At 42.0% G+C, this 49,653-nt stretch carries 59 protein-coding genes and 4 pseudogenes; 39 read left to right on the top strand and 24 right to left on the bottom strand.

Going from position 1 to position 49,653, the window contains the following annotated elements; all coding sequences use genetic code 11:
- Positions 1 to 412: 412 nt before the first annotated feature.
- Complete coding sequence (locus tag LDL57_RS17480; protein ID WP_225507991.1) at positions 413 to 685, bottom strand: HU family DNA-binding protein; 273 nt, start codon at positions 683 to 685, stop codon at positions 413 to 415.
- 702 nt (positions 686 to 1,387) lie between these two features.
- On the opposite strand from LDL57_RS17480, the gene LDL57_RS17475 reads away from it, so the two are divergent.
- From LDL57_RS17475 to LDL57_RS17455, 5 genes are all read left to right on the top strand, one after another.
- On the top strand, positions 1,388 to 2,320 hold the full coding sequence (locus tag LDL57_RS17475; protein WP_225507989.1) for a replication initiator protein A: 933 nt from the start codon (positions 1,388 to 1,390) through the stop codon (positions 2,318 to 2,320).
- A 249-nt stretch (positions 2,321 to 2,569) separates the two neighbouring features.
- A complete protein-coding gene (locus LDL57_RS17470) occupies positions 2,570 to 3,199 on the top strand; it encodes a nucleotide-binding protein (protein ID WP_225507988.1) in 630 nt (209 codons plus the stop codon).
- Positions 3,196 to 3,468 (top strand): hypothetical protein, encoded by a 273-nt coding sequence (locus tag LDL57_RS17465; protein ID WP_225507986.1) that lies wholly within the window; start codon positions 3,196 to 3,198, stop codon positions 3,466 to 3,468. Before LDL57_RS17470 ends, LDL57_RS17465 begins: the two co-directional genes overlap by 4 nt.
- Positions 3,469 to 3,761: 293 nt before the next feature.
- Positions 3,762 to 4,481 (top strand): VUT family protein, encoded by a 720-nt coding sequence (locus LDL57_RS17460; RefSeq protein ID WP_225507984.1) that lies wholly within the window; start codon positions 3,762 to 3,764, stop codon positions 4,479 to 4,481.
- Positions 4,459 to 5,187, top strand: coding sequence for a metallophosphoesterase (locus LDL57_RS17455; RefSeq protein ID WP_225507982.1), 729 nt, complete (start codon positions 4,459 to 4,461; stop codon positions 5,185 to 5,187). The genes LDL57_RS17460 and LDL57_RS17455 overlap by 23 nt, the downstream gene beginning before the upstream one ends.
- Here the strand turns inward: LDL57_RS17455 and LDL57_RS17450 are convergent.
- On the bottom strand, positions 5,164 to 5,487 hold the full coding sequence (locus LDL57_RS17450) for a hypothetical protein (protein WP_225507980.1): 324 nt from the start codon (positions 5,485 to 5,487) through the stop codon (positions 5,164 to 5,166). The genes LDL57_RS17455 and LDL57_RS17450 overlap by 24 nt on opposite strands.
- 106 nt (positions 5,488 to 5,593) lie before the next feature.
- Here LDL57_RS17450 and LDL57_RS17445 point away from each other — a divergent pair, with 106 nt between their 5' ends.
- Together LDL57_RS17445 and LDL57_RS17440 are read left to right on the top strand one after the other, a co-directional pair.
- On the top strand, positions 5,594 to 6,133 hold the full coding sequence (locus LDL57_RS17445; RefSeq protein ID WP_225507978.1) for an ATP-binding protein: 540 nt from the start codon (positions 5,594 to 5,596) through the stop codon (positions 6,131 to 6,133).
- 16 nt (positions 6,134 to 6,149) lie between these two features.
- On the top strand, positions 6,150 to 6,371 hold the full coding sequence (locus LDL57_RS17440; RefSeq protein WP_225507976.1) for a hypothetical protein: 222 nt from the start codon (positions 6,150 to 6,152) through the stop codon (positions 6,369 to 6,371).
- Here LDL57_RS17440 and LDL57_RS17435 read toward each other — a convergent pair.
- Both LDL57_RS17435 and LDL57_RS17430 read right to left on the bottom strand, forming a co-directional pair.
- On the bottom strand, positions 6,355 to 6,561 hold the full coding sequence (locus tag LDL57_RS17435) for a YdiH family protein (protein ID WP_225507974.1): 207 nt from the start codon (positions 6,559 to 6,561) through the stop codon (positions 6,355 to 6,357). The two genes, LDL57_RS17440 and LDL57_RS17435, sit on opposite strands and share 17 nt — an antisense overlap.
- 178 nt (positions 6,562 to 6,739) lie before the next feature.
- Positions 6,740 to 7,964, bottom strand: a pseudogene (locus tag LDL57_RS17430) (RNA-guided endonuclease InsQ/TnpB family protein).
- Between the two features lie 58 nt (positions 7,965 to 8,022).
- Here LDL57_RS17430 and tnpA (LDL57_RS17425) point away from each other — a divergent pair.
- The 4 genes from tnpA (LDL57_RS17425) to LDL57_RS17410 all read left to right on the top strand — a co-directional run bounded on the left by tnpA (LDL57_RS17425) (position 8,023) and on the right by LDL57_RS17410 (position 10,770).
- Positions 8,023 to 8,427, top strand: a complete 405-nt coding sequence (gene tnpA / locus LDL57_RS17425) for an IS200/IS605 family transposase (protein WP_225505529.1) — start codon at positions 8,023 to 8,025, stop codon at positions 8,425 to 8,427.
- 106 nt (positions 8,428 to 8,533) lie between these two features.
- A complete protein-coding gene (locus LDL57_RS17420; RefSeq protein WP_225507973.1) occupies positions 8,534 to 8,833 on the top strand; it encodes a hypothetical protein in 300 nt (99 codons plus the stop codon).
- Positions 8,811 to 10,037: a PBSX family phage terminase large subunit gene (locus LDL57_RS17415; RefSeq protein ID WP_180560435.1), complete on the top strand. Its 1,227-nt coding sequence runs from the start codon at positions 8,811 to 8,813 to the stop codon at positions 10,035 to 10,037. Before LDL57_RS17420 ends, LDL57_RS17415 begins: the two co-directional genes overlap by 23 nt.
- A 127-nt stretch (positions 10,038 to 10,164) precedes the next feature.
- Positions 10,165 to 10,770, top strand: coding sequence for a recombinase family protein (locus LDL57_RS17410; protein WP_180560436.1), 606 nt, complete (start codon positions 10,165 to 10,167; stop codon positions 10,768 to 10,770).
- 145 nt (positions 10,771 to 10,915) lie between these two features.
- On the opposite strand, the gene LDL57_RS17405 is transcribed toward LDL57_RS17410, so the two are convergent.
- Positions 10,916 to 11,197: a type II toxin-antitoxin system YafQ family toxin gene (locus tag LDL57_RS17405; protein WP_225507972.1), complete on the bottom strand. Its 282-nt coding sequence runs from the start codon at positions 11,195 to 11,197 to the stop codon at positions 10,916 to 10,918.
- Positions 11,184 to 11,450: a type II toxin-antitoxin system RelB/DinJ family antitoxin gene (locus tag LDL57_RS17400; RefSeq protein WP_225507971.1), complete on the bottom strand. Its 267-nt coding sequence runs from the start codon at positions 11,448 to 11,450 to the stop codon at positions 11,184 to 11,186. The genes LDL57_RS17405 and LDL57_RS17400 overlap by 14 nt, the downstream gene beginning before the upstream one ends.
- 103 nt (positions 11,451 to 11,553) lie before the next feature.
- Here LDL57_RS17400 and LDL57_RS17395 point away from each other — a divergent pair, with 103 nt between their 5' ends.
- The 5 genes from LDL57_RS17395 to LDL57_RS17375 are packed head-to-tail and all read left to right on the top strand — an operon-like array spanning position 11,554 to position 16,396.
- Positions 11,554 to 12,936, top strand: coding sequence for an anti-CBASS protein Acb1 family protein (locus LDL57_RS17395; protein ID WP_225507970.1), 1,383 nt, complete (start codon positions 11,554 to 11,556; stop codon positions 12,934 to 12,936).
- Positions 12,893 to 13,771 carry a phage head morphogenesis protein gene (locus LDL57_RS17390; RefSeq protein WP_225507969.1) on the top strand — a complete coding sequence of 293 codons (879 nt, stop codon included), beginning with the start codon at positions 12,893 to 12,895 and terminating at the stop codon, positions 13,769 to 13,771. Before LDL57_RS17395 ends, LDL57_RS17390 begins: the two co-directional genes overlap by 44 nt.
- Entirely contained in the window at positions 13,758 to 14,945 is a 1,188-nt protein-coding gene (locus LDL57_RS17385) for a DUF2213 domain-containing protein (protein ID WP_225507968.1), read from the top strand. The genes LDL57_RS17390 and LDL57_RS17385 overlap by 14 nt, the downstream gene beginning before the upstream one ends.
- Positions 14,945 to 15,424 carry a structural cement protein Gp24 gene (locus LDL57_RS17380; RefSeq protein WP_225507967.1) on the top strand — a complete coding sequence of 160 codons (480 nt, stop codon included), beginning with the start codon at positions 14,945 to 14,947 and terminating at the stop codon, positions 15,422 to 15,424. Before LDL57_RS17385 ends, LDL57_RS17380 begins: the two co-directional genes overlap by 1 nt.
- Positions 15,425 to 15,427: 3 nt before the next feature.
- The gene (locus LDL57_RS17375; RefSeq protein ID WP_225507966.1) at positions 15,428 to 16,396 is read left to right on the top strand and encodes a major capsid family protein; all 969 of its coding nucleotides are present in this window, start codon (positions 15,428 to 15,430) and stop codon (positions 16,394 to 16,396) included.
- Between the two features lie 137 nt (positions 16,397 to 16,533).
- Here LDL57_RS17375 and tnpA (LDL57_RS17370) read toward each other — a convergent pair.
- From tnpA (LDL57_RS17370) to LDL57_RS17335, 9 genes and pseudogenes are all read right to left on the bottom strand, one after another.
- Positions 16,534 to 16,893 (bottom strand): annotated as a pseudogene (tnpA, locus tag LDL57_RS17370) (IS200/IS605 family transposase); the annotation flags it as partial.
- 38 nt (positions 16,894 to 16,931) lie between these two features.
- A pseudogene (locus LDL57_RS17365) lies at positions 16,932 to 19,909 on the bottom strand (Tn3 family transposase).
- 56 nt (positions 19,910 to 19,965) lie between these two features.
- Positions 19,966 to 20,589 (bottom strand): recombinase family protein, encoded by a 624-nt coding sequence (locus tag LDL57_RS17360; protein WP_006663401.1) that lies wholly within the window; start codon positions 20,587 to 20,589, stop codon positions 19,966 to 19,968.
- Between the two features lie 215 nt (positions 20,590 to 20,804).
- The gene (locus tag LDL57_RS17355) at positions 20,805 to 22,541 is read right to left on the bottom strand and encodes a phage tail tape measure protein (protein ID WP_225507962.1); all 1,737 of its coding nucleotides are present in this window, start codon (positions 22,539 to 22,541) and stop codon (positions 20,805 to 20,807) included.
- A gap of 3 nt (positions 22,542 to 22,544) precedes the next feature.
- Positions 22,545 to 22,667 (bottom strand): hypothetical protein, encoded by a 123-nt coding sequence (locus LDL57_RS17910; RefSeq protein WP_255498970.1) that lies wholly within the window; start codon positions 22,665 to 22,667, stop codon positions 22,545 to 22,547.
- Positions 22,668 to 22,774: 107 nt separating this feature from the next.
- Entirely contained in the window at positions 22,775 to 23,140 is a 366-nt protein-coding gene (locus LDL57_RS17350) for a hypothetical protein (protein ID WP_225507960.1), read from the bottom strand.
- Positions 23,141 to 23,152: 12 nt separating this feature from the next.
- Entirely contained in the window at positions 23,153 to 23,584 is a 432-nt protein-coding gene (locus tag LDL57_RS17345; RefSeq protein ID WP_180558445.1) for a hypothetical protein, read from the bottom strand.
- A 9-nt stretch (positions 23,585 to 23,593) separates the two neighbouring features.
- On the bottom strand, positions 23,594 to 25,123 hold the full coding sequence (locus LDL57_RS17340; RefSeq protein WP_225508026.1) for a DUF3383 family protein: 1,530 nt from the start codon (positions 25,121 to 25,123) through the stop codon (positions 23,594 to 23,596).
- A complete protein-coding gene (locus LDL57_RS17335) occupies positions 25,113 to 25,652 on the bottom strand; it encodes a phage neck terminator protein (RefSeq protein WP_180558443.1) in 540 nt (179 codons plus the stop codon). The genes LDL57_RS17340 and LDL57_RS17335 overlap by 11 nt, the downstream gene beginning before the upstream one ends.
- A gap of 73 nt (positions 25,653 to 25,725) precedes the next feature.
- On the opposite strand from LDL57_RS17335, the gene LDL57_RS17330 reads away from it, so the two are divergent.
- The gene (locus LDL57_RS17330) at positions 25,726 to 25,908 is read left to right on the top strand and encodes a hypothetical protein (RefSeq protein WP_135678451.1); all 183 of its coding nucleotides are present in this window, start codon (positions 25,726 to 25,728) and stop codon (positions 25,906 to 25,908) included.
- Between the two features lie 28 nt (positions 25,909 to 25,936).
- A complete protein-coding gene (locus LDL57_RS17325; protein ID WP_135678450.1) occupies positions 25,937 to 26,212 on the top strand; it encodes an XRE family transcriptional regulator in 276 nt (91 codons plus the stop codon).
- On the opposite strand, the gene LDL57_RS17320 is transcribed toward LDL57_RS17325, so the two are convergent.
- The 3 genes and pseudogenes from LDL57_RS17320 to LDL57_RS17310 all read right to left on the bottom strand — a co-directional run bounded on the left by LDL57_RS17320 (position 26,166) and on the right by LDL57_RS17310 (position 28,080).
- A complete protein-coding gene (locus LDL57_RS17320) occupies positions 26,166 to 26,549 on the bottom strand; it encodes a hypothetical protein (RefSeq protein ID WP_225508024.1) in 384 nt (127 codons plus the stop codon). The genes LDL57_RS17325 and LDL57_RS17320 overlap by 47 nt on opposite strands.
- Complete coding sequence (locus tag LDL57_RS17315) at positions 26,546 to 26,821, bottom strand: phage virion morphogenesis protein (protein WP_225508022.1); 276 nt, start codon at positions 26,819 to 26,821, stop codon at positions 26,546 to 26,548. Before LDL57_RS17315 ends, LDL57_RS17320 begins: the two co-directional genes overlap by 4 nt.
- Before the next feature lie 34 nt (positions 26,822 to 26,855).
- Positions 26,856 to 28,080: pseudogene (locus LDL57_RS17310) on the bottom strand (RNA-guided endonuclease InsQ/TnpB family protein).
- A 58-nt stretch (positions 28,081 to 28,138) separates the two neighbouring features.
- On the opposite strand from LDL57_RS17310, the gene tnpA (LDL57_RS17305) reads away from it, so the two are divergent.
- The 11 genes from tnpA (LDL57_RS17305) to LDL57_RS17255 all read left to right on the top strand — a co-directional run bounded on the left by tnpA (LDL57_RS17305) (position 28,139) and on the right by LDL57_RS17255 (position 36,723).
- Positions 28,139 to 28,543 carry an IS200/IS605 family transposase gene (tnpA, locus tag LDL57_RS17305; protein WP_225505529.1) on the top strand — a complete coding sequence of 135 codons (405 nt, stop codon included), beginning with the start codon at positions 28,139 to 28,141 and terminating at the stop codon, positions 28,541 to 28,543.
- Positions 28,544 to 28,730: 187 nt separating this feature from the next.
- A complete protein-coding gene (locus LDL57_RS17300; protein WP_225507731.1) occupies positions 28,731 to 29,309 on the top strand; it encodes a type 4 pilus major pilin in 579 nt (192 codons plus the stop codon).
- A 94-nt stretch (positions 29,310 to 29,403) separates the two neighbouring features.
- Positions 29,404 to 29,841 (top strand): lytic transglycosylase domain-containing protein, encoded by a 438-nt coding sequence (locus tag LDL57_RS17295; RefSeq protein ID WP_225507748.1) that lies wholly within the window; start codon positions 29,404 to 29,406, stop codon positions 29,839 to 29,841.
- A gap of 268 nt (positions 29,842 to 30,109) precedes the next feature.
- Positions 30,110 to 30,772: a prepilin peptidase gene (locus LDL57_RS17290; RefSeq protein ID WP_225508020.1), complete on the top strand. Its 663-nt coding sequence runs from the start codon at positions 30,110 to 30,112 to the stop codon at positions 30,770 to 30,772.
- A 57-nt stretch (positions 30,773 to 30,829) separates the two neighbouring features.
- Positions 30,830 to 31,063 (top strand): hypothetical protein, encoded by a 234-nt coding sequence (locus tag LDL57_RS17285; RefSeq protein WP_225508019.1) that lies wholly within the window; start codon positions 30,830 to 30,832, stop codon positions 31,061 to 31,063.
- Positions 31,064 to 31,304: 241 nt separating this feature from the next.
- A complete protein-coding gene (locus LDL57_RS17280) occupies positions 31,305 to 33,491 on the top strand; it encodes a pyocin-S2/colicin E7-DNase domain-containing protein (RefSeq protein ID WP_225508017.1) in 2,187 nt (728 codons plus the stop codon).
- A gap of 2 nt (positions 33,492 to 33,493) precedes the next feature.
- Positions 33,494 to 33,742, top strand: a complete 249-nt coding sequence (locus tag LDL57_RS17275) for a bacteriocin immunity protein (RefSeq protein WP_225508014.1) — start codon at positions 33,494 to 33,496, stop codon at positions 33,740 to 33,742.
- Between the two features lie 179 nt (positions 33,743 to 33,921).
- On the top strand, positions 33,922 to 35,778 hold the full coding sequence (locus LDL57_RS17270) for a colicin E3/pyocin S6 family cytotoxin (RefSeq protein ID WP_225508013.1): 1,857 nt from the start codon (positions 33,922 to 33,924) through the stop codon (positions 35,776 to 35,778).
- A 9-nt stretch (positions 35,779 to 35,787) separates the two neighbouring features.
- Positions 35,788 to 36,063, top strand: coding sequence for a colicin E3-like toxin immunity protein (locus tag LDL57_RS17265; protein WP_225508011.1), 276 nt, complete (start codon positions 35,788 to 35,790; stop codon positions 36,061 to 36,063).
- Between the two features lie 115 nt (positions 36,064 to 36,178).
- Entirely contained in the window at positions 36,179 to 36,361 is a 183-nt protein-coding gene (locus LDL57_RS17260) for a hypothetical protein (RefSeq protein ID WP_225507716.1), read from the top strand.
- Positions 36,362 to 36,489: 128 nt separating this feature from the next.
- The gene (locus LDL57_RS17255) at positions 36,490 to 36,723 is read left to right on the top strand and encodes a hypothetical protein (protein WP_225507714.1); all 234 of its coding nucleotides are present in this window, start codon (positions 36,490 to 36,492) and stop codon (positions 36,721 to 36,723) included.
- Between the two features lie 208 nt (positions 36,724 to 36,931).
- Here the strand turns inward: LDL57_RS17255 and LDL57_RS17905 are convergent, their stop codons facing one another.
- From LDL57_RS17905 to LDL57_RS17245, 3 genes are read right to left on the bottom strand one after another with little or no spacing between them, the layout of a single operon-like run.
- Positions 36,932 to 37,060: a hypothetical protein gene (locus tag LDL57_RS17905; RefSeq protein WP_255653938.1), complete on the bottom strand. Its 129-nt coding sequence runs from the start codon at positions 37,058 to 37,060 to the stop codon at positions 36,932 to 36,934.
- A gap of 21 nt (positions 37,061 to 37,081) precedes the next feature.
- Positions 37,082 to 37,513 carry a type II toxin-antitoxin system VapC family toxin gene (locus LDL57_RS17250; protein ID WP_225508009.1) on the bottom strand — a complete coding sequence of 144 codons (432 nt, stop codon included), beginning with the start codon at positions 37,511 to 37,513 and terminating at the stop codon, positions 37,082 to 37,084.
- On the bottom strand, positions 37,513 to 37,770 hold the full coding sequence (locus LDL57_RS17245) for a type II toxin-antitoxin system Phd/YefM family antitoxin (RefSeq protein WP_225508007.1): 258 nt from the start codon (positions 37,768 to 37,770) through the stop codon (positions 37,513 to 37,515). Before LDL57_RS17245 ends, LDL57_RS17250 begins: the two co-directional genes overlap by 1 nt.
- Positions 37,771 to 38,103: 333 nt before the next feature.
- Here LDL57_RS17245 and pilV point away from each other — a divergent pair, with 333 nt between their 5' ends.
- Positions 38,104 to 39,363 (top strand): shufflon system plasmid conjugative transfer pilus tip adhesin PilV, encoded by a 1,260-nt coding sequence (gene pilV / locus LDL57_RS17240; RefSeq protein WP_225507933.1) that lies wholly within the window; start codon positions 38,104 to 38,106, stop codon positions 39,361 to 39,363.
- A 6-nt stretch (positions 39,364 to 39,369) separates the two neighbouring features.
- Here the strand turns inward: pilV and LDL57_RS17235 are convergent, their stop codons facing one another.
- Entirely contained in the window at positions 39,370 to 39,897 is a 528-nt protein-coding gene (locus tag LDL57_RS17235; RefSeq protein WP_180559725.1) for a lipocalin family protein, read from the bottom strand.
- A gap of 77 nt (positions 39,898 to 39,974) precedes the next feature.
- Between LDL57_RS17235 and LDL57_RS17230 the strand changes: the two genes are divergently transcribed.
- The 9 genes from LDL57_RS17230 (at position 39,975) to LDL57_RS17190 (ending at position 47,987) form a co-directional block, all read left to right on the top strand.
- A complete protein-coding gene (locus tag LDL57_RS17230) occupies positions 39,975 to 40,286 on the top strand; it encodes a TrbM/KikA/MpfK family conjugal transfer protein (protein ID WP_180559739.1) in 312 nt (103 codons plus the stop codon).
- Between the two features lie 3 nt (positions 40,287 to 40,289).
- Positions 40,290 to 40,649, top strand: a complete 360-nt coding sequence (locus LDL57_RS17225) for a hypothetical protein (protein WP_180559738.1) — start codon at positions 40,290 to 40,292, stop codon at positions 40,647 to 40,649.
- Between the two features lie 20 nt (positions 40,650 to 40,669).
- Entirely contained in the window at positions 40,670 to 41,236 is a 567-nt protein-coding gene (locus LDL57_RS17220) for a DUF6012 family protein (protein WP_225508005.1), read from the top strand.
- Between the two features lie 120 nt (positions 41,237 to 41,356).
- Positions 41,357 to 41,599 (top strand): hypothetical protein, encoded by a 243-nt coding sequence (locus tag LDL57_RS17215; RefSeq protein WP_180559735.1) that lies wholly within the window; start codon positions 41,357 to 41,359, stop codon positions 41,597 to 41,599.
- An 11-nt stretch (positions 41,600 to 41,610) separates the two neighbouring features.
- Positions 41,611 to 43,692, top strand: coding sequence for a type IA DNA topoisomerase (locus tag LDL57_RS17210; RefSeq protein ID WP_375141972.1), 2,082 nt, complete (start codon positions 41,611 to 41,613; stop codon positions 43,690 to 43,692).
- A 166-nt stretch (positions 43,693 to 43,858) separates the two neighbouring features.
- Complete coding sequence (locus LDL57_RS17205) at positions 43,859 to 44,236, top strand: DUF4354 family protein (RefSeq protein ID WP_225508003.1); 378 nt, start codon at positions 43,859 to 43,861, stop codon at positions 44,234 to 44,236.
- Between the two features lie 782 nt (positions 44,237 to 45,018).
- The gene (locus LDL57_RS17200) at positions 45,019 to 46,746 is read left to right on the top strand and encodes a type IV secretory system conjugative DNA transfer family protein (RefSeq protein ID WP_225508001.1); all 1,728 of its coding nucleotides are present in this window, start codon (positions 45,019 to 45,021) and stop codon (positions 46,744 to 46,746) included.
- 10 nt (positions 46,747 to 46,756) lie between these two features.
- A complete protein-coding gene (gene mobC, locus LDL57_RS17195; protein WP_225507999.1) occupies positions 46,757 to 47,512 on the top strand; it encodes a MobC family replication-relaxation protein in 756 nt (251 codons plus the stop codon).
- Positions 47,505 to 47,987 carry a thermonuclease family protein gene (locus LDL57_RS17190; RefSeq protein ID WP_225507997.1) on the top strand — a complete coding sequence of 161 codons (483 nt, stop codon included), beginning with the start codon at positions 47,505 to 47,507 and terminating at the stop codon, positions 47,985 to 47,987. Before mobC ends, LDL57_RS17190 begins: the two co-directional genes overlap by 8 nt.
- Here LDL57_RS17190 and LDL57_RS17185 read toward each other — a convergent pair.
- Together LDL57_RS17185 and LDL57_RS17180 are read right to left on the bottom strand one after the other, a co-directional pair.
- On the bottom strand, positions 47,984 to 48,544 hold the full coding sequence (locus tag LDL57_RS17185; protein WP_225507995.1) for a ProQ/FINO family protein: 561 nt from the start codon (positions 48,542 to 48,544) through the stop codon (positions 47,984 to 47,986). The two genes, LDL57_RS17190 and LDL57_RS17185, sit on opposite strands and share 4 nt — an antisense overlap.
- Position 48,545: 1 nt before the next feature.
- Positions 48,546 to 49,487: an Rpn family recombination-promoting nuclease/putative transposase gene (locus LDL57_RS17180; protein ID WP_225507993.1), complete on the bottom strand. Its 942-nt coding sequence runs from the start codon at positions 49,485 to 49,487 to the stop codon at positions 48,546 to 48,548.
- Positions 49,488 to 49,653: the final 166 nt, after the last annotated feature.

The following is a 49,653-nucleotide window of genomic DNA, read 5'->3' as shown; positions in this document are numbered from 1 at the left end:
AAACATTTATCCACTTTAGAAGATTTCAAATTTTGTTCACTAATTGCAATTTTAGAGTTGAATTATGGCAAAAACAGATTAAATTTCATTTGTGGTAACGTGATCAAAATAATATAAAACATTAGTTAACAAAGTTTCATAAGTTGCCCTTATCAAGTCTCCGATAGGGGTATTTTTTTGTGCCTAACCTCTTTCCTTAAATTCCTTCAAAAAACCGCTCAGCGTTGCTTACAAACGATTTAGCAACCCTGTCTGGGCAATATATGATTGAGGATAAAAGAATGCCAGCATAAAGCTGGCCAACACCAGGTAAATTGTAGCAGCAACCAACATGAAGTAATTTAAATGTAACATATATTAATTTAATTGTTATTACATTATTAAATTAAGTTACATTTCATACTTCTTAATTTTAATTAACTGCATCTTTTAACTTTTGACCTGCTTTAAAACTCGGTATATTCGAAGCAGCAATTTTAATTGCCTTGCCTGTTTGCGGATGGCGGCCTTCTCTTGCCGCTCGAGTCTTAACCTGAAAGATACCAAAGCCAACTAGCTGTACGCTGTTACCGGATTTTAAAGACTCGGTGATGGTTTCTGCGAAAGCATTAACCACCTTCTCTGCATCCTTCTTGGCTAATCCTGATTTTTCACTCACTTTGTTGATGAGTTCTGTTTTGTTCATGTTGCACCTGAATGAATAGATTACGTTAATCCTAGTGATGCTAGCGGTAGTGACACTATTGTGCAATGGTTGACTGTTAATTAACTTAAAAATCCATTTAAAAAATTAATCCCAAACGCTCGCCGCAGCCAAGTGAGCGAGCAACGCGAGCGAACGGGCGAGGAAGCGGAATATCACCCTAGCTTACAAAGAAATTAGGTCACTTATTGGTTAAATAACAACCAAATGAAAATATCTAAAGCCAATGAATATCTTGTAGTGGTTATACCACTTTCGTCACAAAAGTTATCCACAGAGAATGGGGAAAAATTTCCGGTTAAATATAGTTATGTATAAGTTAAATAAGTTAAAGAGATTTTTTTAAATGTAATTTAATGAAAATTAAGGATATTTTTTATATCATGGTTTTTAAAGTCCGCCCCTTGGTTTTTAAAGTCCGCCCCTTGGTTTTTAAAGTCCGCCCCTTGGTTTTTAAAGTCCGCTTAAAAAATAATTTATTCACAGAGTTTTATGGCTTTTTTTCTTCATAATTACTTGTTTTGTTTTTAAAGTCCGCTATTATGGTTTTTAAAGTCCGCTTTTTTATGGTTTTGAAAGTATGAAAGAAGGTTTTTAAAGTCCGAATAGAATACGAACCAGCTAAGAGACTGTAACTCTAAGCTGGCTCTAACCAGCAACCCTAAATTCGATAGGATTGAGGCTATGACTGATCTTACTACGAAAACGAGAAATAACAATTTGAAAACGTTACGCCCACCTAAACATAAACAACTTGAGTTTTTTATTGCAGATGAAGTTGAGATAGATAGTTTCCGTGATGAAATGGCTAGCATGGAACACCCATTTTTTGCGTTAAAGGGTGGAGACACAAAGACTAGAATTTATAAAAATGGAAATATCACAGTTATCATAGAATCTACTTCATCAGGAATGGCAACTATCTTTGATAAAGATGTATGGATTTATGCCATCTCTAAATTACAAGAATCTATGAATAAAGGGGAACCAATAAGCCGTGTAATAGCTTTTACCCCCTATGATTTTTTTATTACGACAAACAGAGATAATGGTGGGAGAAATTATGAATTACTTGAAAAAGCGTTATCAAGATTGAAAGGGACAGTAATAAAAACTAATGTTGTATATTCTGAAGAAAAGAAAGAAACTATTTCATTCGGTCTGATTGATAGCTGGAGTATTGTTGAAGACAAAAAAGGCAAATTAGATATTGGAATGATAGAGGTGACTTTACCTGATTGGTTATATCAAGCATTACATCAAAAGAAAATGTTAAAAATTAGTCCCGATTATTTTCGAATACGTAAAGCTATAGACAGAAGACTTTATGAGATTGCACGTAAGCATTGTGGTAATCAGGGTGAGTTTACAATAGCACTCGAAAAACTCCATTTAAAAACGGGCAGTACAGCTTTACTAAAAATGTTCAGACACAATTTAAAAAAACTTGCTAAAACAAATGACTTACCCGACTATGAAGTTTTTTTTGATCCTATCACCGATAAAGTAACTTTTAAAAATCGAAATCAAAATACACCTAAAGCTGGAGCATCGCGCAAGAGAGAGAAAGGGAAGAAAGAGATTTTTAAGATTAAAAATAAATTATTTGAAAAATAATTAATATCAAAACTTGATATCTAACTATCTTGATATCTAACTATCTTGATATCTAACTATCTTGATATCTAACTATCTTGATATCTAACTATCTTGATATCTAACTATCTTGATATCTAACTATCTTGATATCTAACTATCTTGATATCTAACTATCTTGATATCTAACTATCTTGATATCTAACTATCTTGATATCTGGTTATCTTTCTATTATACTGAGGATACATAACATAACTGAGGAATCTCATGTGATTTATGGAGTTGTTAATACAAAAGGTGGTGTAGGAAAAACTACAACTTCTATTCATTTGGCTTATATGCTTTCTCTTGAAGGTAAAACACTTCTTATAGATGGAGATCCTCAGGAAAGCTCAGCGAGTTGGGCTGCGTGGAGAAGAGAAAAACAAAATTATATTCCTAGTCCTACTACGACTTGTTTAACAGGAAAAGCGATACTTAATGAAGGGAAATCATTATCAGAAAATTTTGATAACGTAGTAGTCGATGTGGGAGGAAGAGATGCCTCGGGTTTAAGATCGGCTTTACTTTTAGTAGACATGGCGATTATTCCTATTGGATCGTCTAGTTTAGACGCAGCAGCTATATCAGATCTTATGGACATAATAGAGCTGGCGTATGAATATAATCCAAAATTAATAACAAAAGTTCTTTTGACTCGAGTAGATCCAAGAACAAAAGATAATAAAGATATGCTGGAATTTCTTTCAAAGCAAGGGTTAAAAGTTTTAGCGAATTATGTATGTGAAAGAGTATCTTTTAGAAGAGCTGTTGGAGAAGGGGCTACTGTTTTCGAATTTGGAAACGATAAACTGGCAATTGAAGAAATTGAAAAAGTGTTTAAAGAGATTAAATCATGAGAGTGAAGCCAAATTTAAAAAACTTTAAAGATCCGACCGAATTTTTGGAGAATGGAGCGGCAGATAAGGCTGAAAGTAAATATTCTGCAAACAAGATAAAAAAAAGTGATGTAATTCCTACCCAACAAAAAATTTTCAGGTTGCCAGTGGATGTAGTGAATGAATTGAAATTGCATGTGACAAAATTACAAATAGAATCAGGAAAAAGAATCACGGAAACAGACATAATAGAAAGTTTGTTAAGAAAATACTTAAATATGAGCAAATAATAATCGCTGGTTAAGAGAGGTTGAGCCCTCTAATAACCAACTAACCCAAAACCTAACCGAGTAGGAGTTGAGCTATGAACAATAGTACCTTCCGCGTGCTTGTCTGTGAAGCACCAAAACATACAATCGTATTGTTTTCCCGTTTGTCCCCCAATTTAACCCTTCGTCAGCGTGCCAGAATTCTGAATAGCGTTGGGGGATGGTGATAGCCATACATTTAATTAATTTTTTAAAAACTTTATATTAATTGACACTTTCACCCCAATTTTCTTTTGAAGGAAAGGATAGATATTATGAATAGGTTAATTTACAAAAATGATTTTAAACTGTATGAGTTATTTGTTGGATTAACGGTGACCATCATGATCACCTGTGACACACTTGTGTACAAAACGTTTGATTTCTATCCTGTTAAAATAACGGCAAGCGGAATAATTTTTTCTCTATGCTATTTACTATCTGCAGTTACAACGGAAGTGTATGGCTACAAGCTAGGAACGAGAATAGTTTGGATTATTGTACTTTGTCAAAGTTTCTTTGTTATTTTAGTTAATCTATGCTCAATCTATCAAGCCGATAATAACCATATATCAGAAACTTATCAGTCGCTATTTGGTGAGTTCTGGCGTGTTATGCTGGGTACTTGGATCTCAGTTCCAGCTTCTTATTTCTGCAATGGTTACATTATAAGTAGGCTAAAAATTTATTTTAAAGGAAGATTATTTTTAGTTAGATATATGTTATCAGCTATGATTGCACAGGGGATTCTTTTAATAACGGCTTATCCTATAAGTTTGTCTTCTAAATACTCCTTTTTTGAATTAATTAATATTATTTCAACAACATGGATTTATAAGGTAATTATGTCTACTTTACTTTTACCAATAGGTATCCTTTTGGCTAGAAAAGTGAAAAAAATTGAGAAGATAGACACATTTGATTATAACATCAGTTATAATCCATTTAATGTTTTTAAACAGAGTAGTGAAAATGAAAGTAATACAGCTCACTGATCTCCATTTGTTTTCTGATATTCATCAAGAATTATTTGGCGTGAATACTTACAATTCATTTAATAAGATTATTAATCACCTTCTGTTAAAGGAAGGTGATTGTGACGCTATCATTGTCACAGGGGATATATCTCAAGATGAGACGGTACCATCATATGAATTAGCGCTAGATCTATTAAAAAAATTGAATAAACCTATTTATTATTTACAAGGGAATCACGACCAAAAAGAAAAGTTGAACTTAGTATTTAGCGATCTAAAACCAATAGACGAACTATGTTCTCCTTATTGGAACTTTATTTCTGCGGATACGGTTGATTATGGTAAAGATAGTGGATTTCTATCTAATGATGAACTTAATAATTTAAAAAATAAAATCTGTAAAAATGAAAGAAATAATATTGCATTAATCATGCATCATCACTGTTTAAAATTGGGAACACCGCTTATTGATGGCTGTATGCTGTTAAATAGCAATAAATTAATAGAAATTATTGATAAGGAAAAGAAAATAAAACTTGTAATTTGTGGACATGCGCATGGCAATTATAAATTAACACATAAAAATTTTACCCTAGAAGTTGCCCCAGCAGTTTGTTTTCAGTGGAAAAAAGGAACAGAATTGCCAGATGTAGAAAAAAAAATCGGATATCGAAAATTTTATTTCTTTAAAGACAAGTACTTATCTGAAACTATCATAATTTAATCGATTAAAATTAATAATGTTATTTTCATAATTTTTATTCTTCAGTTCATTATGAAGTTTAATTTCTTCGTTTATTTTTTTAGATAATTTTCTTCCTTCATTAAGGCCTGCATTATATGCAATTAAAATTGCATCTTTTGTATCAAGATCAGGAAAATAATCGATATTTTTTAAAATATAATTACCAGTATAGGTGTGCTTACTATATTTGTTTCTTATTTCATACTCATGGTTTTCGTTTTCTGAATAAATAAATAATTTTTTATTTTCTAATAGTAGAGAATAGTTTTCTTTTTCCATAAGGATGAGTTCTTTAGGGTGAATAAGCGTTAAGAAACATTCACTATCTATTTTTCGCAAACAACATCGGATAGAAAACCTATTTGGGCGATCGGGTATTGCTCCGTTGCATGCACATTGCCGATTTGAAAACTATCACATTTTCAACGCGGGTCAGAAAAATGCGTTGAATCAATCCGTCTCATTTGCAAAGAATTTTGGTACAGGATTTGGCGGATTTGTTTTTAGCGGTGGTTGCGGAACGGGCAAAAATCATCTTGCAGCATCGATAGGGTATTATCTCATGAGCAAAGGTAGTTCCGTATTATGCATCACCGTGGCGGATTTGATGATGCGCTTTCGAGCAACCTACGAAAAAACGGCGAAAGTGACAGAACAACAACTGCTCGATGAGCTTTGCAAAGTTGATTTGTTGATTCTAGACGAGATAGGTATTCAGTATCAGCATAGCGAAAACACAAAAATTATTGTTAATCAGCTGGTTGATAGGCGAACTTCACACAAAAAACCGATTGGCATGCTAACCAACTTAAATAGTGAACAAATTAAGCAGGTATTGGGAGATAGAGTCATCGACAGATTGATGATGAGCAATGGGATTTGGCTCAATTTCAACTGGTCAAGCTACCGCCGTAAAATTCAATAACAAGCAAGAGGTTAAGATGGAAAACAAGGATAATTCAACCGAAAAACTGGTCACTATCGGTGACAGGAAAATAGACAAGGAAATTGCCAAGTACTGCTTGGAAAAAGTGGAGCCAGCTATTTTTGAGGTGGTGACGCATTTGGTCAAAGAACGTTGTGAAAAAGCGGATGTCATCGAAGCAGCAAAAACGACAGCCGAGGCGATCGTCGAAGGCATGACCTCTATTTTTCCTTCTTAACCGTATCGAGGAAGTTACAAGAATTATCACTCATTGTTTCAAGACGGATTTTATAAGTTTCCTCCAATTTCAAAATCTCACTAATGTATTCTTCCGGCGTAAGTTCTTTATCGTTGCGTTTTAAATATTCAACAGCCAAAGCACGAGCGTCGTATGGATAAAATACAGTTTTTTCATATTTTTTAGACATAAAAAATTCCTTATAAGTTGAAGAGTGATAAGGATACCACCGAGCCTGACGTGGTGAAAAGACAGGCGTTTTCAAACAAAAATTCACGCCTCACTACCTCAAAAACCTCACCGGAAGAAATCACATGTTGACATCCTCCCCCACCTTCACACTTCGTGACTCAGGAGGGGGATTCCCGTTAGTCGGAGACTATCTGATCGCTCAGAAGCCTGGTTCCTGCTGCTGACGGCATTACTGCACCGTTCACTTCACAGGCTAACACGGCATGTCCTGCCGCTAAAATGTTACGAGCTCCGTTGATATCTGCGTTCTCTGTATACCCGCACTCAAGGCACTCGAATCTACTTTGTGATTGACGATTTTCTTTCGCTGTATGACCACAACATGCACACCGTTGACTTGTATATGCCGGAGGCACAGCTAATACCTGACCACCGCGCCATAGCTGCTTGTACTCAAGCTGACGGCGCATTTCATACCAACCCTGATCCAGTATCGAACGGTTAAGTCCTGATTTTGCCCTGACATTCCGTCCGTGCTGCTCTTGTGTACCTTTTGCCGATTTCGACATGTTACTGACCTTTAAGTCCTCAATGACGATCATCGCGTGGTTTTGCTGATTTCACTGGTGACTTTGTGAAGGTAGTCTTTGCGGATATTGGTTATATGCGAGTGGAGACGTTGGATTTTTCGCTTCTGTTTTTTCCAGTTATTGCTGAATTTAACTTTACAGCTTAACTGACGCTGGAATTTCGCCAGCTTTTTTTGGTTGGTTTTAAAACTGTTTACAGGTTCAAACACTGTGCCGTCTGACAGCGTGGCGAGTCTGGTTACACCTGCATCCAAACCAATCATTGTTGCTGACGAATGAGGCTGAATGTCCATTTCCAGTTCGACCTGAAACGATATATACCAGTGTCCCGCATGTTGGCTAACGGTTGCGTTTTTAATCTTACCGTACAGCTTTTGCGACTGCCGGAACTTTACCCATACCAAACCTGACGGTAATCTCACTCTGCCATTATCGAGCTGACAATATTTATCAAAATTAACAAAACGAACTGAATCACGCCCGTCATTTTTCCTTTTAAATACAGGAGCTTTTGCTGCCAGTTTTTTATCAAAGCAGCGTTTCCATGCCCCGTGCAGATCTTTGAGTTTCTGCTGAAGATTATCCGTGTAGGCTTCTTGCAAAAGGAATGTTCCGGCTTTTTTTTCCATTCTGTGAGCATCCGATTTAGTTCAAACGCTGACGGTAGTTTACCGCCGGATTCAATAATGCGTTGCGTCTCTGCTAGCCCGTAATTCCAGATAAAACGAGCGCATCCGCACAACTGCCGCAAACGTTGCGACTGTTTTTCGGTTGGTTCGAGTCTGAATTTGTAGGCTTTTAGAATTAGCATTATTACTCAGTGTGTAGTAAATTATCTCACTATCTTACCGTATATCCGGTTAATTTCAATGCAAAAATATAAAATCAACCGTTCAAGACATGCAGCGTTTCTTTTACATGTTCACCTTGTCTTTGTGACTAAGTACCGAAAGAAAGTACTCAGTGGCTTGCACTACAAAGCATTTCATCAGTATGCAGGTGAAGTGTGTCGCGACTTTGGGGCTGATTTAAAGGAAAGTAACGGAGAGTCCGATCACGTTCATATGCTGATCGAGTACCCGCCCACAGTGCAGTTGTCAGTACTAGTAAACTCGCTGAAAGCGGTAACGTCTCGTCGTCTGCGTAATGAGTTTCTAGACTTGCGTGGGGCTTACGGCAAGCCAGTGTTGTGGTCTCGATCATACTTTGCAGGTTCGTGCGGGGGAGCACCGCTGGAAGTTGTTAAGCAATACATTCAAAATCAGCGTGGCTGATCATTCTTCGGGCTTTTCAAGCCCGACCAAATTCCCCTCCCACCTTATGTCGGTGGGAGTACCCTTTGGAGGTTAAGATGGCGAAACGACTACGATAGAAGAAGTATTGCCTAGTCACAATGATATTGCTGTGTACAAAAAGATGGGGATCAACGAAGTCTTCTTTAACGAAGAAAAGCAACAACAAAAAGAATATTTAAGATCGATACTTGAGCGCAAAAAAACGGGTGAAATGACTGCACTGGAAGCAGCGCAATTTTTAGAGATAGAAGGTATACCTGTCCCCAACACGCTATTGCTCGAAATTAAGCAATCATCAAATTTCAATGAATCGGAAGATATTTTCCCTTCTGTTATCCACGTTAACGCCGGAAGTTTTAGCAATGACGAAAGAAATAGCAATTGATATTCCACCAAAATTAACCGCCGTGTTTAACGGGAGTGCCCGTTATCGCTGCGCTTACGGTGGGCGAGGAAGTGGAAAAACACGTACCTTTGCATTGATGTTGGCGGTTAACGCTTTCAATGCAGCAAGGGTGGGGAAAAAAGGCGTGATACTTTGTGCGCGTGAGTTCATGAACTCCCTTGAAGATTCCAGTATGCAGGAAGTGAAACAGGCAATCCAAAGCGTCAGTTGGCTCAATGCCTTTTTTGATATTGGTGAAAGATATATTCGTACCAAAGACAAGCGAATTTCTTTTGTCTTCTGTGGTTTAAGACACAACTTGGATAGCCTGAAATCAAAATCATCAATTTTGTTCTGCTGGATAGATGAGGCTGAAAACGTACCAGAGTACGCATGGCAAAAATTAATCCCTACGGTGCGAGAAGAAGGCTCTGAAATTTGGGTTACTTGGAATCCAGAGCGAAAAGGGAGCGCAACCGATGTACGCTTTAGGCAGAAAAAGCCAAGTAACTGTATTTCAGTTGACCTTAACTACAATGATAATCCGTGGTTTCCTGATGTTTTGGAGGAAGAACGGAAAAATGACCGGATCCGGCTTGATGCCAATACCTATGCATGGATTTGGGAAGGCGCTTATTTAGAGAATTCGAATAAGCAAGTATTGAATGGAAAATATGATGTTGTTGAGTTTGATCATGATCTCTGGAAAAAAGCAGACCGATTGTTGTTTGGTGCCGATTTTGGTTTTTCAAATGACCCTAGTACCCTGATCCGCAGCTTTATCCTTGGTGACTGTCTGTACGTAGAATACGAAGCCTACAGGGTCGGTGTGGAATTGGACGCATTACCTCATTTCTATCAAGCGATACCGGAAGCAACACGTTGGCCAATTAAAGCAGACAACAGCAGACCAGAGACTATCAGCTACTTAAAACGACAGGGTTTTAATATTGCTCCGGCATCCAAATGGAATGGTAGCGTAGAAGACGGCATCGCGCACCTACGAGGCTTCAAAAAAATCATTATTCACCCGCGATGCAAACACACAATTGAAGAAGCGCGGCTATATTCGTACAAAATTGACCGTAATACGGGTGATGTTCTGCCTGTCATTGTTGATGCTCACAATCACTGTTGGGACGCAGTGCGTTATTCTTTGGACGGGTATATCAAAGGCTCAGTCTCTTTTTTGGATACGCTATAGTGTATTGCTGGGAGTACAAAAACGTTCGGTTTCGTACACCCAAAAAAAGAACCGTACAAAAATAGGTTAAATTGATTTCGTACACCCTGTATAATAAGTACATCTATTTCGTACAGGAGAAATAAATATGTCACGGGTTTTTGCCTACTGCCGAGTATCCACCTTAGAACAGACCACCGAAAATCAACGCCGAGAAATTGAAGCAGCCGGATTTAACATTAAACCGCATCGAATTGTCGAAGAGAATGTTAGCGGTTCGGTGGCTGCTAATGAAAGAAATGGATTTGTCAGATTAACAGACAGGTTAGAGCCTGATGATATTCTTGTTGTCACAAAATTAGATCGATTAGGCAGGAATGCAATTGATATTCGCAAAACCGTTGAAAACCTAGCCTCATTAGGTGTTAAAGTTCACTGTCTTGCATTAGGTGGCGTCGATCTCACCAGCCCAGCCGGAAAAATGACAATGCAGGTGATTTCTGCTGTTGCTGAATTTGAACGGGATTTGCTAATTGAGCGCACTCAGGCAGGAATAGTCAGAGCAAAAGCACAGGGTAAAAAGCTCGGCAGACCTCGATCACTGGACGACAAACAAAGAGAAGAAGTGATATTGCATTTAAAAAACGGTCAAAGCATCAGTTCTCTTGCAAAAATCTTTAATACAACCCGACAAACGATCATGCGAATAAGGGATGCGGAATTTGCTACGGCAAAATATGGGGTTCCGGCGTAGAACCCCTATCTGGAAAAGCAACCGAATACGACTTACGGCAAGTTTCGTCGGCTGAGATCAGCTAAAGTCGAAAGGGTCAAAAAATAGCCTTAACGTACAATAATTTTCGATATCCAAACTGACCCCTATTTGCGGATTTAAACTTTCACCCAAATAGCTGAGAATGTGATCCCAGTCTGACAAGTTGAAGAGTTTCACTATCTGGTTTTCGATATATTAATAACAAATCAGGTTTTATATGACATTCTCTATGACCTGACCATTTGCCGATTAAATCATGATCACGATTGGATGTTTTGAGTGGTTCATCAATCACCAGAGAAGTAATAACGGATATAAGGACTTTATCAAGGTTATTGCGATGCCGTCCTTTGGCTTCTCGTTTGTAGTCACGTTTAAATGTTACTGAACGTTCAATTTTCCTCATGTAAATCCGCCATTAACGCTGTTACACAGTCAAACCGTTTTCCCTTTCCTTCATCTAATTCGGCTATTGCCTTTTTGGTTGTTGAGTTCGGTACTTTGACATCAAATGGCAACCTTTGTTCGTCCGCTACTCGGAGCATCAATAACCTGATGGCATCAGAAACAGAAAGCCCCATCGCTTCAAGTGCGGCGGTAGCGCGCTGTTTGGTGTTCTCATCAATACGGGCACGGACATAAGTTTCAGAATGGCGCATAAGATTTCCTTTAAATAATTATCTACTAACAGCTTATTGTAGTCACAAAAAGACTACATAGCAATAATGTAGTCATTTGATTAAATAAAATACGAGCGGTCATATGTTTTCATCTTTTCGAAAAAAATCACCCCAAAAACTCGCCGATGGCGGATTGGATAACCTGATGCGTGAGGTGAATGCGATAGGGTCGTCCACGACGACATTACCGTCCAGTTTTACTGCACTTGGTATAGCAGGGGCGGGTTATTTTGAAACCGACAAAGGCTTGGCGTGGCTCTATGAGCGTGTGTCAATTGTGCAGAAATATATCAACAAAACGTCAGGAGACTGTATCAAGCATTGGCGCACCGTGCGTTTTACGGGCGATGATGAAACACGAACCGAACAACTGAATGATGTGTTCACGGGCGAAGAAAAGCGCCTTAACATCAAAAAGCACGCAGAACTGGCGTTAAAATTGGCTTCGCTCTACGGTGGCAGCTTGTTAATCGCATTGACCGATGAAGAAAATCTGGAAAAACCGCTCAACGTGAATAACGAACAGTTAAAAGGCTTTTTGGTCGTCCGGCAAGGCGAATACCGCATCCGTAAAATCGCTACCAACATTTTTAGTCCGTGCTTTAACAAACCGTTATTGTTTGAATTAAAAAGCGATGAAAAGATACTTGTTCATCACTCCCGTTGTTGTTTGACAGTCGTTAATCAAATTACCAATAGCACCGTTAGAGCGAATGAAAAAGCCAATGATGGTAAAAGCGATATTTTGGCGTTTATCGCTGATTTGCTTGGTTACCTGTACGTAAATGATGAAGTGCTCGGCATGTTGCGTGAGATGAAGTCCGATATTTTCTTGCTGAAAGATTTGAACACGGGGATCACCAACGGAAGAGGCAAAGAAATTATCGACTGGCTGCAATTGGTATTGCAAGCCAAGAAAAGACACAACGTGTTGATGCTGGATGCAGACAGCCAGTATGAGCAAAAAGAGTTGTCGCTGGCAAATGTTTCAGACATCTGGACAAAAGCGCAAGACCGATTGGCGATTGCGATGGACAGACCGAAAACGATTTTGTTTGGCGATGGGGCAGCCGGATTTTCCACCGGACAGGAAGATTTGCAATCTTACTACGACACCATTTTTGAAATCCAAGAATCCCGTTTGCGCCCGATTATTAACTTCTTTGACAAATTCATTTGTGCCAAGCATGGCATTAGCGAAACGGAAGTCGCCTTTGAATTTGTCCAGATCAAAACGGAAAACAAAGCCGAGTCTGCCACCAATCTGAATACCGTAACCACGGCATTAATGCTATTGCTGGAACACGGCGTGATTGAGCCACAAGACGCGCTCAATGAGTTAAACCGTCGTGAACTGGTTGACGTGAAAAACGTACCGGAAGTGACGATGATGGCAAACCTACTTAGTGAGGAGGATGACCGTGAATTTACCACCCAAAAGCAAATTAACGGGGAGGGAGTGTAAGCCGATTAATCCGAGTAAGCGCGCAGAAGTTTATTATGCTTCCTCGGTTAAACATCTTATTTCACTTTTTAAGCTCGTGGTTAAGCAAGAAATTAGCAGGGAAAATCAGCAAAGAAACTTTGGCGATGCCAGCCCCAATTCTATCCAAAAACGCTTCCAAACCTTTAACCGCATTGTTGACCGTTTTTTAACGATTGACATCAGCGCATTTGCAACACGGGTCGCGCGTAATTTTGCCAACATTACTAATGCGGATAACAAAAAACGGTTAAGCCGTGAATTTGAGTCTGTGATTGCAATTAACCCCGCAGCGGTGTTGGACAGCAAACAAACGCAGGATTTCTTTAACGGCATGATTGGCGAAAACGTCCAGTTGATTAAGGGATTGCATACCGAATCATTAAGCCATGTGCAAAAAATTGTGCAATCGATGATAGGGGGTGGCAAAACGTTGCGCGAGGCAGGAAAGGAGATAACGGCAGCGTTGAATATTCAGCAAAACCGAGGGATGCGAATTGCGATTGACCAAAGCCGGAAAGCGATGGGTGATTTAACCAATCTTCGAATGCAAAAGCTAGGGATTAAGTTGTATCGCTGGTCAGCGGTGATGGATAAAAGAAAAAACGGCGGAACCCGTCCCTCTCATGCAGCGATGAATAATCGCATTTGCCGATTTGATGACCCAAGCGTGTATTTCAACGATAAAACCAAGCAGTGGGAAAAACGAAAACGGATTGGGGGCGTGGAGCTTCACCCTTCGCAAGATTTTAATTGTCGCTGTGTCAGCAAAGTAATTTTACAAAGCATAGAAGGATTGAACGATGAACGGCAATGACAACCGATTGCCTATTGATATTAAGGGCGCACAGCAATTGGAAACGGGTTATCGCATCCCGAGCAAAATTGCCAAAGTGGGGATACAGGAATTTGAAGGCAAAGAACTCTCCAGTCATGTACCTAATTTGATCCCCACCCAACGCTACAAGGTTGAAGTGTTACCCGAAGACCTTTTTGATGTGGAGACCATCGCCTCGTTTGAGGGAAAACCGCTTACCTTTTTTCACGCCCCCAATAACGAGGTGACCAGCAATAACTGGAAGGATACCGCTATTGGTCACGTACAGAATGTGAAGCAGGATGGCGATTATCTTTCAGCCGATGTTTTCCTTTATGACGCTGAGGCGATAGCTGCCATCAAAAATTATCAAATTAAAGAGCTCAGTTGTGGTTACAAGTCGTTTATCGAACCGACTGGCACCACAGGAGTAGATTTCAAGAAAACCCATATCAGAGGTGACCACGTGGCAATTGTTGACGTGGGACGCTCTGGGCATGATGTCAAACTAGGAGATAGCGCTGTGTCTATGAAAGCAAAACTCGCTGCCGTTAAGGGTCAGCACACGTTAGGGGATGAGGGCGAAACACCCGATACCCTCGATACTCTATTGATTCAGATGAGTGATTACATTCAGTTGCTCACCGAATCCGCCGATGAAGCAACAAAAGAAATCGGCGAGATATTAACGGGACTAATCGGTAAAGCGCAAAGTCTAAATGTGACAGCGTCACCTACCAGTGAGGTCAAGCAAGGCGATGATGCCAGTGAAATCACCTCCGTACCTGAAAATACAGAATCAACAGATGAGAAATCGCTGATTGAGACACTTAAAAAGCAGCTTGAAGAACTGACCGAAAAACTCAAAGCACTGGAGGAAGAAAACGCCCGACTGAAAGCAGAAAAAGAGCTAGCGGAAACGGAAGCCGAAGCCAAGTCAACGTTTGGTGACGTGGCAATTGGACATGCCCGAACCGCACGGCAAATCAAAGAAAACGTGATTATCGCGAAAGGGCTGGTGACGCAGCTAGAAGCGCGGAAGCTCGGCGATTCTGCGATTAACGGCAAGTATGACTATCTCATCAATCGTCAGCGTGAACAGAATAAGCCACGATTAAATCTTGGCGATAGAAAACCCACCAAATCCGCATCACAACGCCTAGGAGGTCGCTAATGGCATCTGGATTCACAAATTGGGATTCCGATAAAGGAACCTTGCGCGCGGGCACAATCTATCGCGCATCAAGCTCCAATGACAAAGTGTGGGGCGAAGAAAACAACACCACGACTGACCTTCCCTACGGGGTATTTGTGGCGGTGAACCCTGACGGCGGTATTAAGCCGATTTCGGCGGCAACTGATGTCATTCACGGCATTGTTGTACGGGATATTTACGGCGACAAAGCACCCCACAATAAGCAAGTCAATGTCGGGCATTTTTCCCACGGGGATTGCGTGGGTGTGGCCACCGCAAAAGACCAAACCTTCAAACGAGGCGATAAAGTTTATGTGGTCGCCACAGGTGATGATGTTGGCAAGGTATCGAAAACCGCAACAGGCAATATCGATTTAGGGTATTGGGTGGAAAATGTCAGCTCAGGCAGTCAATGCGTAGCAATCACGCTTGGCTTTATTCAAAAGGTAGGAGAATAACCGATGGCAATTGAAGAAGCCTATTTTGAAACGGTGTTGCAAGAAGCATTAACCGAACGTGACACGCAGCTACAGGAAAAACAGTTACCTGAAATCAATATCGGGGAGGCAATCCCAATCAACGAAGGACTGGATTTTGCCGATGAATACGTAGAATACGGTATTACCGAGGTGTTGGGCTCTGTCAAAGACGGCATTATTGGCAACAAAACCAACTCGCTGGTGACGATTGATAGCACCATTGAGATGTACAAAGCGCCTGTTTGCCAGTGGGCAAAAGCCGTTGTATGGACACAACAGGAGCTTGAAAAAATCAACAAAATCAATATTAATCTGCAAAGTAAAAAACAGGATGATTTGTACGCCAATGCCCTGTCAACACTGCAATATGCAGGTTACCTCGGACATCAACATTTGAAAGGACAGGAAGGATTGTTGACAGGCAGCAAAGTTCAGGTGATGAATGATGAATCCGGCAAATCACTGAAAGACATGATCGCCAATGAGTTTATCAAGCTGGTGCTGGATACTTACAACAAGGCGTGGGCAAACTCAGATTATCGGGTTCAACCAACGCACATAGCAATGGATGCCGCTGATTTCATGCTGGCAATGCAGAAGTTTGATAGCCAAAGCCCCATTGTTGGGACTGATTTACTGCCTGTTTCTGCGATGGACAGGATCATGGCTGCGTTGAGGAAGGCATCGGGTAATGACAGCTTTACGATTACCTTTGTGAAAGTTCCGGCAGGATATGCCAGAGAAATAACCAAAGGCAAAACCCGCTTGGCAATTTACACCTACGACGAAGAGTATGTCGAAATGAAAGTGCATATGCCGGAGTTGTTAGCCGTTCGCCAGCGGGATTTGCTGACCTATGAGTGTGGTTATCGTTCTGCTTTTGGTGGTGCGATGTGGAAACAACCGCTATCTGCCGTTTACGCCGATTATAAAACTGCCCCAAAGTCATAGACGGCGGTTTCCCAAGCGGAACAACCTTACCGTCAGATGATCACTTTCCGCAATCACCATCTTAACCTCCAAAGGGTACTCCCACCGACATAAGGTGGGAGGGGAATTTGGTCGGGCTTGAAAAGCCCGAAGAATGATCAGCCACGCTGATTTTGAATGTATTGCTTAACAACTTCCAGCGGTGCTCCCCCGCACGAACCTGCAAAGTATGATCGAGACCACAACACTGGCTTGCCGTAAGCCCCACGCAAGTCTAGAAACTCATTACGCAGACGACGAGACGTTACCGCTTTCAGCGAGTTTACTAGTACTGACAACTGCACTGTGGGCGGGTACTCGATCAGCATATGAACGTGATCGGACTCTCCGTTACTTTCCTTTAAATCAGCCCCAAAGTCGCGACACACTTCACCTGCATACTGATGAAATGCTTTGTAGTGCAAGCCACTGAGTACTTTCTTTCGGTACTTAGTCACAAAGACAAGGTGAACATGTAGGGGTCAGCTTGGAAAACGGAAAATATCCTACGCTAAGCTTATTTTTTGTACCGACCTATATTAACTGCACGCAACGGACGGTATTTACCTGAGCCCAACTTTAGATTATTCCGCCAGATATAATCACCACTTAGATTGATATGCTCCCAACCTAGAGGGGATAAATGAGAAATTAATGCCTCATGAATCTGAATTCCTTTTCGTTTTAAAGATTCGATAGCTCTTTCTATATATACGGTATTCCACAACGTAATCGCCGCTGTTAACAATGTTAACCCACAGGCACGATAGCTTTGATTTTCCAGACCTCGATCTCTGATTTCGCCTAACCGGTGCATAAAAATGGCTCGTGCTAGGGCATTGCGAGCTTCACCCTTATTTAAACCTGCTTGCACTCGACGACGTAGCTCAGGATCGCAAAACCAATCCAGCATAAACAGCGTTCGTTCGATACGACCGATTTCCCGTAATGCTTTTGCCAGACCATTTTGTTTGGGATAACTCGCCAATTTTTTTAACATTAGCGACGCAGTGACTGTTCCCTGTTTAATCGAGGTTGCCAGCCGAAGTACCTCATGCCAATGTTTTTCAATTTCCCGGATATCCAGACTCGTCGAGGATATCAGCGACTGTAGCCCCGGGTATTGTTTTGCTTTCCCTTTGATAAATAGTTTCTTTTCAGGAAGATCCCTGATCCGAGGGCAGAATGCAAATCCCAATAAATGCATAAGTGCGAAGACATGCTCAGTGAAACCAGCTGTATCGGTATAATGCTCTGTAATTTCCAATTCACTTTCGTGATACAACAAGCCATCAAGTACATGGGTAGAATCTCTTACTCTGCTAATGACTTGAGTATAAAATGGGCTGTATTGATCTGAGATATGAGTATAAATCTGCACACCAGGCTCTGGGCCGTATTTTAGATTTACATGTCCTGCATATCGACCATGACTTCCAACCCGAAAATTTTGCCCGTCAGATGATGACGTTGTACCATTTCCCCACACGGCTGCCAGCGGGCTCTTTTTTTGGGTATTCACCAGCTCAGCAAGTGCAGCTGAATAAGTTTCATCTCTGATGTACCAAGCTTGAATACCTTCGAGTGATGATTTTGTTGTTCCTGGGCAGGACTGAGCCATTTTCGTTATCCCCAAATTGATACCATCTGCAAGGATAGTCGTCAGTAACAACTTTTTGTTTTTGGGTCTGACGTGATTATTTTTGAGGTGAGTAAAGTGGTGGGTAAATCCACTCCAACCGTCCACTTCATCTAATATTTCAGTGATTTTTGGGCGAGGTAACATGGCATAAACGAGGTCAGCAAAAGGAGAAACGTCTGAAGGAACGCTGTCATCAAGTGGCGTTACTTTTACACCATTTTCTGATATATCAACATCATGCAAATCTCCCGCAATCGCCATCGCATTCACTTCTTCCAGACGTGATGATAACAGCGCCATACGTGAGCTAAGGTATTTTTGGCAATCTGTTGGAATGGCGAGTGGTAACTGAGTCTCTTTGAGTAATTTTTCAAAATCAGCGGAAGGAATAAGATAATCGTCAAAATTCTGGTAGCGTCGCGACCCCTTTACCCAGATATCACCCGATCTTAATGCGCCTTTTAGCTCATTAAGGACACAAAACTCATAGTATTTTCGGTCAATCCCCGAGGGGGTTATGACCAATTTTTTCCAGTTTTCAGGGATAAAATTTATGGGCGCGGATGGCGGCACCTTTCGGAGTTGTTTTCGGTATATTTCTTTAAGGGTCTCAAGCGCTTCACTAAGTGACAGCGCTGTAGGAGTTGCCTTGAATTGCAATGCTGATAACATACGGGGGGCATATTTACGCAACGTACTGTATTTTTCGGTGATCAGATTAAGAGGCTCAAAATTATCCTTTCGGGCTAAAAACTGTGTTTCTTCCAGACTGGCGACAAATTCTGGCCAAGGAAGTACGCCTTCTATTGCAGTCCAAGGATCATCCCCTGATTCTCGTGCATTTAGCAGAGCCTGCCCAACGGTAAGATATTGCTTTAACTTACTCTGAATGAGTTTTCCTGTTTTTTGAAGTCGTTCGGCCTGTGTACGCTTTGCTCTACTGAATAAACTGCCCAAGATACGTTCATGTAATTCGATAATTTCATCAGTCAGTGTGGCCCTTGCTTCTGAGATAACACAAACCAACATGGCGTAACGACGTGTCTCGGAGAATTTAGCCAGATCCCTGCTATTCATTTTTCTACCTTCTCGAGCCAATTTGAGCAGTCGGTTTTGGTGAACGGAAAGCGAAATACCTTCAGGTAAAGCCAATCCCTCAATAGCATTTAATCTATCAATATGCTGCAACACATTTTACCATTAATTTTCCCCGGAGGTTGAAGCAGCCAAGCAAGACGGCTTAGTTGTTCATCCCCTGAGATCAACAGATTATCTAAGGCTGTTTTATGTTGTGGTTCCAGTTGCGTTGTCAGTGCTGTAAACACTGCTCTATCCGCAATTGTCGTGGCTTCAGCAAGGGTCCTCTCAACCACATCAATGGAAGGGAAGATAACATTATTATTATGTAGCCAGATGAGCATCTCTTCAGCAAGGATCAAACCTTTGTCGGTTCGCATAGCATGAGGATATAAATGACTAATGCACATTTTTTGCAAAGGCTTACTGAATGGCACTAATTGTAAATAGCGATAGAGCTCGGCAAGGTGCTCCCAACGGGTTTCCTCTCTAGCAGCGTACTTTTGCCATAAATCAGGATTGAGTTTCAATCTCTCTGCCACTCTGGATAGAATACCATCGTGGGGAAGCGCATTTTTATCTGGGGTAAAACCCAGCCCTCGTAGATAACAGAGTAAAATTGCAAAGCCTAAACGGTTAGGGGTCTTCGATGTTTTTAATGAGAATCAGATCTTGCTCATTTAAAAAACATATTCGTGCTGAAGCAGGATGTCATCATCAGGTACAACCAGTAAACGTTCTTTTTCATCACTGCTCAGTATTTGTCGTCGTGGCATCAATGCTCTCCCAGAATACGGACATAGCTCGCTCTGATTTTCAAAATATAAGCCTATTAAGAAAATGTTTTCTGTTTAACAATGCGTATAACCGTTCGTTCAGAAACACCACATAACCTCGCAGTATCTCGGATGCTCTGCCTATTATTTACTCGAAGTTCAATGATTTTTTCATGCAATTGATGGTCAGCCTGACGCCCCCTGAATTTACCTACCGCCTTAGCTTTTGCTATACCTTCCTGTTGTCGGCGGCGACGATCCAGATAATCTTTTCTAGCGATAGCAGCCAGCATGTCTAACATCATCCCGTTAATAGCTTTAAGCATAACAAAGGTAAACTCATCGCCAACATTTGACGTCAGAGCTATATGGCTTGTTGGAAGATCCAAACTAACAACAATAAGGTCTTTTTCCTGGATAAGACGTTTTAATTTTTCCCAACCCTTTTCATCTAGGCGTGAAAGACGATCAACCTGTTCAATGAGAATAATGTCACCAGATGCTGCATCATCAAGCAAACGTAAAAGTTCTGGTCGTTGGAGTGAGGCCCCAGATACATTTTCAGTGTACCAACTGGCCATGCGAAACCCTTTTTCTTCAACGAAAGCTTTCATCCTATTTTTAGCTCGGAGAGCGTCCTGTTCTTTTGTTGATGCGCGGAGATAACCATGAATGTACATTTTTCACCCATTGATGACGTTTAAGTGGTGATCATAATGTATATGACAGATAAGTAATGATCTAATAGAAAAATGTCAACCCATTAGCTTGTGACAATGGGGTGTACTCAAATGTCATGCGTGGTTAGGTTTTGAGTTTACAATGATGAGGTGAAAGAGAAGTGGTTAAATAGGTAAAAGAATTTAGACAATATCAATTTGTACATAAAATAGCCTTAGCGTAGGATATTTTCCGTTTTCCAAGCGCACCCCAAGATCTTCTTCACACCGTCCGCCACTTTTTTAAATTTGTCGCTGATGATGTTGCCGATATCCCCAAAATTGCCGGAAAAAAGCGCTTTAACGATTTCAAGCGGTGTCGTAAAAATCGTTTCGAGAATCTCAGCGACAGTTTGTAAGCTGGCGGTCATCTCCTCAGTAGTCTCAGCAGTACCGCTCGTGAAAATCCCTTTAATCCAATTCCACGCAGCGACGAACGGCGCTTTGATATCTTCCCACATCTGAATAAAAAACTGCGTGACCGCGTCGAAGGCATCGTTAAAGGTTTTTTCACACCAGTTGCCAATTGCGGTGAATTTGTCACTGAACCAGTTAACCAGTGGTGAAAATATCGCTTTTAAATCCGTCCAAAACTGCACAAACGCCTGTTTTAGGATGGCAATCACCGTGTCCCAATCATCACTGAAAAACGCTGTCAGGAAATTGGATAAATCGGTGAAGTCTTTGATGATTTGATCCCACATGGCAGAAAAATAACCGATGACCGTATCAATCATTTTTCGCACATCATCCGGAAATATTCCCCAACCTTCCAAGAATTCGCCAATCACGCTTTTTCCGCCATTCAACCAGACGTACAAGTCTTCAAGGGCGGCGATAATGCCGATAATCAGCACCGTAGCGCCAAAGAAAACAGGATTAGCAAGGATCGCTGCGCCAATCGCCTTTATCCCTGCCGTGATAAGCGGAAACACTTTCACCAGTGCCAACGCTGCCGGAATCAGCAACCAAAAGCCGTCAGTGGTTTTGTTGAGAAAAGTGATTAATTTGGCAAATGCCCCTACGACGCGCGCGATAAAACCAATCACAGGCTGTAAACCTTTCAGCACAAAATTGAAAATCGGCGCAAGGGTGGCAAACACTTTTTCTGCAATCTGTTGCAGTTGCAGTAAGACACTGGCGAACGTGCGCCGGAAAATTTCCGCCTGTTCCAAATCGTCTTGGGTTAATGCACGACCTTCTGCGACTTTTTTCTCAAGTTCCGTCCACTCTTGACGGGTTTTGCCGATGGCATCAACCATCTCATAGGAAAGACCAACCTGTTCTGCAAGTGCGGTTCTTGCGCCTTTGTCCTGTATATTGTTTAGGGCGCTGCCCGTTTCACGCAACAAGACGCTGGTATCCCTGATTTTGCCGTTACTATCCTTAAAGGCAACACCGAGTTTCTTAAATACTTGGCTTGCGGTATCGCCGTCACTATTAATCGCCCGTTGAAATTCTTTCACCCCATCCGACAATTCGTCAAAACTTACACCGACCGTTTGCGCGCCTTCTCTTAACACCTGAAAACATTTTGCGTCAATGCCTGTTTGTCGAACCGCTTTGTTAAAGTTATTAATTTGCTCCCCTGCGCTCATAATTGCCGTCAGGGTAAATGCTCCGGTGATTATGCCTTTAAACTCGCTGAGCTTTTCGCCCAATTTGCCGAGTATACTTTCGGTTTTTTTCGCCTCTTTGCCAAGTTCATCGACGGAGTCTGAGGCTTTGTGAACGTCTTTTGCGGTGCTGGCACTCTCGATGCCAAGTTGGTCAACTTTTGCGGTCACCGTGGTGAATTTCCCCGTCACACCGCCTAATTGCCGGGATAATTCGTTAAGCGCAGTAATCAACGTATCAATCACGCCCGCATTGGCATTCACACCAATATCCAGACTTAGCTTTTCTTCACTCATTCGTCACCTCTTTTGCTTCGCTTCGTCGTGCTGTTTCCACTCAATCGCCCCCGTGATAAAGGCGTGCTCGGCAGTTTTCAGATAGAAGAACATGTCATCATCGCGCAACGCCAGAAGCTCACCCACGGAGCCGTAACCCGCCTTCACCAGTGAAAAAAGCAGTTTGTCGTGCTCACTCAGTGAGGATTTTCTAACGTACTGTCGCCAGCTATTGGGATAACGCGGGGTAAAGGTCAGCTCGCCGTTAATGCCGATAAAAAAGGGGCTGCGAAGAGGTGTAACACCGTTAACGTTAAGGGAATAAAAAGCTCAGGTTTTTCGTCAAAAAAGTGCGGCAATTTGCTAATACTCATGCCGTCGTGGGTGATTTGGTTGAAAAGCTGTCTCAGATTGCCGTCACTATGACTTGAGAGCGTCGCGGCAATGCGTTTTGATTGCCCCAAGTCCTCGACAATTTTCAGCGCTTTTAACCGTAAATGGTGATTGAAATTACCAATCTGAAATTCGTTACCTTGCACCTTAAAGGTTTTGTTTTTGGTAATATCGACAATATCATCCTGCGATAGCCCGGTCAGGCTACCTAATCCTTGTTCTGTCATGATTTTTTCCTGTTAAATTGAGCGGGTGAAATCCCGAAATTGCAGTTTGTAGGTCATCTCTGCGTTGTGATCAGTATTAGCAAAAGTGAATTGTGGCTGGTCTGTGATACTGCCGCCTGTAAACGTGAAAGTTTCGGTTTTGGCTTTGCCGTCGAGCTTGTACAACGTGCTCACCGAAGCATTGAGCAACGTCACTTCACCACTGCCTTGTAGCGTGGATAACCAGACATCATCGGCACTGCCCCTTAAAATATGAAATTCAAGCTCGGAAACTTTGGCATCGGTTCGTTTTGCCACACTGACCGAACCTCCAGAGCCGTTAAAACGGCTAGTATCGGGATTGGGGAAAGTAATTTGCACCGTAGTACCTGCAATAAAATCACTCAGGACTCGACCGCCAAGAATGACGGTTGTTGCATCCACATCATAGGAAATTTGCGCCATGTTTTACCCCTAGTAATTGAAATTAATGATAATATCCGCCCGATGAAATGCTCCGGCATTTTTCACCGCCTGTTGAATAGTGGGCGATTTGCGGTTTATGCGGTCCACCTGTGATTGCTCTGCGAGTAGATTGGCATAGGTGAAATAGCCTTTGCTCTCAATGGCACGCTTAAATTGCTCTTCATCGCCGAAGGTATCCGGTGATGTCCATTTTCCGGCAGCAAATACGCTGGCTCTCACAAATCTCGCTGCCACCTGATTGATGCAATCAACCAATAATTCCACCCCTTTTTCCGTTTGCGGTATTTTGGTGGCGGTAGATTTCATTAAATTAAAGGTATCAACCTGTACCTGATTGACATACGCTTTCAGGTTATAGACATTATCGACGAACTCGTTGGCATTTGAGCACATCACCACCGGACGGTCTTTGATCAGAGTGTAAATATCGATACCCACGGATGACGCACTGTCTACCTCGGTTTGGCTGTAGCTTTCTGGCTCACAGGCAAGCTCCTTTAAGTGAATCGTCATGGCACTATTTTCAGCACTGAAATCGACAACATGCACCCTTGCCATATAGGAAACCGCCAAGGCTTTTTGATTGCGCCTTGAAAAAAGCAGCCGAAAATATTCTTGTCCTTTCTTGCTCACTTGCCATGCCAAGCCTTTTGTCGTGAGATTGTCAGGATGTGAAACCACCTGATAGCCCAATATCTTGTTGGCTTGACTGTAGCTTGCCAGCTTTAAAATCTGGTCATTGGTCAGCTCATCAACAAAACAATACCCACAACCCGAAGATGCTGCCACCACATCGGCAATTGCCTCATCGGGTGATTGGGCGGGCAAAGTTTTAGACGGTGTCGCTTTAGTCAAGGTAGCGCTATCACCCAGTCCTAGCAGATTCCCAATGAACGTACCTGTTCCCCCCTCGCTGGCGTTAGCTAATCCTTTTCCTGATACCACCAAACGCTTGTCAAGGTATGCAAAGGCGGACTTTCCGTTGGTAGGCAGATTGTTGTTGTCGGGCTGATTTTCAGCAGACGGGTAGCCGTCTGGCAATGCCTGATTGAGGATATTAATCACATCATAGAACGTGACCGCATCACCAAAGTTCAGGTTTTCAAGCGTCAATTCACCGAGTGTTATACTGCCATCTTCAATTTGACGCAGCGTTTTAAGTAACGCGTTGCTGTCAATCTCTGAGCCTGTCAGTGTGTCAAATTCCACTGGGGGCAGCGTTAAATCAGTTTTGCGCCAATGTCCGATAATCAGACTGCCACCGGAGCCTATCGGATTAGGGGACGTGCCAAAAAAGGCAGTCGCCATCTGGTAGGTTTTCGAGGTAATGCCAAAATCGGCTTTCACGCCTGCGATATTTTTGTAGGTGGCATGAATCGTTTTACCGTCAAAAATCGCGCCCGTTTCAGATGTCATCATGATGACGTGGTTGATGTTGTCGTAATTTGCGCCTCGTTGCTCTTTGAGTAGCTGCACATTGACAACATTTTCAATATCGATGCCAAGATTATTGTTCATGTTGTAAACCTTTTTCGTTGGAAAGTTGGAAAGTAAGATGATTGATTGAGGGTGTTGAAACGTTGATATAATCCGCGACAGAGGCGTTAATCGAAAACATCACGCGCTCTCGATACTGGCTACCTGTCGCAAAGTGCAAATCACGCACACCCATTGGCGCAGATAAGCTAATCGTGTGCTTCCACTGTTGCTCAAAGCCTTTTTGCGTTCTAAGTAACCGCAAGAGAATTTGCGCCCGTTGCAAGGCTTGCTTGCCCCAAACATTCACGTCAAAAAGGATTTTCTCGTGCTGGCTGTATTCCATCACTTCAACGTTTCGGCGGTATGTTTCGCTAAAGCCTTTGACTTCACTGTTGCCAGATTGCTCAATACTGATAACAGGCGCATCAAAATCTTGATTCGCCAGATTTTCACGTCCGATAAATATTGTATTTTCAGCAACCTCTAGCGTGTCTCGAATCACCATTGCCAGCCGTTGGATCGGTGGCTGGTAGTTTTTGTGGTGTAAATTGGTATTTTGTATTGACATATAGCCCCTTTGGCGCTGTAATGTAATTACAGGTAGCGGAAACCCGCAGCTAACATCCCTGACAGGAGGAAATATGAGTGAAAAAGTAAAAGCCTTGCACGATGTCGAAATCGAAAAAATAAGAGCAGAAATTAGTAAACTAATGGCTGAAACGTCAAAAATAAACAAAGAAACTATTTGGTATCCAATCGCAGTTTCTGCCAGCTTAGTTGCTGCTGTGGCGGGTATTACCGCAATTATTATTAAATTTATTTAGAAGGATGCCCTTAACAGGGCATTTCATTATGCGAATCATCAAAAAATACACGCCACCAACCACAGAAGATTTAAAAAAACTCAAAAACAAGATGAGCTTTACGGGAAATCAAATGGCTGAATTGTGTGGGCTATCCGGTGCTAATCAGTGGCGTAAATACACGGGTGGCGAAAAACCAAGAACAATGAATCAACATATTTTATTTTTTGTTGCTGCTCAACTCGCTTTGAATGAAGATGAACTTAATAAAATATTGACTAAGATGCAGAGTTTAGGGGCGAGTCTTTCAAGAGACGACAAGTGATCTCACTATCCTTCACTTCCTCAAAGACATAGCGTACATAGCCATAGTCGCTATAGTCTTTGCGGTTAATCGATTTGAATGTTTTTCCTTTGTACTCCAAGTAAACACCGAGCAGATCCGCATATTGTGGCTGCACATGCACCGTGTAATACGTCAGTGACCAGTCCAGACTATCCTTGTTAATCGCTTCATCCGGCAAACTGCTGATTACGCCTTCAATCGATTTTCGTGTCACCGCAAAATCCGGCTTAAAATCTTTCGTAGTAATCACTTCCGTGATGAAGGTTAACGGTTGCGAAAATCGGCGTATGGTTCTTGCCATATTGGGCAGTCTCATTTTTTCACCACCTGATAGGTTATCGATTTTTTGAGTGCGCCTGTATCTTGTAGTAGTCTTGCTTCAATGACACCTTTCCTTTTCAACTGCGCTTTTGTGCTTTCAGAATGCAAAGGCCACGCCCCAAAACCTTGTGTATCAAATGCCTCAATTGACCAACCAACCGCCAGTTCGCCGATACAAGCCAGAAATTCCGTTGCGCTGATTTCACCGGAAATGAATAGACGGTATTTTTCTTTTACCGCTTTTTCAATGTTGACATCCTCCCCCACCTTCACACTTCGTGACTCAGGAGGGGGATTCCCGTTAGTCGGAGACTATCTGATCGCTCAGAAGCCTGGTTCCTGCTGCTGACGGCATTACTGCACCGTTCACTTCACAGGCTAACACGGCATGTCCTGCCGCTAAAATGTTACGAGCTCCGTTGATATCTGCGTTCTCTGTATACCCGCACTCAAGGCACTCGAATCTACTTTGTGATTGACGATTTTCTTTCGCTGTATGACCACAACATGCACACCGTTGACTTGTATATGCCGGAGGCACAGCTAATACCTGACCACCGCGCCATAGCTGCTTGTACTCAAGCTGACGGCGCATTTCATACCAACCCTGATCCAGTATCGAACGGTTAAGTCCTGATTTTGCCCTGACATTCCGTCCGTGCTGCTCTTGTGTACCTTTTGCCGATTTCGACATGTTACTGACCTTTAAGTCCTCAATGACGATCATCGCGTGGTTTTTGCTGATTTCACTGGTGACTTTGTGAAGGTAGTCTTTGCGGATATTGGTTATATGCGAGTGGAGACGTTGGATTTTTCGCTTCTGTTTTTTCCAGTTATTGCTGAATTTAACTTTACAGCTTAACTGACGCTGGAATTTCGCCAGCTTTTTTTGGTTGGTTTTAAAACTGTTTACAGGTTCAAACACTGTGCCGTCTGACAGCGTGGCGAGTCTGGTTACACCTGCATCCAAACCAATCATTGTTGCTGACGAATGAGGCTGAATGTCCATTTCCAGTTCGACCTGAAACGATATATACCAGTGTCCCGCATGTTGGCTAACGGTTGCGTTTTTAATCTTACCGTACAGCTTTTGCGACTGCCGGAACTTTACCCATACCAAACCTGACGGTAATCTCACTCTGCCATTATCGAGCTGACAATATTTATCAAAATTAACAAAACGAACTGAATCACGCCCGTCATTTTTCCTTTTAAATACAGGAGCTTTTGCTGCCAGTTTTTATCAAAGCAGCGTTTCCATGCCCCGTGCAGATCTTTGAGTTTCTGCTGAAGATTATCCGTGTAGGCTTCTTGCAAAAAGGAATGTTCCGGCTTTTTTTCCATTCTGTGAGCATCCGATTTAGTTCAAACGCTGACGGTAGTTTACCGCCGGATTCAATAATGCGTTGCGTCTCTGCTAGCCCGTAATTCCAGATAAAACGAGCGCATCCGCACAACTGCCGCAAACGTTGCGACTGTTTTTCGGTTGGTTCGAGTCTGAATTTGTAGGCTTTTAGAATTAGCATTATTACTCAGTGTGTAGTAAATTATCTCACTATCTTACCGTATATCCGGTTAATTTCAATGCAAAAATATAAAATCAACCGTTCAAGACATGCAGCGTTTCTTTTACATGTTCACCTTGTCTTTGTGACTAAGTACCGAAAGAAAGTACTCAGTGGCTTGCACTACAAAGCATTTCATCAGTATGCAGGTGAAGTGTGTCGCGACTTTGGGGCTGATTTAAAGGAAAGTAACGGAGAGTCCGATCACGTTCATATGCTGATCGAGTACCCGCCCACAGTGCAGTTGTCAGTACTAGTAAACTCGCTGAAAGCGGTAACGTCTCGTCGTCTGCGTAATGAGTTTCTAGACTTGCGTGGGGCTTACGGCAAGCCAGTGTTGTGGTCTCGATCATACTTTGCAGGTTCGTGCGGGGGAGCACCGCTGGAAGTTGTTAAGCAATACATTCAAAATCAGCGTGGCTGATCATTCTTCGGGCTTTTCAAGCCCGACCAAATTCCCCTCCCACCTTATGTCGGTGGGAGTACCCTTTGGAGGTTAAGATGGTGTTTGGGTTTATGGCGCTGATGGTTTTTGCCAGCAATGACCTGAGCACGCTGGTTAACCAGATGCATTAACAATATCAATTCTATTTTACTATTTTGAGGTAATTATGAACAATAAAAGAAATATTCATCGCGGCTTTGTGACGTTGGAGATTTTAGGTGGACTGGCGGTACTCGCGGTGATTATTGTCCTTGCAGTTGGCGCGGTATCCAAGATGTTTAACAAAAGCACGTTGAATGACGAAATTGCCAATGTGCAGTCATTAGCGACCCAAACGCGCGGGATGTTAAAAACCAAAGGGGAGTATGCCTTTACCAGTGGGGTTAAAATGACAGGAACATTGATTCAGTTTGGTGGCGTCCCTTCTGGGATGACGATAAACGGGGAGAAATCAAAAGGGGATGCCAAAATGACGAACGGCTGGGGCGGTGAGGTGATTGTTGCGCCTGAAAAGGTGCAAGGTTCACAGAACAATAAAGGATTCTCCATCACCTACAAGAATGTGCCACAAGAAGCGTGTAGCGTGATGGCAACAAAACTCAGTAGCAGCACACTGTTAAACGAGGTCTCTATCTCTGGCAGCAACAATGTTGGCGTGGTGACCGCAGAGAAAGCCGCCACCCAGTGCAAACCCGATAATGGCTCAAACGGCGTCAATACCCTCATTTTTAAATCGAATAATTAACGCAATCTTCCTCTTTTAAACTTTTTAACGCCTTTTAATGCAGAAGGGGTGGGGTTACTTTTTCTGCATTCAGGGAGTAGATATCGTGAAAATGATGACCTTTTGGCTTGCAATATGTTTAAGCAGGACGGCACAGGCATTTTGTTTTAATGAAGCAGGCGCGTTATATCAAATTGACCCAAAACTGCTCAAGGTGATTGCCCAGCAGGAAAGCAGTCTGTCTGCGAAAGCTGTCAATCACAATCGCGACAAGCAGGGACGTGTATTGAGCGTGGATTACGGGCTAATGCAGGTGAATTCGGTGCATATCCCAAAGCTTAAAAAGCTGGGCATCATCACAGACTATCAGGATTTGCTCAGCAAACCTTGTCTTAACGTGAAAATTGGCGCGTGGATACTGGCACAACATCTTCAACGATGTGGGGTTAACTGGAACTGTCTTGGCTCATACAATGCCGGCTTTCACCCACGAAGCCAACACAAACGTCTACGCTATGCCAAATTGATTTACCAAAGGTATGTTCAGCACTGAAAATTATGTATTTTTCTATTAATTCAGTTGCAAATCACCAATCCTATTTTCTCGAAGACCCATTGGTCGGTTGGTTTATATGTTATATTTGGAAGGGTATTACTAATACAAATATTTTTTTCTTCCTCATAGGTAAATCCGTCATTACAAGCAATAACATTTCCTGAAAGGAACAAACTTAAATAAGTTGCTAATGTCAACCTTTTCAAGGCGTCAACTCCGCGTGAATTCGTTTAATCAATTTTGATTTACTAAGGTATTTTCAGTGATGTCACTCCTTCTTTTAAGTATTTTACTGCAAGGCGCAGCCGTTGTCACCGCAAAACACTTTCTCGACAAATATCAGGAGCAACCCCTTTCAACCCTCGGTAATTTCCTTCCGGTGATAGGGGGTGTTTTTACGCTACTGTCTTTTATGTCTGCACTCGGTTGTCCCACTATAACGCATACCCTGTTTTCGTTAATATTTTACGCGTTTTTGGCCTTATTTTTCTATCTGGATGCGGCGAGTCGTTGTCTACCTCGCTGTTTCACGCTGGCGTTTGGGTTAATCGGCATCAGCTTTCGTTTTCTGTTATACCAAGAGACTGTATTACTCGCCCTACTGTCGGCGTTAAGTGTTTTTGGTATGCTGTGGGGACTGCGAACCCTTACTTTTCGTCAAGATGGCCACGCAAAGTTTGGCTTGGGTGATATCTACCTGATGGCGGGATTGGGGGTGTGGCTTTCCTTGACTATTGTCCTTTGGGTCATTATAGGCGCCGTCTTTTTGGCAGGGTTTGTTTTACTGGTTAGAAGATTAAGGTATCCAAAACGGTGGCAGCAGGATGACGACTTTCGCTACCTTCCCTTTGCTCCGTTTTTGTGTTCAGTGGTCGCGTTTTATGCGCTAAATAGCGATGTTACTTTAAATTACTGGTTCTTCCTGTAAAACTTGTGTTATAAGATTTTTATTATGTTTCTCAAAGCAGTAACAGATTAAATAATAATGAAAATAACCCACACGCCGATTAGTTATCCATCCTATTTAAATGAAGACAAAAACAAAACAGAAAAGGATGAGAATAATCCTGCTAACACCCCCTCATCTTATGAAGTAGCCCCAGAAAAATCCGATGAAGAAAGCAGAGGGAATACCGGGTTTCAGCCTGATTATTTATTGCATCAGCAGCGGCAAAAGAAAGAATACTCAGTACAGTCGATAATCAGAAAAAAAGAGTAAAACGGGGGCGGATGACGTTATCGTGGTAAGGGCATCGCCGGTAACCCCTTAAATCCGTTAAGCGGTTTTTCCAGTCTGGAAAATTTATATCCAACATTTGGTAATCCCGCGTTTGATTATGCTATAAAACAAGAAGCTTTCATGAAGGGAAGTTAAATGAAGAAGAAAATCATGCCCGCACTTTACTTAAAAGTCTAATTCATTAGCCATCATCGGTAACTCAGCTCAAATAGCACCGGTTTTGTCTTCTGCTGGTGCCGGCAGTTTGGTATTGACCAACCCTTCAGGCGTTTCGTTACTCAACCAATTTACTAATGCGATAAATACGCTTAACGCATCGGCTTCTCGTCTGTTATCAAGTGCAGCAGCTAACCTTGCGCCATTAAGTGCGGCAGCGGACACTGCCGCGATGGCGGTATCAAGAGGGTTTGTGGTAGCCTCTATTCTTTATCCACCTAAAGCGGGAGAAGGCAGTGATTTAGCACAAGGCAAAACCCTTGACCAGTTCCTTTCTCTTTCTATCCCTGCAAAAACAATTGGCCTTAACGATAAACAACAACTTCACCAGGCCACCACCACCGGTGAAATCGCCTTACCGGTAAGGGGTCGTCTTGTGATGTCCAATGATAAGGTTGAGGTGATGGCAGTGAGACCGCAGAATGCTACCCCGGTTAAAGTCATCTCAGCGGTAAAAGATGCTGCCAGCGGATTATATGTTCATTCTCTGCCAAAGACGAATGCCCAATCCGCAAGCATTCAGGTTGTGACCGCGCCCTCTATAACATCTTCACTGGAGGGGCAGCCACCTTTAGTATCTTCCTTACCTCGGACGCCCGTTTCTGTTCGCTCACCGTTTTCAGACGCCACCCAAATTTCTGCATCAGGCGCCATCCCTTTTCAGGATGCTATTTTAGTTTATCCAGAAGCAGCAAACATGGAGCCGGTGTATGTTATGTATGGCGCGCGCAGTCAAAACACTATCGAGCAGGCGCAAAAAGGGTTAGCAATTGCCAATCAGTCGCTAGATACGATTAACAGACAATATCAAACTGAACTTGCAGCACTAAACCGACTTAAAGCAACACCAGAAGGTAGGACGTTATCTAATCCCGCAAAATACCCATTAACCTATCAACAATCATCCCAACAGCTTTCAAAGACACAGCGAATAATTGCCATTAAAGATAAATCTCTCGTTGATATTTTGCTTGGAAAAGGAATAAGCGCCTACTCCACTGAGGTAATGAAAAGAGAAAACAGTAAAGCTTCATTTAACAACGTGCCGGCGATTGTTATTACCAAAGATGCTTATGAAAATCTCGGACGACGTTTATTGGATACTAATAAAAAAATAAGCCAACAGACAACAAGACTGCAAACGTTCACAACCTCCAGACAGCAGGCGCAAGCACGTATAACGGCTGCTGAAGCTAAACTTAAAAATGAGTTAAACCAACTTTTAACCGCGAATCAAGGCATAAAGTCCCCCAATAACCCGTATTATCCGCCGCCGGCCACACAATTACTGACCGATTATTTAGGTTTACAGGCAAGCCCTGCTAAAACCCCACTTGATGATGGCGTGAGTCAAAAACCCCGCTGGGCAAATACCACAGGGGATACGATTTATGAGTGGAACTCCCTTAACGGCAGCCTGGAAACCTATAAGCCGGGTCATTGGGAAACAGAAATAGGCAAGGGTGGCAAGGAGGCGCGGGTCTGGGTAGTAGAAAGCGTTATTAACCCCGCCACCGGACTGTATGGTATTACCTTACCTGATGAACAGGGCAACCAGGGAAGAACAATATTAATCAACCCCATTAACGCCCCAGGTACTCAAGGACTGGGACCATTACTGCACCCTGAAAAACAACAGGTGGTGATACTTAACACCGGTAACAACCAACCTGTCAAAAACCCTATTGTCAGGGTTTATCCTAACCTTATTCCGCCTGATGTCGAAACACTGGTCACCGTGCCTCCCCTTGAAAACGGTTATCAACCCCTTTATGTGATGTTTAATAACCCTCGCTACCTGCCTGGAGTGGTGACAGGTAACGGAAAGGCAATAACTGGAATTTGGTTAGATAAAGCAGGAGACGAACTTGGCGCGCCAATACCTAGCCAGATAGCTGATAAATTAAGAGGTAAAGAATTTGCCAGTTTCGATCAGTTCCGTAAGACTTTTTGGCAAGAGGTAGCTAAAGATCCGGAGTTGAGTGGGCAGTTTAAGGGAATAAACCAATCGGGTATGCGAGATGGACTTTCTCCATTCTCTCCTAAAAATGAACAAGTTGGAGGTAGAGAAAAATATGAAATACATCATATAAAACCAATAAAAGATGGTGGTGAAGTATATAATTTGGATAATTTAAGCGTTTTAACACCCAAAAGGCATATAAGCATTCATTCAAAAAAAGGATCGTAATTGTGAAATCAAAAAAATATTCTGATTATACAGAGAATGAATTTCTAAAATTGATAAAATCACTTTTTGATGGTGGTTTTAATAGTGAAGAGGAAAGAGATTCAATAGTTCATGAAATTATTAACGCAGCAGAACACCCAGATGGAACTGATATTCTCTTTTATCCAAAAGATGATAGTCCAGAAGGCATTTTAAACTGTATAAAAGAATGGCGCGCCAAAAATGGAAAACCAGGGTTCAAGCCTGAATAAAGACAATAGGATTAAAATCCTTCAACCCAGTTATAAACATAAAATATGTTTATTACGATTATTTTGTCTATCGAGAAGACTTGGCCAGAAGATAAAAAATTAACAAATGGAGTTTAATTATTTAATAATAAAAAAGACTTAATATCTTGCCTTGTTTAGAAAGGGTGAACCGCTGATAAATGGGGTCTTTAGCACAAGGCAAAACCCTTGACCAGTTCCTTTCTCTTTCTATTCCTGCAAAAACAATTGGCCTTAACGATAAACAACAACTTCACCAGGCCACCACCACCGGTGAAATCGCCTTACCGGTAAGGGGTCGTCTTGTGATGTCCAATGATAAGGTTGAGGTGATGGCAGTGAGACCGCAGAATGCTACCCCGGTTAAAGTCATCTCAGCGGTAAAAGATGCTGCCAGCGGATTATATGTTCATTCTCTGCCAAAGACGAATGCCCAATCCGCAAGCATTCAGGTTGTGACCGCGCCCTCTATAACATCTTCACTGGAGGGGCAGCCACCTTTAGTATCTTCCTTACCTCGGACGCCCGTTTCTGTTCGCTCACCGTTTTCAGACGCCACCCAAATTTCTGCATCAGGCGCCATCCCTTTTCAGGATGCTATTTTAGTTTATCCAGAAGCAGCAAACATGGAGCCGGTGTATGTTATGTATGGCGCGCGCAGTCAAAACACTATCGAGCAGGCGCAAAAAGGATTAGCAATTGCCAATCAGTCGCTCGCGACCCTTAACAGACAATATCAAACTGAACTTGCGGCGCTAAACAAACTTAAAGCAACACCAGAAGGTAGGACGTTATCTAATCCCGCAAAATACCCATTAACCTATCAACAATCATCCCAACAGCTTTCAAAGACACAGCGAATAATTGCCATTAAAGATAAATCTCTCGTTGATATTTTGCTTGGAAAAGGAATAAGCGCCTACTCCACTGAGGTAATGAAAAGAGAAAACAGTAAAGCTTCATTTAACAACGTGCCGGGGATTGTTATTACCAAAGATGCTTATGAAAATCTCGGACGACGTTTATTGGATACTAATAAAAAAATAAGCCAACAGACAACAAGACTGCAAACGTTCGCATCCTCCAGACAGCAGGCGCAAGCACGCATAAGGGCTGCTGAAGCTAAACTTAAAAATGAATTAAACCAACTTTTAACCACGAATCAAGGCATAAAGTCCCCCAATAACCCGTATTATCCGCCGCCGGCCACACAATTACTGACCGATTATTTAGGTTTACAGGCAAGCCCTGCTAAAACCCCACTTGATGATGGCGTGAGTCAAAAACCCCGCTGGGCAAATACCACAGGGGATACGATTTATGAGTGGAACTCCCTTAACGGCAGCCTGGAAACCTATAAGCCGGGTCATTGGGAAACAGAAATAGGCAAGGGTGGCAAGGAGGCGCGGGTCTGGGTAGTAGAAAGCGTTATTAACCCCGCCACCGGACTGTATGGTATTACCTTACCTGATGAACAGGGCAACCAGGGAAGAACAATATTAATCAGCCCCATTAACGCCCCAGGTACTCAAGGGTTAGGGCCATTACTGCACCCTGAAAAACAACAGGTGGTGATACTTAACACCGGTAACAACCAACCTGTCAAAAACCCTATTGTCAGGGTTTATCCTAATCTCATTCCGCCTGATGTCGAAACACCGGTCACCGTGCCTCCCCTTGAAAACGGTTATCAACCCCTTTATGTGATGTTTAGTAAAATAAGAGAGGGCGTTAAAGCTGCAGGACACGATTACCATCATCACCCTAAAACAGAAGAAATAACTGGCTTAGTTGGGCTTACAAGAAGAACGAACAAAACCCCTAGACAAAATAGCGGTGGAAAAAGGGAACGCTGGATAGATGCTAAAGGTAGAAGAATATATGAATGGGACTATCAACACGGTGAGCTAGAAGGTTACAGAGCCAGTGATGGGCAGCATATTGGTAGTTTTGATTATAAAACCGGAATGCAAACAAAACCCGCTGTACTTGGGCGAAACATCAAGAAATATCTATAAGGTGATATTATGGGATTAAAATTACAGTTATCATGGTTTGATAAATCCACTGAAGTATGTATTGGTGAAGAATATTCAATCGATTTAGGAGAAAATGGGACCGTTATTGAACTACTTGGGCTACCAATCAAAGGCACAATAAATAATGGTGCATTTGATATTGCAATGAATTGGATAAAAATTCTTCAACCATATTTCAACCATAAAATAAAATACGACTATTATGATTATTTTGTTTCTTTTGTGTATCGAGAAGACTGGCCAGATAATAATAAACAAACGTAGTTTTATTGTTTAATAATAATGCAGAAAGATTTAATATCTAGCCTTGTCTCGAAAGGAAAATCCGTTGATAAATCAGATCAACGTTTTCAAGTTGAATTGAGGGAATATTTATTTTATGCGTTATAATACAATGCCGTTTACCTCGGCTATTTGTTGGCTTTCTTTTTGGATAGGATCAATATTAATTGGCGCATCGTGGCTTTATGCCAGACTCCAGGAGAAAGCTTTTTTAGTGGGTTTATCTAAAGGATTCTTGAATGTCACTTCACCAGATAGTACGGTGGTTTCATTGTTATGAACTCATATAAAAAATTAAAAAAAACTCTATTTATGATATTTTATTGTATTTACATTTATATTGTTGAGTTGTTAATGATAAGCATGAAATACTGATAATGATTATTATTTATTTCCGAAGGATCAATTATGAAATCATTATTCAAAGTACTTATTATATTAGCATTGCCTGGATTCAGCTCTCCTTCCTTAGCTATTGATAATGACAATGATAAATATATACCCGCTTCAAAAATAGATTTTTTTACAGATAAAATTAATGGAAAAACAAGAGTGTGTTGGAACCATCCGAACAAAAATGCTTATTGTATAAATGAAACAAGTGAAGGATTAATTACTGTTCCTTACAAGGATACACACTAACTCAATTCCAACTAAATACACCTCTTCTTAAGATGAAGAGCGGATAGTTTGCGGTAAAGTACAGGGAACTACGTTAAGGCATTCTATGCTCTTTCATGTAGCTAAACAACGCTCTTCTTGGGTCTGCCTGCAAAAGGGAAAATATCCTACCCCAAGGCTATTTTTAAACAGCAGTTGTTTGCTGTTTTACCTATTGTGCTCTGGGTCATTATAGGTGCTGTCTTTTTGGCGGGGTTTGTTTTACTGGTAAGAAGATTAGGGTATCCAAAACGGTGGCAACAGGATGACGACTTTCGCTGCCTTCCGTTTGCCCCGTTTTTGTGTTCAGGCGCAGCATTAATACCCTTGCAGCGGTTCTTTATTTTTTTGTAGAGAACTTCCATGGATTGAGTATATCAACCTTTGTAGCGGAAAAGTCGCATACATTTCTAGTTACTACCGTTAAGTCATGCACGAGTGCAGTTGCTGCAATAATCGAATCTCTATCAGAACGGGGATCAGGAATGTGGAGTTTTGCGCAGCGTTGAGCGACGGCGGTATCCATTGGAATGATTCGTTCTAAAAATGTAGGTAAGACATGCAAATTAAGCCAAGAACGAAGTATTGCTCCTTGTGTAGGATCTTTGCGCTCCACCAATAAGATCCCCGTTTCCAATTCTAAGATTGTAATGACTGACAAAAACATTCTTGAAGCAGAAACACTCTTTGCCCAAGCAATAACCTTTTTATCAGCTCTATTTGATTTTGCTTTTCTGAGCTCAGAAATAACATTAGTATCAAGAAGGTACATTAAGAAAAGTCCGTTGAATGATATAAGTTTGTATTTAATCGTGGTGATTCAAATTCAATTTCTGAGGCTTCTGGCATAGCCAGTAAATCTACAATACTTTCCTTTTTATCTGTTATTTTTTTATATTCCTCTACAGATAATAAAACGTGTGCTGTATGTCCTCTGTCTGTAATAAAAACAGGTCCAGATAAAGCCGCTCGTTTTGCTTTACTTACATCTTGATTAAATTCTCGACTAGAAATAGTTGTAATAGTCATGGGGAATTCCTCTTTATAATATCTTATTTATACCTACATTACTACATTTTGCTTAAAAATGCAAAAATAACCCTTTTGGCCCCAAAATCGCGTGAACTTGAATAACGGTCAATTGTTAACAAAATGTTATATTCAAAAATTGTATTTTTCCGATGAGAAAACGTGTCTTTTTAAGCCTTTCGCGGTAATTTTTGCCTGAAAGCTAAAATCCAAGTGCCGATAACCACCATTATGTTAAATAGCATCCTATTTTAGCAAATTAAGTGTTGCCGCCTTCCTACCTCCTTTAAGTCCACTTTAAAAAACGATTCGTTATAATTACGAGGAACACCTATGTCAAAAATACATCAAAACAGAATAAAAGAAATCGACCGAGGATTTATCGCGTTGGAAGTTCTCGGCGTCCTGGTGATTATGGCCTTGCTCGCGTTGTGGGGTGCTGAAAAATACAGCGAATTTCTGGAAGAACAGGAGTGGATAGTTTCCGCTCGCCATTTCAGCGAGTTTAATGAAGCTGCGAAGCACTATATCGCTGACCATTATGATGAACTGTTAACACAACCAAAATCTACGCTTAATAATGCCCTGCTCATTAAAAAAGGATATCTCCAGAAAGGTTTTTCCGACAAAAACCCCTTTGGTCAACAATACGTCACTGGGATTGTCAGAAACAACCAGAAAAGACCTCCCGCCTTGCAGGCATTAACCTGTAGTGTTAATGGTGAAAATCTAACCGAAAAAGGGATGCGCCGTATCGCCGCTCAAATTAACGGTATGGGTGGGTTTGTGGATGAAAGAAACCTCGCCATCGGGGCTTACGGTGGCTGGATAAGCCAGCCAAAGGATTTTGGCCTTGATTGTCGATTTGGACATATTGCCATAGCCCTATCGTCAGAAATATTGGGTAGCGTGTTGCAGGAAAGCGACCGGCTGTATCGTTTTCAGGTAAAGCACAAGCCTGAGTTAAACCGTATGCACACCCATATCGATATGGGTGGTAACAATCTTAATAATGCCAATGCTGTTAATGCCAAAGAAGGGGTTTTTAGTAAAACCGTCACCGCAAACGGGGATATAAAAAGTCAGGGTGGCTGGCTGGTCACGCAGGATAATAAAGGTTGGATAAATACCAAACATGGGGGCGGATTTTATATGACGGATAAAGAGTGGATACGCGCTGTCAACAACAAAAGTATTTATACTGGAGGACAGTTAAAAGGCGGTACGGTTCGCGCAGAGGGCCGCTTATCAACCGGAGATTTTTTACAGCTCGAGAAAGTCGTCGTTGAAGGTTCGTCCTGTCCAACCAGTGGATTAGTGAGTCGGGATGCTAAAGGGGCAGTTCTTTCCTGTCAAACCGGCAGGTGGACCAAAACGACTGGACTGGGTCCTGTTTCCTATCATAAAACCAATTCAGGTGCTAAAAATATTGGCTCACACGAGTTCTGTGCGATTGCTGGATTTAACTTGCCGGGGCAATATTTTAGCAATGTCGCCTGTCATGTGAAACCAGATGAGCATAAAAACTGGATTTTATCGGGTAGCCCGCCGAGTTTTGTGCACTTCCAATGTGAAGCAATTTGCATTAATTAAAAAATTCTACGCATCCTGATTCACCCATATCAATTTATCAACGGGGAAATTAAGTTCTCTGGCAAGATTTAGCAAAGACTCCGTTTCCGCCGTCTCGAGCCTGGGTGTGCGTGAAAGCAGCCATAAATAGTTTCGACTTGGTCCTGCCACCAAGGCATAACGATATTCTGGATGGAGCGCTATCACATGGTAGCCACCATAGAACGGCCAGAAGAAAGAAACTTTCAGTGACCCCTTTTTCGGGGAACCTATAAATTTTGCTTTACCTATACTTTTTCGCCATTGATGCAGCTCGGGCAAAAATCCCCGATTAATGACTTTCACGCTCCCGTCGGGATTAAGCATGTAATTGGCGGTAACCCGTTCTAAGCCACGCTCAAAACGATTGTCTAGTCGGGCAATTTCGTACCAGAGCCCGAGATATTGATTCAAATCAAAATTTTCTACAGCTTTTACACCCTTTGGCGCCGACACGCTACAAGACAGAGATAGCAAAGAAGATATTAGTAAATAGAGATTTCTCAATATTTTCATGTCTCGTCATCCTTATAAGCATTTTGCATCAAATACGCAATCAGCGTAATTCAAACAAACCAAATAGGAAAGTTGTTATGAAAAAAACCTTTTTATCGGCTGCATGGCTATTACTTGCAGCCAGTTACCCCCTTTCTGCCCAGGAAAAAATTGATTCTGATGACCCGTGTACCGTTGTGTTGTGTATGTACGGAAAATTACAAGGTAACAATCAAAGTGAATGCAATGGCGCTGTGCGTAAATTTTTTTCACTTAAAAAATTTGGTCGGCATGGTTTTCGTCCATGGAAAACTTTTGTTAAACGGCGAGATTTTCTTGGCGGATGTCCAACAGCAGATCCGGCTGTTGTCAGCGACATCATGAAACAATTTGGCAAAATGAGAGGTTGAAAAATGAATGGAAAATTCAGTAAATCCGATAAAGAACGCTTTAATACCCGGATTGGCAGGGAAGTTATCCTATGGGACTATTTGAAAACAGATAAAGTGATAGCAGATATTGGCGCAGAAATTACAGTAAAAGATCCTGATTTGTACGACCGCATCAGTAATTATGTACTTTTGCATGGAGAGGATTTGCAAGGCATGTTCAAAGATGAGAAGTACCTGTATATGTCCTGCTTTATTCGTGATGTGCGCGCTTTCAGAAATGAATTTGAGTTAGAAGAACGCCTAAAGCCTCTCTTTAGTCTCGGCAAAGGAGATGCTGATGAATTTGTGATTAGCTTTCCATCGAAATTGAATCCAGCCTAACTATGATAAGGATGATTGAAATGCTACTACATCTTTCGCCACGGTATTACTTACGCTACAGTGATGTGCAACTTGATTTGATTGATGTATCTGTACCCGAATTAAACCTCACATTAAAGGGTGGCGTTGATATTGTTGCCCGTACACCCTACCCAAATAAATGTTATCAAATTGCTTGCCGGAAAAAAGGGCGTAAGGCTATTAACGGTATTTTTATTGAAACCGATAAAAAACTAACCAATTTCACCCAAATAACCCGATGGGCGGTTAACGGAGAAATTGCTACCCACAAAATACACTTTCATATTCTTGACTCAGATTTTGATGCTATCACTTCTGAAATCATGATGTGGAATGCATTTTATGACACCCCGTTTTTATCACGAAAAAGCGAAATCCATGAAAACTGGCTACCTGCAACTAATCAACCGCGCATGTTGCCGATTCTTGAAAATAAGAAAGAAAGTCAACGAGAACAACAGCGGCTAATTTATAATTTGGTTAGTGATGACGGTTTTATCAATGAAAGAACTGAATTCTTTCCAATACCCACAATTGAATCTCAACGCATTACAGTACCTTTTTAAGGGAATCAACGATTCCCTTCTCCTGATGATGCGTTCATCGCAAATGTTGCGCCTTATGAATATACGCTGAAACCCACGAGCACCGCGATATCCGAGATAGAAGCTCTGCCTGTAGCGTTGATGAAAAATCAATTAAAAAACAAAAACGATAATGTTAATCATGTTCTTAATGAAATTAATCAACGAGCACCTTATTTCTTCACCAACACCAATGATTTGCTCAATAAAGCTAGGTTATTTTCAACCACGTATTTAACGAGCAATGAAAATGATTTGCGCTTTATTGACGACGAACTGACACAAAGATTTTTCTCCCTTGATTTTATCGAAAATGAAAATCAAGAAATCCAACAAACCAAATAAGAGAGAAAAAAATGAACCTATATATAGCAGAAAAGCCCGCTGTGGCGAAGGATATTGCCAAAGCGCTAGGGGGCAATTTCCAGAAAAAAGACGGCTATCTTGAGTCCGCCGATAATGTTGTGACTTGGTGCTATGGGCATTTGCTTAAATCCATTGAGCCAGAAGCGTATAATTCCACTTATGCGCAGTGGAAAGCCGAAGATTTACCCTTGCAGCTTTACCCGCTGCGCTATGAGCCGATAGCCGGCAAGGAAGGGCATACCCAAACGGTGATTAACCTCATCAAAAGGGCAGATGTGATTGTCCACGCAGGCGATCCAGACGATGAGGGGCAATTGCTGGTCGAAGAGTTACTTGAGTACGCTGGGAATCAAAAACCCGTTAAACGTTTGCTGATTAACGATAACACCGACGCTGCCGTTAAAAAGGCGCTAGCCCAACTGAAAGACAATCACCAGTTTAAAGGGGTTTACCGCAAAGCTTTAGCCCGCGCTGCGGGCGATTTGATTTACGGCTTGAGCATGACGCGCGCCTATACCATCGAGGGACGCAAAAACGGATATCGGGGTGTCTTGTCGGTAGGACGGGTACAAACGCCCATTTTAGGGCTGATAGTGCGCCGCTACCTCGCCAATCAGTCGCACACGCCAAGCTTTTACTACTCACTGGTTGGTGATTTTCTGGTGAACGGTCAACAATTTTCAGCCAACTGGAAGGTCAACGAAAATGCGCCTCAGGACGACAAGAAGCGTCTTACCAGTAAACGTTATGCTGATGACCTCGCCGCAAGATTGCGCTGCAAGGATGCCGATATAAAGGCCGCTGGCGTACAGGAGAAAGAAACCTCGCCGCCACTTCCGTTCAATCTGGTGAGATTGCAGCAGACAATGAACCGTCAGCACAAAATGACAGCCGCAAAAACACTGGAAATCACCCAGCAGCTACGAGAGAAATACAAAGCCATCACCTATAACCGTTCTGATTGTTCCTATCTGTCTGATGAGCAGTTTAATGAAGCGCCACAGGTGCTTGAGGCGCTGCAAGGCATTAGCGATTTTAACGGACTTTCACTTGTCACGAGCCAGAAAAGCAAGGCGTTTGACAGTGGCAAGGTCACGGCACATACCGCGATTATCCCGACCGCCAATGTACTGGTATTAACCGCCCTCAGTGAGCATGAACGGCTGGTTTATCTGGCTATCGCGCAACATTATCTCGTGCAGTTCATGCACAACAAGCGTTATCTGGAAGCCTCAGTTGTCGTTGAGGTTGACGGTGAAACCTTTAGCGCACGCGCAACAAAAACGGTGGATGCCGGATTTAGCGCCTTTCTCAAAGGTGACGCGTCTGACGTCAGCGATGAGGTGATGCCGGACAGCGCATTTGAGGTGCTACAGGCATTACGCACGGGACAACGGGGTAATTGTGACGCCGTCACGGTGAATGAGAAGAAAACCACACCACCGCCATTATTCACCGAAGCCACACTACTGGCAGCGCTGGTGCGGGTAGCGGATTTTGTTGAAGATGAAAAAATCAAAAAACTGCTAAAAGACAAGGATAAAGACAAAAAGGATGAGCACGGCGGCATTGGAACACCAGCCACCCGTTCGGATATGCTGGAAAAACTGAAAAACCGTCAGTTCATCCGTGAAGAAAAAGGCAAACTGCTTCCCACAGAAACTGGCGTGGCCTTTTTCCGTGCACTACCAGAGTCAGCAACCTTGCCCGATATGACCGCACTCTGGTCAGCACAACAAAGCGATATCGAGCAGGGTAATCAAACCGTTGAGGAGTTTGTGAATACACTACTCGACAACCTGAGAAAACTGGTGATAACGGTTAATGTCAGCGAAATCAAAGGTGAAGTAAAACCCAACGGGGGACAGGTAGAAAGGTTAGCTACTCCGTGCTCCAATTGTGGTAAGTATATTGTGGTGCGTCCCAAACTTTTTGCCTGTACCGGCTGTGATTTTAAAATCTGGTCTACGGTAGCAGAAAAAAAGCTTACCACCAAACAGGTTGAAACCCTGATTCAGAAAGGAAAAACGGGCATAATTAAAGGTTTATTTCGATGCAAAATTGAAACTTGAAAAAAGCGGTAAGCTCGTTTTTGAATTTGAAAGTAACCGCTAATTTTTTTACTGCCGTTAAAAACGATGAGTTATGGATTTAAATCTACGTTAAATTTTTTGATTTAAAATCATAATTCATGTATTAATGAAAAATTGAATACAAATAATATATAAAGGGAACAAAATGAAAAACCTAAACTTAATAGCTGCATTATTAATTAGTTGTTTTAGTTTTACAGCTTTGGCTCATACATTAGATAATATCATGGTAATAGCGACAGAAAAAGCGAAAGGAAGTATTTCAGCAGGAGAAAAAAACTTTTATACAAAACAGTTTGAAATTGCATTATCAAACAGCGGAAATCCAATTGATTTAGCTCATACCTGTCTTAAAGCTTTTTCAATTGAAGGTAAAGAATTTAAACTAGACACTGTAGATGAAGACTTAGTTAAAGGTGAATTAAAATCTGGAAAGCTCCTTAAAGGCATGGTAGTTTTTTCGTCAAAAGACGGCGCCGTTCATAATGCAAATTTAATAAAGATATCTACCCATTGTAAATAAAAAAACAGGGTGCAAAGCGCCCTAAAAAGAAAAATCATCCACAAAACCACTTCTTATAATTCCTCCCCAAAAAGCGTGTTTTTTAAGGCTTATTATTTTAAGCTTCAATTTTGAAAAAATTGTTAAGCGTTAAAATAATAAGTGAGGCGCTGTAGTAAGGTTCAATTTCGAAGAAATTGTTAAGCTTACGTATCCAGCGCTTCACTGCAAACATTTTCACAGAGTGAAAATTGCTGCAGCCGGGGGGAGCCACAAGGGAAAACGTGCCCACACGTTTTAGCGCGACCTAGCGCGTACCGCAGTGGGGGGCAAAGCCCCGCACACCGTCGAGACTAAGTCGATATATCGACGTGGCACGACCACCCTCTTTGAAGCCAGTTTTCCGATTTTTCAAGCTTGCGAAGAAAAAGCGGTTTAAAACGGCGTCTCAAAGGGGGTGGTCGTGCGTAGCGCGCGACGGTGTGCCGTAGTTGATGTTGGGGGCTTTGATGTAGCGTCCAGCGGAATCATTGCCACCATGTGACAAGCAGAGCGGGCGTCCAGCCCAAACGAAATGGCACACGCTTTTGCCACTATAACAAGGATTTACGCTAAGTCGTCGACCACCGGTCGGCGGGTAAGTGGAAACTAGTGATAGGGGCATGAGCGCCAAAAGCGCTCAATTCTTTTTCTTTTTTGTGGAGTCAATTTATGGAGTCAGACCAAAGAGTCAATCCATGACTCGATAAGCTGACTCCAGTCATTGACCCCACTCATCATGTTTTTCAGACGGAAAATTTCTTATGCATTCTCATCTTCTCCAACGCCTAAACGGCTTTGCTGATGCCTTTGTTGTTTTTCTTTTGTTCTTGCAAAACAATCCCTTTCTGCTGGCGATTTTTGCCGGTCTCACACTTCCTTTTATTTTTCACTTGCCGCGCGAGGAAAGAAAAGAAGCCCCTTTTTGGTTAAAAGCCATTTCCTCAACTTCACTCTTTTTTTTAATCTTTGGCACGCTTTCCCCTTTAACCATCCAAGGCCTCAGTTTATTTTTTAAATCACTCAATCAAGATAGTGTATTTAGGTTTTCACTTTGGGGGTTAACATTTATGTTCACTGGCGCCGGCCTCATCTTTCATCTGATCATCCGGCGGCTCTTGGCGGGTGAAATTGATTCACTCAAACACAAAATTATCAAAAAAAGCCAACTAGAAAGAAATACCCGTACCGACGTCAGAGAAGTAAAAGAAATGTTACCGGTTAGTGTGTCTTACGATCCGCTCACTTTTATTGATTTGGAAAAAGGGATTTTCATCGGGTTAGATAAAAGCAATTGTCCTCAATATATCTCAATCAAGGAATTTCAATCACAGCACGCTGACATCATAGGAACCACAGGTTCCGGAAAAGGCGTGAGTGCATCAGTTTTAATTTATCAGGCGATTTTGTTAAATGAGGCTGTTTTTGTAGAAGATCCCAAAAATGACGAGTGGGCACCTCATGTTTTAAAAGCGGCCTGTGAAAAAGCGGGAAAACGCTTTGTATTGATTAATTTGAATGATTTAAGCCATCAACTTGATTTGCTCGCTGATATTTCGCATGAACAACTTGAAGAGTTATTCAACGCCGGCTTTAGTTTGGCAAAAAAAGGTGAGGGAGCAGACTTTTACCGTATTGCCGACCGACGGGCAGCAAGAAACACGGCGGGAATTCACAAACAGGGGATGACGTTGCAAGATCTGTTTAATAGTGATTTTGTCCGTTCCTTGCAAGAAGATGTGCCCGCTTTTTATGGTGAGCTTGAAGAAATCGCGCTGGTGAACTCAATTAATGCCAAAAAAGGGTTTTCTTTAAAAACAATTTTTGATGAAGGCGGATGTTGCTACATTATCGGCTCCATGCGCAATCAAAAAATTATCTCTGCGCAGCGAATGATTTTAACCCGCCTCATTCAGATTGCGGAAACTCGTGACAGAATAAATAGTAAACCCAGACCAGTCACCATATTTTTAGACGAACTGAAATATCACCTTTCCCGCCCTGCTTTGGAAGGACTTGGCGCCGCGCGGGATAAAGGTGTTCATATCATCATGGCGCATCAATCGATTAAAGATTTGTATGATTGCCCTGCTGATCTTGATGGTGAAGCCGTTGCAGGTTCGGTCATCGAAAACTGTAAATTCATGTTGGTTTACCGTCTGCGGGATCCGGATACCGCCGAGTGGGTAGCCAAAATGACAGGCTCAATTCTGGTTGACGATGAAATCCGAAAAGTCAAAACGGATATGACGTTAACAGAAAAAATTGATACCGATAGAACTATCCGTCAAGCAGAGCGATATTACATTGATTGCAATATGTTGCTTAATCTTCCCCCTTTCGTTGGTTTTGCCTTCACCCAAAACGACTTGGCGAAAGCAACAAAACTTTCACATATTCCAGCCAAGAAAACCCACATCAATGTGCTTTGTTATAACAATAACACGGAAAACCCCGACACCTCTCAGCCGAAACCTGTCATTAATTTATAAGGGACTTAAAATGCTTATTCACGACGTTGTAAAAAGAAAAGAAGCGACGGCCACCAAACTGTTTTTGCTGCTTAATTTTCTAAAAGAAGAAACGTATTCTGACTTTACCATTTTGAGGAAAGTATTAGGTTTTAGTCCTAACGCTCACAGCCCTTTGTACAAAGTATTAAATCGCGCTGTTAATGAAAGGCTATTAATCAAACACGAAATCCCAAACTTAAAGCGAAAACTGACGATTTGGGGGATCACCCTGCAAGGTTTAGTCAAAGTGGTTTCACCTGAAGATAAAACCTTTCCTCATTATTTTGAACCGTCAAAATTGAAATACTGGTCAATGGAGCATCGCTTACTGAATCAACGGGTGAGAGTGGCGCTGGAAGCAAAAGGCGGCAGTCAATGGCTTAACGGCGATCGCGGTGAATTTAACGCGCGCTATCGGGGGATAAAACATCGACCCGATGGGGTTATCACCTTGAGTAATGGCGCCATCATCGCCATTGAAACGGAGCGAACCATGAAAACTCGAGCCCGTTATATCAATATTATTAATAGCCATCTTGCCGCCAGTGATGCTAATCACTGGCATTATGCGATGTATGTACTGCCGGATGAAAAAAACAAACAGGCTATCCTCAAACTGTTCGAGGGGATCAAAACTGTCATTCGCCATAACGTGCCCGTTCCTTTTGATGCTAAAAACAGAGAGATGTTTTTATTTCGGACCATTGAAGAGCTGGAAAAAAACACGGGAAATCACCATGACTAAAAAGGGTTATCTTCTCATTCTCTTGCTCATTCCTTCTTTTGGTTTTGCTAATTTTTCTGGACGTGTTGTTAATGTTATTGATGGTGATACTATTTACGTCCTCATGGAAGGAAAACTGGTCAAAGTGCGCCTCATTGGTATTGATGCCCCAGAGTTAGGTCAACCCTTTGGAAGGCGTTCAAAACAAAACCTGCTTCACCTGAGCGCGAAAAAGCAGGCTGAAGTGATGACAGAAAAACAGGATAGGTTTGGACGTTGGTTGGGCACCTTAATCATTGCAGGCAAAAACATCAATGCCGAACAGGTTAAATCCGGCTTGGCGTGGGCATATCGGTGCCATGGACGGGCGACTGATTTCCGGTTTTTGGCTCTCGAGAAAAAGGCACGGCAAGCGAATATTGGGCTGTGGTCATCGAAAAGTCCCATCGAGCCATGGATGTGGCGCAAGCAGAAATCCGATAAAAAATCAGATTAAGGGGTTGTGGAAATAGGTTTGTTTAGTCTGGCCAGACGCTGTAGATTATCGTCAACATCCGCCTGGGTAACCTCGCCTGCCACCTGTCCGTCTTTGTCATAACGACTAGCACCCAACTGAATAAGGGCGCGATAATCGACGTGGTGTCCAATGCTATTTAAACAGGCTCTTAAGCGCTTTTTAGTGAGCGGTAACCCCTTCACCTTCACTTCCTGCCACATTGCTTGTTGAGTCCCGATTGTCATCGGTCTCAACTGATGTTCAGGAAACAGGGCTGGCCAAAAGAGGCTAATTTGGGAAATTGCTTCTGCTAACGGCAACCGTTTTTTAGGCGGTTTCGGTGGTTTTGGGATTTTAACCTTAACAACAGGTTGAGGCTTTTCAACTCGCTTTTGGGTCACTGCCTTAACAGGCTTTTGGGGTTTTGGTTTTTTCACCTGTTTTTTGGGCGCAGAATTCACCCAGATCTTTTTTTGGTAAACCGGTGAGGATTTGGGTGTCGTTTCTTCAGAAGCCCGTCTAGGGCGATTGAGGCTTAATTTCTGCCGTTCGGTCATTTTAGTCTTTAAACAGGTTTCTTAATTCAGCATCAGTGAGACCCGTTGATAGTTTGACTATGTCTCGCTCTACGCCCTTTTCAAGAAGTTGACGGGCAATCTTTAGAGAGGCCTGTTTTTCGCCTTCCTGAAGGCCTTTCTGGATGCCTTCTTGCATTCCTTCCAGCTTGCCTTTTTGAATACCCATTTGTTCAATTTGTTGAGCAATTGTCATAAGTGCTCCTTCGTGTTTTTCTGATTGTTTTGCTATTTCAGTGATAAATTCCATTGGTTTTTTTGCATTCCCTTCCTGAATGAGGTAGTTAAACAACGTTATCACCTGATTATCGGAGTAATAATTATACGATAATAATTTGACAATTTCACTCAAAAGCTCGGTCATATCCCGTCTGCGAATGTGCTTCTGGACTAACTCAAGCAAAGCCATTCGTTTGTGCTGCATAATTTCACCGTCATCAAGTGTGGTGACATCAACTAACTTAAATGGCTTGGTATAAATCTTTTCGGCAATATCCCGCCCGCTAAAGCAGTCGAACCAATCTGTACTATAGGGGTAAGGGCTTTTTTCGCCTGTGTAAAACAGGATAGGAAACACTAAGGGTAATTTTTTGTGGCCAGCCTCTAAATGTTTTTGCATCGCGCCCATACAATAACGCATCAGTCGCCATGCCATCAGCTTATCGGGGGATGATTGCGCTTCAATCAGGAGATAGAAATAACCTTTTCCTTTTGTGGTTTTGACAGAATACAAAATATCACTCTGATATTTTTTCATCTCACTATCGATAAATGAACCTGATTCCACTTTGAGACTATCTAAGTCACAAAGTGATTTAATCTCATCAGGTAACCATACATCAAAGAAATCTTTTGCCGTCTCTTTTTCACTTAAAAACTGCTTGAATAGACTGTCGTGGGGCGTTGGGGTGAATTTTTTACTCATGGGATTTATTCAATAAATAATAATTTAAACGCCTGGACGTTATTTCTCTAAAAAGTACCAGCTGATAGCTGGCCAACACCAGGGAAAATATTGCCGTTGATTAACGGACAACGCCATAATAATAACATGGCATACTTAAGTCGTTATCGAATATTTCCAAAATACT

Origin of the sequence: Arsenophonus apicola, assembly GCF_020268605.1 — a bacterium.
Lineage (GTDB): Bacteria > Pseudomonadota > Gammaproteobacteria > Enterobacterales > Enterobacteriaceae > Arsenophonus > Arsenophonus apicola.
The sequence above is the reverse complement of the archived record's forward strand: the minus strand, read 5'-3'. Positions and strand labels throughout refer to the sequence as shown.

Excerpts from the sequence above, each read along its gene's own strand:
- LDL57_RS17400 (WP_225507971.1), bottom strand. The coding sequence starts at position 11,450 with ATGCGCCATTCTGAAACTTATGTCCGTGCCCGTATTGATGAGAACACC.
- LDL57_RS17905 (WP_255653938.1), bottom strand. The coding sequence starts at position 37,060 with ATGCTGCGCCTGAACACAAAAACGGGGCAAACGGAAGGCAGCGAAAGT.
- LDL57_RS17455 (WP_225507982.1), top strand. The coding sequence starts at position 4,459 with ATGAAAGTAATACAGCTCACTGATCTCCATTTGTTTTCTGATATTCAT.
- LDL57_RS17255 (WP_225507714.1), top strand. The coding sequence starts at position 36,490 with ATGAAATCATTATTCAAAGTACTTATTATATTAGCATTGCCTGGATTC.
- LDL57_RS17375 (WP_225507966.1), top strand. The coding sequence starts at position 15,428 with ATGGCAATTGAAGAAGCCTATTTTGAAACGGTGTTGCAAGAAGCATTA.
- LDL57_RS17220 (WP_225508005.1), top strand. The coding sequence starts at position 40,670 with ATGCTACTACATCTTTCGCCACGGTATTACTTACGCTACAGTGATGTG.
- LDL57_RS17395 (WP_225507970.1), top strand. The coding sequence starts at position 11,554 with ATGTTTTCATCTTTTCGAAAAAAATCACCCCAAAAACTCGCCGATGGC.
- LDL57_RS17475 (WP_225507989.1), top strand. The coding sequence starts at position 1,388 with ATGACTGATCTTACTACGAAAACGAGAAATAACAATTTGAAAACGTTA.
- LDL57_RS17450 (WP_225507980.1), bottom strand. The coding sequence starts at position 5,487 with ATGGAAAAAGAAAACTATTCTCTACTATTAGAAAATAAAAAATTATTT.
- LDL57_RS17285 (WP_225508019.1), top strand. The coding sequence starts at position 30,830 with ATGAAAATAACCCACACGCCGATTAGTTATCCATCCTATTTAAATGAA.
- LDL57_RS17210 (WP_375141972.1), top strand. The coding sequence starts at position 41,611 with ATGAACCTATATATAGCAGAAAAGCCCGCTGTGGCGAAGGATATTGCC.
- LDL57_RS17230 (WP_180559739.1), top strand. The coding sequence starts at position 39,975 with ATGAAAAAAACCTTTTTATCGGCTGCATGGCTATTACTTGCAGCCAGT.
- LDL57_RS17340 (WP_225508026.1), bottom strand. The coding sequence starts at position 25,123 with ATGAACAATAATCTTGGCATCGATATTGAAAATGTTGTCAATGTGCAG.
- LDL57_RS17260 (WP_225507716.1), top strand. The coding sequence starts at position 36,179 with ATGCGTTATAATACAATGCCGTTTACCTCGGCTATTTGTTGGCTTTCT.
- LDL57_RS17480 (WP_225507991.1), bottom strand. The coding sequence starts at position 685 with ATGAACAAAACAGAACTCATCAACAAAGTGAGTGAAAAATCAGGATTA.
- LDL57_RS17215 (WP_180559735.1), top strand. The coding sequence starts at position 41,357 with ATGAAAAATCAATTAAAAAACAAAAACGATAATGTTAATCATGTTCTT.
- LDL57_RS17190 (WP_225507997.1), top strand. The coding sequence starts at position 47,505 with ATGACTAAAAAGGGTTATCTTCTCATTCTCTTGCTCATTCCTTCTTTT.
- LDL57_RS17380 (WP_225507967.1), top strand. The coding sequence starts at position 14,945 with ATGGCATCTGGATTCACAAATTGGGATTCCGATAAAGGAACCTTGCGC.
- LDL57_RS17330 (WP_135678451.1), top strand. The coding sequence starts at position 25,726 with ATGAGTGAAAAAGTAAAAGCCTTGCACGATGTCGAAATCGAAAAAATA.
- LDL57_RS17325 (WP_135678450.1), top strand. The coding sequence starts at position 25,937 with ATGCGAATCATCAAAAAATACACGCCACCAACCACAGAAGATTTAAAA.
- LDL57_RS17435 (WP_225507974.1), bottom strand. The coding sequence starts at position 6,561 with ATGTCTAAAAAATATGAAAAAACTGTATTTTATCCATACGACGCTCGT.
- LDL57_RS17355 (WP_225507962.1), bottom strand. The coding sequence starts at position 22,541 with ATGAGTGAAGAAAAGCTAAGTCTGGATATTGGTGTGAATGCCAATGCG.
- tnpA (WP_225505529.1), top strand. The coding sequence starts at position 8,023 with ATGCAAAAATATAAAATCAACCGTTCAAGACATGCAGCGTTTCTTTTA.
- LDL57_RS17320 (WP_225508024.1), bottom strand. The coding sequence starts at position 26,549 with ATGAGACTGCCCAATATGGCAAGAACCATACGCCGATTTTCGCAACCG.
- LDL57_RS17410 (WP_180560436.1), top strand. The coding sequence starts at position 10,165 with ATGTCACGGGTTTTTGCCTACTGCCGAGTATCCACCTTAGAACAGACC.
- LDL57_RS17250 (WP_225508009.1), bottom strand. The coding sequence starts at position 37,513 with ATGTACCTTCTTGATACTAATGTTATTTCTGAGCTCAGAAAAGCAAAA.
- LDL57_RS17465 (WP_225507986.1), top strand. The coding sequence starts at position 3,196 with ATGAGAGTGAAGCCAAATTTAAAAAACTTTAAAGATCCGACCGAATTT.
- LDL57_RS17295 (WP_225507748.1), top strand. The coding sequence starts at position 29,404 with ATGACCTTTTGGCTTGCAATATGTTTAAGCAGGACGGCACAGGCATTT.
- LDL57_RS17335 (WP_180558443.1), bottom strand. The coding sequence starts at position 25,652 with ATGTCAATACAAAATACCAATTTACACCACAAAAACTACCAGCCACCG.
- LDL57_RS17180 (WP_225507993.1), bottom strand. The coding sequence starts at position 49,487 with ATGAGTAAAAAATTCACCCCAACGCCCCACGACAGTCTATTCAAGCAG.
- LDL57_RS17205 (WP_225508003.1), top strand. The coding sequence starts at position 43,859 with ATGAAAAACCTAAACTTAATAGCTGCATTATTAATTAGTTGTTTTAGT.
- mobC (WP_225507999.1), top strand. The coding sequence starts at position 46,757 with ATGCTTATTCACGACGTTGTAAAAAGAAAAGAAGCGACGGCCACCAAA.
- LDL57_RS17200 (WP_225508001.1), top strand. The coding sequence starts at position 45,019 with ATGCATTCTCATCTTCTCCAACGCCTAAACGGCTTTGCTGATGCCTTT.
- pilV (WP_225507933.1), top strand. The coding sequence starts at position 38,104 with ATGTCAAAAATACATCAAAACAGAATAAAAGAAATCGACCGAGGATTT.
- LDL57_RS17405 (WP_225507972.1), bottom strand. The coding sequence starts at position 11,197 with ATGAGGAAAATTGAACGTTCAGTAACATTTAAACGTGACTACAAACGA.
- LDL57_RS17360 (WP_006663401.1), bottom strand. The coding sequence starts at position 20,589 with ATGTACATTCATGGTTATCTCCGCGCATCAACAAAAGAACAGGACGCT.
- LDL57_RS17265 (WP_225508011.1), top strand. The coding sequence starts at position 35,788 with ATGGGATTAAAATTACAGTTATCATGGTTTGATAAATCCACTGAAGTA.
- LDL57_RS17225 (WP_180559738.1), top strand. The coding sequence starts at position 40,290 with ATGAATGGAAAATTCAGTAAATCCGATAAAGAACGCTTTAATACCCGG.
- LDL57_RS17460 (WP_225507984.1), top strand. The coding sequence starts at position 3,762 with ATGAATAGGTTAATTTACAAAAATGATTTTAAACTGTATGAGTTATTT.
- LDL57_RS17300 (WP_225507731.1), top strand. The coding sequence starts at position 28,731 with ATGAACAATAAAAGAAATATTCATCGCGGCTTTGTGACGTTGGAGATT.
- LDL57_RS17245 (WP_225508007.1), bottom strand. The coding sequence starts at position 37,770 with ATGACTATTACAACTATTTCTAGTCGAGAATTTAATCAAGATGTAAGT.
- LDL57_RS17270 (WP_225508013.1), top strand. The coding sequence starts at position 33,922 with ATGGGGTCTTTAGCACAAGGCAAAACCCTTGACCAGTTCCTTTCTCTT.
- LDL57_RS17440 (WP_225507976.1), top strand. The coding sequence starts at position 6,150 with ATGGAAAACAAGGATAATTCAACCGAAAAACTGGTCACTATCGGTGAC.
- LDL57_RS17385 (WP_225507968.1), top strand. The coding sequence starts at position 13,758 with ATGAACGGCAATGACAACCGATTGCCTATTGATATTAAGGGCGCACAG.
- LDL57_RS17290 (WP_225508020.1), top strand. The coding sequence starts at position 30,110 with ATGTCACTCCTTCTTTTAAGTATTTTACTGCAAGGCGCAGCCGTTGTC.
- LDL57_RS17185 (WP_225507995.1), bottom strand. The coding sequence starts at position 48,544 with ATGACCGAACGGCAGAAATTAAGCCTCAATCGCCCTAGACGGGCTTCT.
- tnpA (WP_225505529.1), top strand. The coding sequence starts at position 28,139 with ATGCAAAAATATAAAATCAACCGTTCAAGACATGCAGCGTTTCTTTTA.
- LDL57_RS17350 (WP_225507960.1), bottom strand. The coding sequence starts at position 23,140 with ATGACAGAACAAGGATTAGGTAGCCTGACCGGGCTATCGCAGGATGAT.
- LDL57_RS17415 (WP_180560435.1), top strand. The coding sequence starts at position 8,811 with ATGACGAAAGAAATAGCAATTGATATTCCACCAAAATTAACCGCCGTG.
- LDL57_RS17345 (WP_180558445.1), bottom strand. The coding sequence starts at position 23,584 with ATGGCGCAAATTTCCTATGATGTGGATGCAACAACCGTCATTCTTGGC.
- LDL57_RS17235 (WP_180559725.1), bottom strand. The coding sequence starts at position 39,897 with ATGAAAATATTGAGAAATCTCTATTTACTAATATCTTCTTTGCTATCT.